The organism is Gluconobacter sp. ESL1110, assembly GCF_058107395.1.
This window is the reverse complement of the sequence record NZ_JBYLUK010000007.1, coordinates 462,418-518,360: the sequence shown is the minus strand read 5'-3', so window position 1 is coordinate 518,360 and position 55,943 is coordinate 462,418. Positions and strand designations below refer to the sequence as shown.

55 protein-coding genes, 1 tRNA gene and 2 riboswitches (2 of these 58 only partly in view) are annotated in these 55,943 nt (G+C 55.6%); of the genes, 27 read left to right on the top strand and 29 right to left on the bottom strand.

What is annotated here, in order from left to right; all coding sequences use genetic code 11:
• The 4 genes in view from AC3B6F_RS06470 to AC3B6F_RS06455 are tightly spaced (at most 57 nt apart) and all read left to right on the top strand, a layout consistent with a single transcriptional unit that may run on beyond the window.
• On the top strand, positions 1-114 hold the 3' portion of the coding sequence (locus AC3B6F_RS06470) for a lytic transglycosylase domain-containing protein (protein ID WP_489823998.1). 303 nt of this gene lie to the left of the window's left edge; only the last 114 of its 417 coding nucleotides appear in the window; its start codon lies beyond the left edge, outside the window; it ends in the stop codon at positions 112-114.
• 57 nt (positions 115-171) lie between these two features.
• Positions 172-1,026, top strand: a complete 855-nt coding sequence (locus AC3B6F_RS06465) for a metal ABC transporter solute-binding protein, Zn/Mn family (RefSeq protein WP_489823746.1) — start codon at positions 172-174, stop codon at positions 1,024-1,026.
• Positions 1,010-1,669, top strand: a complete 660-nt coding sequence (locus AC3B6F_RS06460) for an ATP-binding cassette domain-containing protein (protein WP_489823745.1) — start codon at positions 1,010-1,012, stop codon at positions 1,667-1,669. The genes AC3B6F_RS06465 and AC3B6F_RS06460 overlap by 17 nt, the downstream gene beginning before the upstream one ends.
• Positions 1,662-2,453 carry a metal ABC transporter permease gene (locus tag AC3B6F_RS06455; protein ID WP_489823744.1) on the top strand — a complete coding sequence of 264 codons (792 nt, stop codon included), beginning with the start codon at positions 1,662-1,664 and terminating at the stop codon, positions 2,451-2,453. Before AC3B6F_RS06460 ends, AC3B6F_RS06455 begins: the two co-directional genes overlap by 8 nt.
• Here AC3B6F_RS06455 and AC3B6F_RS06450 read toward each other — a convergent pair.
• Complete coding sequence (locus AC3B6F_RS06450) at positions 2,450-2,584, bottom strand: hypothetical protein (protein WP_489823743.1); 135 nt, start codon at positions 2,582-2,584, stop codon at positions 2,450-2,452. The two genes, AC3B6F_RS06455 and AC3B6F_RS06450, sit on opposite strands and share 4 nt — an antisense overlap.
• 125 nt (positions 2,585-2,709) lie before the next feature.
• On the opposite strand from AC3B6F_RS06450, the gene AC3B6F_RS06445 reads away from it, so the two are divergent.
• Complete coding sequence (locus AC3B6F_RS06445) at positions 2,710-4,197, top strand: sugar porter family MFS transporter (protein WP_010502920.1); 1,488 nt, start codon at positions 2,710-2,712, stop codon at positions 4,195-4,197.
• 32 nt (positions 4,198-4,229) lie between these two features.
• Positions 4,230-4,670, top strand: a complete 441-nt coding sequence (locus AC3B6F_RS06440) for an HIT family protein (RefSeq protein WP_010502918.1) — start codon at positions 4,230-4,232, stop codon at positions 4,668-4,670.
• Here AC3B6F_RS06440 and AC3B6F_RS06435 read toward each other — a convergent pair.
• The 5 genes from AC3B6F_RS06435 to rfbB form a co-directional block, all read right to left on the bottom strand.
• Positions 4,667-5,668, bottom strand: coding sequence for a glycosyltransferase (locus AC3B6F_RS06435; protein ID WP_489823742.1), 1,002 nt, complete (start codon positions 5,666-5,668; stop codon positions 4,667-4,669). The genes AC3B6F_RS06440 and AC3B6F_RS06435 overlap by 4 nt on opposite strands.
• A 67-nt stretch (positions 5,669-5,735) precedes the next feature.
• On the bottom strand, positions 5,736-6,626 hold the full coding sequence (rfbD, locus tag AC3B6F_RS06430) for a dTDP-4-dehydrorhamnose reductase (RefSeq protein WP_426067206.1): 891 nt from the start codon (positions 6,624-6,626) through the stop codon (positions 5,736-5,738).
• 8 nt (positions 6,627-6,634) lie between these two features.
• A complete protein-coding gene (gene rfbC, locus AC3B6F_RS06425) occupies positions 6,635-7,198 on the bottom strand; it encodes a dTDP-4-dehydrorhamnose 3,5-epimerase (RefSeq protein WP_489823741.1) in 564 nt (187 codons plus the stop codon).
• Positions 7,199-7,293: 95 nt separating this feature from the next.
• On the bottom strand, positions 7,294-8,166 hold the full coding sequence (gene rfbA, locus AC3B6F_RS06420) for a glucose-1-phosphate thymidylyltransferase RfbA (protein WP_172794494.1): 873 nt from the start codon (positions 8,164-8,166) through the stop codon (positions 7,294-7,296).
• A 20-nt stretch (positions 8,167-8,186) separates the two neighbouring features.
• The gene (rfbB, locus tag AC3B6F_RS06415) at positions 8,187-9,242 is read right to left on the bottom strand and encodes a dTDP-glucose 4,6-dehydratase (RefSeq protein WP_489823740.1); all 1,056 of its coding nucleotides are present in this window, start codon (positions 9,240-9,242) and stop codon (positions 8,187-8,189) included.
• A 190-nt stretch (positions 9,243-9,432) separates the two neighbouring features.
• On the opposite strand from rfbB, the gene AC3B6F_RS06410 reads away from it, so the two are divergent.
• Together AC3B6F_RS06410 and AC3B6F_RS06405 are read left to right on the top strand one after the other, a co-directional pair.
• Positions 9,433-11,481, top strand: coding sequence for a hypothetical protein (locus AC3B6F_RS06410; protein ID WP_489823739.1), 2,049 nt, complete (start codon positions 9,433-9,435; stop codon positions 11,479-11,481).
• Positions 11,478-12,167 (top strand): histidine phosphatase family protein, encoded by a 690-nt coding sequence (locus AC3B6F_RS06405; RefSeq protein ID WP_010502904.1) that lies wholly within the window; start codon positions 11,478-11,480, stop codon positions 12,165-12,167. The genes AC3B6F_RS06410 and AC3B6F_RS06405 overlap by 4 nt, the downstream gene beginning before the upstream one ends.
• A gap of 153 nt (positions 12,168-12,320) precedes the next feature.
• On the opposite strand, the gene AC3B6F_RS06400 is transcribed toward AC3B6F_RS06405, so the two are convergent.
• The 8 genes from AC3B6F_RS06400 to AC3B6F_RS06365 form a co-directional block, all read right to left on the bottom strand.
• A tRNA-Lys gene (locus tag AC3B6F_RS06400) sits at positions 12,321-12,396 on the bottom strand.
• A 108-nt stretch (positions 12,397-12,504) separates the two neighbouring features.
• The gene (locus AC3B6F_RS06395; RefSeq protein WP_489823738.1) at positions 12,505-13,383 is read right to left on the bottom strand and encodes a ParB/RepB/Spo0J family partition protein; all 879 of its coding nucleotides are present in this window, start codon (positions 13,381-13,383) and stop codon (positions 12,505-12,507) included.
• A 6-nt stretch (positions 13,384-13,389) separates the two neighbouring features.
• The gene (locus tag AC3B6F_RS06390) at positions 13,390-14,190 is read right to left on the bottom strand and encodes a ParA family protein (RefSeq protein ID WP_034880827.1); all 801 of its coding nucleotides are present in this window, start codon (positions 14,188-14,190) and stop codon (positions 13,390-13,392) included.
• Positions 14,180-14,761, bottom strand: a complete 582-nt coding sequence (rsmG, locus tag AC3B6F_RS06385; protein WP_489823737.1) for a 16S rRNA (guanine(527)-N(7))-methyltransferase RsmG — start codon at positions 14,759-14,761, stop codon at positions 14,180-14,182. The genes AC3B6F_RS06390 and rsmG overlap by 11 nt, the downstream gene beginning before the upstream one ends.
• A complete protein-coding gene (gene mnmG / locus AC3B6F_RS06380; protein ID WP_489823736.1) occupies positions 14,758-16,614 on the bottom strand; it encodes a tRNA uridine-5-carboxymethylaminomethyl(34) synthesis enzyme MnmG in 1,857 nt (618 codons plus the stop codon). The genes rsmG and mnmG overlap by 4 nt, the downstream gene beginning before the upstream one ends.
• 3 nt (positions 16,615-16,617) lie before the next feature.
• Positions 16,618-17,913, bottom strand: a complete 1,296-nt coding sequence (gene mnmE, locus AC3B6F_RS06375) for a tRNA uridine-5-carboxymethylaminomethyl(34) synthesis GTPase MnmE (protein WP_489823735.1) — start codon at positions 17,911-17,913, stop codon at positions 16,618-16,620.
• 115 nt (positions 17,914-18,028) lie between these two features.
• On the bottom strand, positions 18,029-19,465 hold the full coding sequence (locus AC3B6F_RS06370) for a c-type cytochrome (protein WP_489823734.1): 1,437 nt from the start codon (positions 19,463-19,465) through the stop codon (positions 18,029-18,031).
• A gap of 34 nt (positions 19,466-19,499) precedes the next feature.
• On the bottom strand, positions 19,500-21,764 hold the full coding sequence (locus AC3B6F_RS06365; RefSeq protein WP_010504410.1) for a PQQ-dependent dehydrogenase, methanol/ethanol family: 2,265 nt from the start codon (positions 21,762-21,764) through the stop codon (positions 19,500-19,502).
• A 428-nt stretch (positions 21,765-22,192) separates the two neighbouring features.
• On the opposite strand from AC3B6F_RS06365, the gene AC3B6F_RS06360 reads away from it, so the two are divergent.
• Positions 22,193-22,678 carry a methylated-DNA--[protein]-cysteine S-methyltransferase gene (locus tag AC3B6F_RS06360; RefSeq protein WP_034880829.1) on the top strand — a complete coding sequence of 162 codons (486 nt, stop codon included), beginning with the start codon at positions 22,193-22,195 and terminating at the stop codon, positions 22,676-22,678.
• Positions 22,679-22,736: 58 nt separating this feature from the next.
• Here AC3B6F_RS06360 and rho read toward each other — a convergent pair whose 3' ends face one another.
• The 3 genes from rho to AC3B6F_RS06345 form a co-directional block, all read right to left on the bottom strand.
• Positions 22,737-24,038, bottom strand: coding sequence for a transcription termination factor Rho (gene rho / locus AC3B6F_RS06355; protein WP_489823733.1), 1,302 nt, complete (start codon positions 24,036-24,038; stop codon positions 22,737-22,739).
• 251 nt (positions 24,039-24,289) lie between these two features.
• Positions 24,290-25,819 carry a GMC family oxidoreductase gene (locus AC3B6F_RS06350; RefSeq protein ID WP_489823732.1) on the bottom strand — a complete coding sequence of 510 codons (1,530 nt, stop codon included), beginning with the start codon at positions 25,817-25,819 and terminating at the stop codon, positions 24,290-24,292.
• 14 nt (positions 25,820-25,833) lie between these two features.
• Complete coding sequence (locus AC3B6F_RS06345; protein WP_489823731.1) at positions 25,834-26,463, bottom strand: gluconate 2-dehydrogenase subunit 3 family protein; 630 nt, start codon at positions 26,461-26,463, stop codon at positions 25,834-25,836.
• Between the two features lie 173 nt (positions 26,464-26,636).
• On the opposite strand from AC3B6F_RS06345, the gene sucB reads away from it, so the two are divergent.
• The 4 genes from sucB (at position 26,637) to AC3B6F_RS06325 (ending at position 32,412) form a co-directional block, all read left to right on the top strand.
• Positions 26,637-27,734 carry a dihydrolipoyllysine-residue succinyltransferase gene (gene sucB / locus AC3B6F_RS06340; RefSeq protein ID WP_489823730.1) on the top strand — a complete coding sequence of 366 codons (1,098 nt, stop codon included), beginning with the start codon at positions 26,637-26,639 and terminating at the stop codon, positions 27,732-27,734.
• Positions 27,735-27,844: 110 nt separating this feature from the next.
• Entirely contained in the window at positions 27,845-28,843 is a 999-nt protein-coding gene (locus tag AC3B6F_RS06335; RefSeq protein WP_489823729.1) for a L,D-transpeptidase, read from the top strand.
• A 147-nt stretch (positions 28,844-28,990) separates the two neighbouring features.
• On the top strand, positions 28,991-31,234 hold the full coding sequence (locus tag AC3B6F_RS06330) for a TonB-dependent receptor (protein WP_489823728.1): 2,244 nt from the start codon (positions 28,991-28,993) through the stop codon (positions 31,232-31,234).
• Entirely contained in the window at positions 31,231-32,412 is a 1,182-nt protein-coding gene (locus AC3B6F_RS06325) for a histidine phosphatase family protein (RefSeq protein ID WP_489823727.1), read from the top strand. Before AC3B6F_RS06330 ends, AC3B6F_RS06325 begins: the two co-directional genes overlap by 4 nt.
• An 81-nt stretch (positions 32,413-32,493) precedes the next feature.
• Here the strand turns inward: AC3B6F_RS06325 and AC3B6F_RS06320 are convergent, their stop codons facing one another.
• The 3 genes from AC3B6F_RS06320 to AC3B6F_RS06310 form a co-directional block, all read right to left on the bottom strand.
• Positions 32,494-32,883, bottom strand: a complete 390-nt coding sequence (locus AC3B6F_RS06320) for a DUF3597 domain-containing protein (RefSeq protein ID WP_007282989.1) — start codon at positions 32,881-32,883, stop codon at positions 32,494-32,496.
• Positions 32,884-32,953: 70 nt separating this feature from the next.
• Positions 32,954-34,249 (bottom strand): adenosylhomocysteinase, encoded by a 1,296-nt coding sequence (gene ahcY, locus AC3B6F_RS06315; RefSeq protein WP_489823726.1) that lies wholly within the window; start codon positions 34,247-34,249, stop codon positions 32,954-32,956.
• 90 nt (positions 34,250-34,339) lie between these two features.
• Complete coding sequence (locus tag AC3B6F_RS06310) at positions 34,340-34,693, bottom strand: hypothetical protein (RefSeq protein ID WP_062023457.1); 354 nt, start codon at positions 34,691-34,693, stop codon at positions 34,340-34,342.
• A 199-nt stretch (positions 34,694-34,892) separates the two neighbouring features.
• On the opposite strand from AC3B6F_RS06310, the gene AC3B6F_RS06305 reads away from it, so the two are divergent.
• On the top strand, positions 34,893-35,957 hold the full coding sequence (locus tag AC3B6F_RS06305) for a transporter (protein ID WP_010504434.1): 1,065 nt from the start codon (positions 34,893-34,895) through the stop codon (positions 35,955-35,957).
• 125 nt (positions 35,958-36,082) lie between these two features.
• Positions 36,083-36,520, top strand: a complete 438-nt coding sequence (locus AC3B6F_RS06300; RefSeq protein WP_211567897.1) for a hypothetical protein — start codon at positions 36,083-36,085, stop codon at positions 36,518-36,520.
• A gap of 90 nt (positions 36,521-36,610) precedes the next feature.
• Here AC3B6F_RS06300 and AC3B6F_RS06295 read toward each other — a convergent pair whose 3' ends face one another.
• A complete protein-coding gene (locus tag AC3B6F_RS06295; RefSeq protein ID WP_489823725.1) occupies positions 36,611-37,054 on the bottom strand; it encodes a hypothetical protein in 444 nt (147 codons plus the stop codon).
• Between the two features lie 234 nt (positions 37,055-37,288).
• On the opposite strand from AC3B6F_RS06295, the gene AC3B6F_RS06290 reads away from it, so the two are divergent.
• Positions 37,289-38,773 (top strand): catalase, encoded by a 1,485-nt coding sequence (locus tag AC3B6F_RS06290; protein WP_489823724.1) that lies wholly within the window; start codon positions 37,289-37,291, stop codon positions 38,771-38,773.
• 28 nt (positions 38,774-38,801) lie between these two features.
• Here the strand turns inward: AC3B6F_RS06290 and AC3B6F_RS06285 are convergent, their stop codons facing one another.
• The 4 genes from AC3B6F_RS06285 to mutY form a co-directional block, all read right to left on the bottom strand.
• The gene (locus AC3B6F_RS06285; RefSeq protein WP_489823997.1) at positions 38,802-39,035 is read right to left on the bottom strand and encodes a DMT family transporter; all 234 of its coding nucleotides are present in this window, start codon (positions 39,033-39,035) and stop codon (positions 38,802-38,804) included.
• 112 nt (positions 39,036-39,147) lie between these two features.
• Complete coding sequence (locus AC3B6F_RS06280; RefSeq protein ID WP_489823723.1) at positions 39,148-40,326, bottom strand: Gfo/Idh/MocA family protein; 1,179 nt, start codon at positions 40,324-40,326, stop codon at positions 39,148-39,150.
• Positions 40,327-40,435: 109 nt separating this feature from the next.
• Entirely contained in the window at positions 40,436-41,059 is a 624-nt protein-coding gene (locus AC3B6F_RS06275; protein WP_489823722.1) for a hypothetical protein, read from the bottom strand.
• Positions 41,056-42,117 carry an A/G-specific adenine glycosylase gene (gene mutY / locus AC3B6F_RS06270; protein WP_489823721.1) on the bottom strand — a complete coding sequence of 354 codons (1,062 nt, stop codon included), beginning with the start codon at positions 42,115-42,117 and terminating at the stop codon, positions 41,056-41,058. Before mutY ends, AC3B6F_RS06275 begins: the two co-directional genes overlap by 4 nt.
• 10 nt (positions 42,118-42,127) lie before the next feature.
• Between mutY and AC3B6F_RS06265 the strand changes: the two genes are divergently transcribed.
• The gene (locus tag AC3B6F_RS06265; RefSeq protein ID WP_489823720.1) at positions 42,128-42,643 is read left to right on the top strand and encodes a DUF721 domain-containing protein; all 516 of its coding nucleotides are present in this window, start codon (positions 42,128-42,130) and stop codon (positions 42,641-42,643) included.
• A 117-nt stretch (positions 42,644-42,760) separates the two neighbouring features.
• Positions 42,761-43,384 (top strand): hypothetical protein, encoded by a 624-nt coding sequence (locus AC3B6F_RS06260; protein ID WP_489823719.1) that lies wholly within the window; start codon positions 42,761-42,763, stop codon positions 43,382-43,384.
• A 15-nt stretch (positions 43,385-43,399) separates the two neighbouring features.
• Here the strand turns inward: AC3B6F_RS06260 and serB are convergent, their stop codons facing one another.
• Complete coding sequence (gene serB / locus AC3B6F_RS06255) at positions 43,400-44,293, bottom strand: phosphoserine phosphatase SerB (protein ID WP_489823718.1); 894 nt, start codon at positions 44,291-44,293, stop codon at positions 43,400-43,402.
• Between the two features lie 42 nt (positions 44,294-44,335).
• Here serB and miaA point away from each other — a divergent pair, with 42 nt between their 5' ends.
• From miaA to speE, 6 genes are all read left to right on the top strand, one after another.
• Positions 44,336-45,343 (top strand): tRNA (adenosine(37)-N6)-dimethylallyltransferase MiaA, encoded by a 1,008-nt coding sequence (miaA, locus tag AC3B6F_RS06250; RefSeq protein ID WP_489823717.1) that lies wholly within the window; start codon positions 44,336-44,338, stop codon positions 45,341-45,343.
• Positions 45,344-45,352: 9 nt separating this feature from the next.
• Positions 45,353-47,149, top strand: a complete 1,797-nt coding sequence (gene ilvB, locus AC3B6F_RS06245) for a biosynthetic-type acetolactate synthase large subunit (protein WP_489823716.1) — start codon at positions 45,353-45,355, stop codon at positions 47,147-47,149.
• Positions 47,149-47,676, top strand: a complete 528-nt coding sequence (ilvN, locus tag AC3B6F_RS06240) for an acetolactate synthase small subunit (RefSeq protein ID WP_010504458.1) — start codon at positions 47,149-47,151, stop codon at positions 47,674-47,676. Before ilvB ends, ilvN begins: the two co-directional genes overlap by 1 nt.
• Entirely contained in the window at positions 47,676-48,695 is a 1,020-nt protein-coding gene (ilvC, locus tag AC3B6F_RS06235) for a ketol-acid reductoisomerase (protein ID WP_010504460.1), read from the top strand. Before ilvN ends, ilvC begins: the two co-directional genes overlap by 1 nt.
• Before the next feature lie 443 nt (positions 48,696-49,138).
• On the top strand, positions 49,139-49,618 hold the full coding sequence (gene speD / locus AC3B6F_RS06230) for an adenosylmethionine decarboxylase (RefSeq protein WP_010504462.1): 480 nt from the start codon (positions 49,139-49,141) through the stop codon (positions 49,616-49,618).
• Positions 49,619-49,691: 73 nt separating this feature from the next.
• Positions 49,692-50,564 carry a polyamine aminopropyltransferase gene (speE, locus tag AC3B6F_RS06225; protein WP_489823715.1) on the top strand — a complete coding sequence of 291 codons (873 nt, stop codon included), beginning with the start codon at positions 49,692-49,694 and terminating at the stop codon, positions 50,562-50,564.
• Between the two features lie 38 nt (positions 50,565-50,602).
• Here the strand turns inward: speE and AC3B6F_RS06220 are convergent, their stop codons facing one another.
• The 3 genes from AC3B6F_RS06220 to AC3B6F_RS06210 all read right to left on the bottom strand — a co-directional run bounded on the left by AC3B6F_RS06220 (position 50,603) and on the right by AC3B6F_RS06210 (position 51,751).
• Entirely contained in the window at positions 50,603-51,040 is a 438-nt protein-coding gene (locus tag AC3B6F_RS06220) for a MarR family winged helix-turn-helix transcriptional regulator (RefSeq protein WP_415515885.1), read from the bottom strand.
• A 131-nt stretch (positions 51,041-51,171) separates the two neighbouring features.
• A complete protein-coding gene (locus AC3B6F_RS06215; RefSeq protein WP_489823714.1) occupies positions 51,172-51,447 on the bottom strand; it encodes a putative hemolysin in 276 nt (91 codons plus the stop codon).
• Position 51,448: 1 nt separating this feature from the next.
• A complete protein-coding gene (locus AC3B6F_RS06210) occupies positions 51,449-51,751 on the bottom strand; it encodes a putative quinol monooxygenase (protein ID WP_489823713.1) in 303 nt (100 codons plus the stop codon).
• Positions 51,752-51,846: 95 nt separating this feature from the next.
• Positions 51,847-51,937, top strand: a riboswitch (glycine riboswitch).
• Positions 51,938-52,014, top strand: a riboswitch (glycine riboswitch).
• A 61-nt stretch (positions 52,015-52,075) separates the two neighbouring features.
• Between AC3B6F_RS06210 and gcvT the strand changes: the two genes are divergently transcribed.
• The 3 genes from gcvT to gcvP form a co-directional block, all read left to right on the top strand.
• Entirely contained in the window at positions 52,076-53,209 is a 1,134-nt protein-coding gene (gene gcvT / locus AC3B6F_RS06205) for a glycine cleavage system aminomethyltransferase GcvT (RefSeq protein WP_489823712.1), read from the top strand.
• A 17-nt stretch (positions 53,210-53,226) separates the two neighbouring features.
• Complete coding sequence (gcvH, locus tag AC3B6F_RS06200) at positions 53,227-53,586, top strand: glycine cleavage system protein GcvH (RefSeq protein ID WP_489823711.1); 360 nt, start codon at positions 53,227-53,229, stop codon at positions 53,584-53,586.
• 76 nt (positions 53,587-53,662) lie between these two features.
• A protein-coding gene (gene gcvP, locus AC3B6F_RS06195) for an aminomethyl-transferring glycine dehydrogenase (RefSeq protein WP_489823710.1) crosses the window boundary here: on the top strand, positions 53,663-55,943 show its 5' portion. It continues 557 nt past the right edge of the window; 2,281 of the gene's 2,838 nt are visible here — the first part of the coding sequence; its start codon is at positions 53,663-53,665; the stop codon falls past the right edge of the window.

Below are 55,943 nucleotides of genomic sequence, written 5' to 3'. Positions count from 1 at the left end.
CTGCGCGCAATCGGGGATTATCACTCCCGAACCCTTCCTCTGAACATGGTGTATCAGCGCAAGGTTATTGCTGCCGCCACCGAACTTTATGTCAGACAGCCTTCCCGAGGATAGCCAGAAGGAAGATGTTATCTTATAACGTCCGTCCTTCTGGCTCCGTCGGGGAAACTCATGCATCGTTTCCGAACCCTGTGTCTGGTCGGTTCGCTGCTGACTGCATCTGTTGCTTCTGCCGCAACCATGCCTGTGGTCTGTGTTGAATCTGTCTGGTGTAATATTGCGGCCCAGATTGGTGGGCCGGAAATTACTACTCAGGCTTTGATTTCGACACCTGGCATTGACCCTCACGAATTGACACCAACTCCGTCAATGGCTCGCCAGACAGCACGCGCCGCTCTGGTTATCCTGAATGGCGCAACATACGATGACTGGGCCCTTCCGTTCGTCTCGTCTTCTGCTCCTCGCATCATTGCGGCGCAGGAAGCGGGCTGGAACGTGGGCGATAATCCGCATCTGTTCCTCAATCCTGGGGCTGTTCGCAAGGTTGCGAAGGCCATGGCGCGTGCTCTTATTCAGCAAGGACTGGATCATGAGGCCGTTCAGCGACGTCTGAATGTTTTTCTGAAACAGATTGATGATCTGGAAGTGCATAGTGACCAGTTGCGCAAAAACTACGAGGGAACAGCTATTGCTGCGATGGAGCCTGTCGGAGCTGACCTGATCCAGAGTATGGGGTTACATATCGTAGATACAGGTTTTGCGCTGGCTGTCATGCATCACGCTGAAGCTACGCCTCAGGATGTTGCCGTGCTTGAGACTGCGTTGGATGAGAAGGCCGTCAAGCTGCTGATTGTGAATCCTGCTGTAAGGTCGCCTCAAATTGACCGAATGGTGGAGAAGGCCCGAGCGCGTGGTATGCCGATTGCCTTGATTGGGGAAACACTGCCTCCAGGACTGTCATGGCAGGAGTGGGTGTCTTCAATTATTGAGTCCGTTCAGAAGGCCCTTGATGGCGCATCCAGATAACCTTTTCCTTGATAGAGTCACACTCTGTGCAGGTCCCAAAACCATTCTGGACCACGTCACGCTGACAATTCCTCTAACAGGCGTGACGCTTCTGGCAGGTCGGAATGGATCGGGGAAATCGACTTTTCTAAAAGCATGTCTGGGCCTTGTTCGCCTGCAGAGTGGCGTCCTTCTCCTCAAGGGGAAGCCACCTGAAATGGCACGCAAACAGATTGGCTACATGCCTCAGGGTTTGAATGATGCTGCTTTGATGATTCCGGCGATCAGTCATGTTATGGCAGCGATGAAAGGGGCGCACTGGGGTATCCCCTTGCCGTCTTGTGCCCGGCGTGAGAATGCTGAGCGCTTGCTGAATCTGACGGGAGCGGGGTCTTTTGCGCGGCGGCCGCTGGGCCTTCTGTCGGGGGGAGAGCGCCAGCGGGTCGGTCTTGCACAGGCTCTGACAGACAACCCGAAGACACTGCTTCTGGATGAACCTCTGGCGGCATTGGATCATGAAGCGCAGCATCAGATTGTATCTCTTCTGGATGTTCTGACACGGGAGCTCGGAATTTCCATTCTCATGACGTCTCATGAGACGGAAGCTCTGGATGGGAAAGTGTCGCGTATTCTGAAGCTGGAAAATGGCAGTCTGCATGTTTGAGTTTGAATTCATGCGACATGCGTTTCTGGGATGCACGATTGTTTCTGTATTGGCCGGAACCGTGGGATGGTTTCTGATTCTGAGGCGTCAGGCTTTTGCAGCCCACGCTCTGTCTCACATTGGCTTCAGTGGAGCAGCTGGGGCGGTCTGGCTGGGCGTTTCACCTCTTTATGGCATGATTGCTTTCAGTCTGCTCGCCGGTCTTGCGATGGGGAGTGAAGCAAAAGGCGTTGTTCTATCGCCCCACCGGGACAGCATGATTGGCCTCGTTCTTGCTGCCAGTCTTGGTCTGGGCACATGGTTTCTGCACGAAGCGAACGGCGCTTCCAGCATGGCAACAACGCTTCTGTTTGGAGATGTTCTTGGCATTGATATGCCCACGTTGCTGGCTCTAACGGGCGTTGCGGTATTGTGTTTGTCGGGACTGGTTTTTCTTGGCCGACCGCTTCTGTTTGCAAGTCTGATGCCGGATGTTGCTCAGGCCCGTGGAGTTCCTGTTCGCCTTACATCCCTCGGTTTTATGGCAATCGCGGCTCTAGCGTGTTCTGCCTGTGCGGAGGTTTCTGGCGCACTTTTGGCTTTCAGCCTGATGGTTGGCCCGGCGGCAACAGCGCTGAGGCTAGGTCTTGGACCTATTGCAGGCTTGGTAAGCGCCGTGGCTCTGGCTTTGTTTCTCTCTTGGGGAGGACTCGCTCTGTCATGGATGACAGACATACCCGTTCCGTTCTGGATCGGTCTTGGCGCCGCCGCCTGTTATGGAATGGCCTGTCTGGTCAGACGTTAATGGGCTGTCATTGTCACAAGACGAAAATGGATCAACCCGATAAAGGCAATCAGGCAAATATGAAGAATAATGAGCGCCTTTAATGTAATGACGGGCACATCACGCGTCGTATCCAGAGTCTGAGTCGGCATTGTAAACCTCCACACGTTTCTGCTTATAGCCACTTTAAGACCACACTATGCGGAAAATGTGGTTTTTTACGAAAAAATAGTGCGAGCGCGAAAAACCTGACAGATTGCTCTATGTTAATATCGCTATGTCAAATGATACGAAAACATCTCGACCTGTTCGTGAACAGATAGACCTCTCCAAAATCGAGGTCTCACCGAATGCGAAACTGATCCTGATGCTGGCTGCCATGGTCGCCGCAATTTGCGGTGGTCTTTACGGCTACGATACGGGAATCATTTCTGGCACTCTCCCTCTTATCGGTGAAGACTTCCATCTGAATTCCACCATGAAGGAAAGCGTGGCCTCCGCTATTCTTCTGGGGGCAGTCTTTGGTGCTTTCGGAGCTGGTTCCCTTTCCGAGAAATTTGGTCGTCGGACAACAACCTGCATTGTCAGCGGGGTGTTTGTTCTTGGTGCGACAGCCTGCGCATTCTCTCCTGATGTCTGGAGCCTGATTGCGGCCCGTTTCGTGCTTGGCCTTGCTGTTGGTGGCTCTACACAGGTGGTTCCGATGTATATTTCGGAACTCGCACCTCAGGAGCGGCGCGGTAGTCTGGTAACGATGTTCAATGTTGCCATCGGTTTGGGCATTCTGCTTGCTAACATCATTGGTCTGACCCAGCGGACAAATTGGGGATGGCGCCCAATGGTGGGTATTGCCGCCATTCCTGCCGCCATCGTCTTCGTGTCCATGTTCTTTATGCCCAAAAGCCCTCGCTGGTCGGCCGAAAATGAGGGCATGAAGAACGCCATTCTCCATCTCAGTCGTATTCGGACGACTAAGCGCGCAGTCCGCAAAGAAGTGGAAGCGATCCGCGAGAACGCAACGGACATTGATCCTAAGAACCGCGGCTGGCGTGGCCTCTTCCAGCCTTGGGTGCGCCCGGCGCTGGTTGCTGCTCTTGGCGTCGCTTTCTTTACCCAGTGTGGCGGCCTGGAGATGATGATCTACTATGCTCCAACCTTCCTGAACGATGCTGGGTTTGGTGCGTCCTCCGCCCTATGGGCGTCCCTTGGCGTGGCAATTGTCTACTGCATAATGACTTTCCTGGGCTGTCTGTTTGTGGACAGGATCGGGCGCCGTCGTCTCATGCTGATTATGGGCCCAGGGGCTGCCCTGTCGCTGGTTGGTCTGGGCATCATGTTCATGAGCCATCCGGCTCCGGGGAGCGTTGGATCTTATCTGATCGTTGCTTTCCTTCTGCTGTTCATGATGTTCAACTCTGGTGGCATTCAGGTTTGCGGTTGGCTTCTTGGGGCGGAAATGTTCCCGCTTTCCATGCGTGGGCAGGCAACATCCCTGCACGCAGCGACGCTGTGGGGGGCAGATCTGCTTGTGACTAGTACGGCACTGACAATGGCCGAAGGAATTGGCCTGACATGGACGATGTGGTTCTACGCCCTGGTCAACTTGGCCTCTGTAATCTTTGTGTTCTTCTTTGTGCCGGAAACTTCTGGTGCATCCCTTGAAGACATCGAAGATGCCCTACTGGAAAACCGTTTCCGTCCGACACGGGAAAACAAGCGTATTGTGCCTGAAGAAGATGAAGAGGACGCTCGGTCCGCAGCATGATACGGTTCCTCCTTTCTTCAGGAGGAACCAATATGGACGTTATCGCAAAACGGGTTATTGCTGCGCGAAGTGGCAATAACCCGTTTGTTATTGGGCGTATGAAATCCGGTTGGCTGGTCCTTGGTGAAACGCAACCGCTTCCAGGGTATTGCCAGTTACTGGCAGATCCCATTGTTTCATCCCTGAACGATTTACAGGGAGAGGCGAGGGCGCAATATCTTTTGGACATGGCTGCTGCCGGAGATGCCCTGCTTGCTGTAACAGGTGCGTCCCGGATCAATTACGAAACATGGTGCAATCTTGCGCCGTCGCTTCATACGCATATCGTGCCTCGCTATGTAAGTGAGGAGGAAGACAAGCGGATCAAAGCTGCCAGTATTGCCTATGATTACGCTGCAGCCAGACCCTTCAGCCTGGAGCAGGATAAAGCCTTTATGGACGCCATGAGGCAAGAACTTGGCTTGAAGGCTTAGTGACAGCGCGTTGCTAGAAGATACCAGAGGCGAAACACAGCCGTTTCACAGAAGGTCTGGCGTTGAAGCTCTGGTCGTTTCCAGATGAGTTTGAAGCGTGCTTTTAGTGTCCTGGCCTGAGACAGATCTTCAAGAAGATCCTTGGCCTCCGATGTCAGCATGTCCGGATAGCTGAGAAGGCGTTGCACGTTCGATTCAAACGCAGTCATGAAAGCGCCCGGGCCGCGTTTGATGGCACAGAGGCCGCGTTTGAACTTGGAATGTTTTGCGCCGACCGTATTGCGCGAATGCTGGCGGTAATAACTTACACAGCGGTTATCAAAAAAAATCTCGCCGCCCGCCGCCATTGTCAGAAGATAGGCCCACCAGTCATGCAGGGTATGAGCAGGCGGAGTAGTGCCATGCATGAGGTGACAGGTAGCAGAGTTGATGACGGCCGTATGACCAGTTGCAATATTCTGGGTTAGGGCTGAGGCGAAGCAGGGACTCCGGTGTAGTCTTTCGGACTTGCGAAAAACATTCAGCTTACTATCTGTCAGATATTGGCGTGCACAATAGATCGCCGGGATATCTGAGGGCTGAGACCGAAGCCAGTCTACAGCCCATTCTAGTTTTTTGGGGTGCCAGACGTCGTCTTGGTCAGCAAAAGCGACAAATGGCGTTTCCGGGATCGATTCCAGCAGATGAAGGTAAGAGGCTCCGACCCCGCTGGCTTCCGGAAGAGATGTAATCTCGACGCACCGTCCATGGCCACGATGTGCTGCAAAAGAAAGCATGATGACGCGCGATGCATCTGTCGATCCATCATCTCGCCAGTAAAGAATCCAGTCCGTGTGCGATTGGGCCAGAATACTGTCGAGTTGTGCGTTGAGATAGGTTTCGCCGTTATAAAGCGATAGGAGAATGGCAACGCGCGTTGTTCTGACAGCACTTTGACTTGCTCCTCCCCGGATCATCTGCGGGTTCCAGCGGCGGTTGCCGGATTGAGGAGAAGACATGACATCCTTATCAGAACGGTAAAGACTGTGTGGAGCAGGCCATTCCGTCAGGAATGGCCCATAAAACTTACGAAGCCGTAAAGAGACGATGCACCGTACGGGCTACACTCTCACGCCATTCAGGCATTTTAACGCCAAAAATGCGGTGAAGTTTTGAACAATCCAGACGGGAATCCTGCGGACGCTTGGCCGGAGTGGGCCAGTCTTCTGTCCGGATGGCTGTAACCGTTGGCATGGCCTGACCATGCTTTTCGGCTTCTTCCAGCGCTGCGACTGCCAAACCATGCCAGGTCGTTTCGCCGGTTCCGCTGGCGTGATAGATGCCAGCATATTCCGGTTTCCAGCCGTCTTTTTCCACGAGAGCCAGAATGGCCAGAATGGCTTCAGCCAGATCGTCGGAACTGGTTGGGTTGCCGCTCTGATCTCCCACGACCTTCAGTGCTGGATTCTTGGCTCCTGCATTGATCATGGTCTTGATGAAGTTTTTGCCATGGGCCGAATAGACCCAAGACGTTCTAAGAACGATGCTCTTTGGATTGGCTGCGAGAACAGCTTGCTCTCCGTCAGCCTTGGTGCTGCCATAGACCGTCTCAGGATTGGTCGGATCTTCTTCAGTGTAAGGCGCACCCTTGTCACCGGAAAACACATAATCCGTAGAGACATGCACAAAAGGGATGCCAGCCTTGGCACAGGCTTCAGCAAGCGCCTTTGGGCCAGAACAGTTGGCGCGTTCTGCACCGTCTTTTTCTGTTTCGGCCAAATCGACAGCCGTCCAGGCTGCCGCATTTACAACAGCAGCCGGATGATACTTCTCAATCGCAGCGGCGATTGTTTCCGGCTTGTCAAAATCGAACTCAGGGCGGCCGACACGAATGATGCGGTCACCGCCCAAAGTAGCGAGAGATGTCGCAAGCTGGCCATTGCCGCCCGTGACGAGGATGAAACCTGTGCTGGACATGACGTTACTCACTTTTCGTAATGGAACCAGCCTTTCGCTTCGGAGAAGTGCGGTGCGATCTTGTCCTTGTCAGACAGAACCGCTTCTTCTTCGGAAACAGGCCAGTCAATGTTCAGTTCCGGAGAGTTCCAGATCACCGCGCGCTCGGAAACTTTGCTGTAAAGAGACGTGCACTTGTACTGCACTTCGGTGTTCTCTTCGAGCGTCACGAAACCATGCAGGAAGCCGGGCGGAACCCAGAGCTGGGACCAGTTTTCAGCAGATAACTCAGCTGCAACCCATTTGCCATAGGTGGGGGAGCCCGTACGGGCATCGACTGCCACATCCCAGATGGCGCCGCGCGTCACGCGGACGAGTTTGCCTTGTTCGTAGGGAGCTAACTGGCAATGCAGACCACGGACAACGCCTTTTTCAACGGAAAGGCTCTGATTGTCCTGAACGAAAGGCAGGTTGATGCCAGCCTCTGTCATACGGTCAAAATTATAGGTTTCGGAAAAGAAGCCGCGATTATCGCTGAAGCGGGGAGGCGTAACGAGAATGACGTCTGGAATAGCGAGCCGTTCAACCTTCATGACGGTTTCCTTCAGAAAATAAACTCTGGAAATAAAGACAGACTGTGCCTTAACAGAAAAAACGCTGCCTGACCGGGTCAGGCAGCGCGGATAGTTCAGACGCCGTGGTCTGCCAGTTCAAGCAACAGGCGGCCTAGTTCAGTTTTACCCATTCGCTTTGCATGATCGCGAAGCTGGTCAGCGGTAATGAACTTGTTGCGGAAAGCAACCTCAGCAGGCGAACCAACCAGCATGCCCTGACGGGACTGAATGGTTTGTACGAAGCTGCCAGCCTGCATCAGGCTATCGGGCATGCCGGCATCGAGCCAAGCGCAACCACGGCTGAGGCGATCAACCTGCAACGTTCCTTCTTCAAGGTACATACGGTTGAGGTCGGTGATTTCCAGTTCGCCACGCGGGCTCGGCTTCACCTTTTTGGCAAAATCCACGACACGGTGGTCATAGAAATAAAGACCTGTGATGGCCCAGTTTGATTCAGGGTTTTCCGGCTTCTCAACGACTTCGAGTGCTTTGCCACTCTCATCGAATGAAACCACGCCGTAACGCTCGGGGTCACGAACCTGATACGCGAAGACCGTCGCACCTTCAGGACGGTTTGCGGCTGCACGTAGTAGCACACCTAGATGATCGGCGAAGATCAAGTTGTCGCCGAGCGCCAGAGCGCAGGGGGATTCGTCAAGCCAGTCTTCGGCAATCAGGAACGCCTGGGCCAGCCCGTCGGGGGAGGGCTGAATGCGGTATTCAAACGTCACGCCGAATTGGGAACCATCGCCCAGAAGACGCTGGAACTGAGGCATGTCATGGGGGGTTGTGATGATCATGATGTCCCGGATTCCCGCCAGCATCAGCGTGGAAAGGGGATAGTAGATCATCGGCTTGTCATAGACCGGCAGAAGCTGCTTGGAGGAAGCAAGCGTCATGGGATACAGGCGCGTGCCTGAACCGCCAGCCAGGATAATGCCCTTCATGGGCTTCGTGTCGATCGTGCTCATGCGCGTGTTCCCAGTCGCTGTCCCGTATATCGCTTGGAGCGGATACCTTCCCACCAGTCACGGTTGTCGAGATACCACTGAACCGTCTTGCGGATACCGGTTTCGAAGTCGTGCTTGGCTTTCCAGTCCAGCTCTTTTTCAGCATGGGACGGGTCGATCTCATAACGGAAGTCGTGGCCGGGGCGGTCCGTCACATAGCGGATCAGACGCTCACGCGGGCCTTCCGGATCTGGCAGGAGTTCATCCAGAACAGCGCAGATCTTCTTGACGACTTCTAGATTGGTGCGTGGCTGGCGCGCACCAATGGCGTAGGTTTCGCCTGGTTTGCCAATTTCAACAGCGCGGACCAGAGCTTCAGCATGGTCTTCGACGAAGAGCCAGTCACGGATATTCTCGCCCTTGCCGTAGACTGGCAGTTCGCGCCCTTCGATGGCATTGATGGTCACGAGCGGGATCAGCTTCTCCGGGAAGTGCCAGACGCCATAATTGTTCGTGGTATTGGTTACGAAGGTTGGCAAACCGTAAGTGTGATACCAGGCACGGACCAGATGGTCAGACGAGGCCTTGGATGCTGAATACGGGCTGCGCGGATCGTAAGGTGTTGTTTCTGTAAATGGCGGATCGTTTGGCTCAAGATGGCCAAAGACTTCATCCGTGGAGATGTGATGGAAGCGGAATGCAGCTTTCTCTTCGTTTCCGAGGCTGTTCCAGTATTTACGTGCGGCTTCGAGAAGGGAATAGGTGCCCACGACATTCGTCTGAATGAAGACGCCAGGTCCGTCGATCGAACGGTCCACATGGCTTTCAGCGGCCAGATGCATCACGGCATCCGGGCGATACTCTTCGAACAGACGCTGCATTTCAACGCCGTTTACAATGTTGGCGCGAGCGTGAGAGTAACGCGGATCGGAAGAGACTTTGGCAACTGTATCTTCAGAGGCTGCATAAGTCATGCAGTCAACGTTCAGCACGCTGTGTTCGGTGTTCTTGATGATATGACGCACCACGGCCGAACCAATGAAGCCGCAACCGCCTGTCAACAATATCCGCATTTCAACTCCTTAACATCACGGTAGGAGCATCAGCCCCGCCACAGGAAAGTACCTTACAGTGTTGTACAAGAGGCGCAAACAGAGCTGTCGGTAATACTAATGAAACTATTTCTACATTCATAAGGTCTCGCCCCCCAACGCTGAATGAGCTACCCAGACACTCCTGTGAGGCATGCAGGAGAACATAGGTATGCTGGCTGATATATTAACCCGCTCGCTCGTTGATGTGCTGGAACGCCCAGACCTCCGGGTTGTTGCAGCGGGTCTCATGCCAGAACTTGATATTTCCCTGCAGCAGCCTTTCCAACTGGGGGAAAATCTGAAGGCAGGCCATAAATCCCCTGCCGGACGCGCCTGTTTGAAGCTGGGAGAGCCCTGTCTTCGCAATCCGGCGCTCGCACCAACATTTCTACGACAGGCGGTTGAGCTTTTTAGGTTACTCCACGTGGGGGCAGATGCCCGTCTTGCCAGCTTTGCTGCTGCGCGTGTTGCCGCGCTGTTTCATGGTCTCGATACGAATGCATCCTGTCCGCTTCCGACCGAACTTGCTCTCTGCGTAGAAAATGTGCCGGAGAGCGAGGTATTGCTCGATATTTGGACCAGTCTGAAGCTATTGTTGCCAGAGGCTCCGGAGTTTACTTTGCAGGATGCCCACAGGTTGCAGCCAATTCTCGTACGCTTGTGGCCTGTCATGGCGCCAGCAGAAACATTGATGAGTAGTGGAGGGGACTCTCGACTGACCGTCGACTCTGAAACAGGGCTGAACCGGTATTCCTGTTCGCATCGCCCACGGCCTTGGGCGGTCAGTTTTGGGTCGTCAACCGCATCTTCTTTGTCAGAGCGTGGGTTTGGAGGAGCAGAAGCTGCCCGGTGTGCGATGATGAACGCACTTCTTTCAAAGCAGGACCCTGACCTTGTTCAGGAAACAATGGTCAAAAATGCGCGAGCTGGCATTGGAGGACATTATGGCCTGCCAGAGGATGCCGTATTGCTTTCGGCATCAGGGACGGATTGTGAACTGGCAGTTCTGGCTCTTGTTGCTGCGGGAACCACGCGACCTGTCAGCTCCATCCTGCTTGCTCCAGACGAGACTGGAAGCGGTGTACCTCTAGCGGCGTGTGGACGCCATTTTGCTGCAGACAGTGCATGTGCCACGCTGGTCGGGAAAGGGGAACTGATTGAGGGATTCCCTGCCGATACCCGTCTTATCGGTGTTACAATCAGACATTCGGATGGAACCTCACGGGCCATAGAAGAAATCAATGCCGAATGTCTTGAACTCGCGCGACAAGAGGTAAAAGCTGGACGTCATGTTCTGATGCACCGCTTGGATCAGTCTAAAACCGGTCTGGCTGCTCCCGATATGAACACCATCGAAATCCTGAGACGCGAGCTTGGGGAACATTTCAGTGTTGTAGTGGATGCCTGTCAGGCGCGCCTCAGCCCTTCGCGTGTTTTTGAATGGGTAGAGAGTGGCCTGATGGTCATGGTGACGGGCTCAAAATTTTTTACCGGACCGCCATTTTGTGGCGCCATTCTTCTGCCGGAAAAATTGCGCAGCCGTCTTCGGTCACTATCCCTTCCGGTCGGTCTTAAAGACTATGCCCATCGTGATGAATGGCCGGAAGGATCGGATGAAAACGCGTTGAGCACGGGCCACAATATTGGTCTCGCTCTGCGATGGCATGCCGCTCTCGCTGAGATGGACGCACTTTTTACTCTACCTGATGACACAATCCGCTATCGATTAGAGTCTTTCATGGCGCAGGCCGTCGACATAGTGGATCGGTGTCCGTCACTGACAATGCTTCCCATGGGACAGCCCGTTGATGACGGGCGTTGGGATGCGGTTCCCACGATTCTGTCCTTTTTAGTGGATGATCCTCTGGTGCCTGAGCGGCCCCTTGCTCTGGAAGATGCACGAAAGCTGCATCGCTGGCTAAACGCGGATCTATCACCCTGGGTGAGGGAAGGGGAGCCAGCTTTGCTCTGTGTTCTGGGACAGCCTGTTCCAGTTCCTCATCCACTTCTGGATGGCCCAGCGGGTGCATTACGTCTGTGTGCTGGCGCGAGACTGGTTTCAGGAGAGCCCTCTCATGCAGGACTGGATGAGTCGCAAAGATTGCAGCGGGAATGTGCGGATGCCCGCAGAGTGATCGCTAAACTGGAATTGATCCTGAAACATTGGAATGTTCTGCTGGACGCCAACCCCGTTCCCCGTTACGCGCCTTTTACATGACCCAGACAGATCACGTCGTTCCACACGGACATTTTCTAGATAGCCCAGAGCTTCCTCGGGGTATCACGCGTTTCTGGCTCGTGCGACATGCTGTCGTGGAGGCCGCTGCACGCAAGACAATGTATGGCGCCATGGATGTGCCTCTTTGCAAAGACGCCATGGCCAGTCAGCAGGGCGGTTATGCGGCACTCGCACGTCGTCTGCCTACAGATGCTGTCTGGTATAGTTCGCCGCTTCAAAGAGCGAGGGATACGGCGATCCAGATTCGCTGTGCTGGAGATTTCCAGTGTCCTGATGTGAGACTGGACACACGGTTTGTCGAACAGTCGATCGGTGACTGGCATGGAACACCTCATGAGCAGTTCCTGTCACTTTTGCGTCTACCGCCAAACCCGTTCTGGTCTTTGTCAGCAAGCGAGCTTCCGCCGGGCGGAGAGAGCATGCTGGACGTCTGTGCGCGCGTATCTCATGGCCTAGAGGATCTTGCCAATACGCATTCTGGTCAGGACATGGTGGTAGTCAGTCACGGAGGCGCCATTCGGGCTGCCCTGTCCCATGCACTTGCCATTCATCCAGATATTGCGCTCCGGTTTACGATTCAGAATCTGTCCATCTCAATCATTGAGCGCATCAATGGTCTATGGCGTGTTGTGGCTGTGAACGAGCTTCCAGATTTTCGGGGCTGAAAAATCCCCGAAAGAAAAAGTTTTCTAGCGTAGACCGGACTTTTTCCTGCGGAAGAGTCCGGAATGAGTCCGCGACTGCCAATGCAGCAATCAGAACTGATGTTCTGACTTTACACAAAATACAATTTCAAGGGTAAGACCGGAAACGGAGCTTGGTGGGCACACAAGGGCTCGAACCTTGGACCCGCTGATTAAGAGTCAGCTGCTCTACCAACTGAGCTATGTGCCCGTCGCTCCGTTTCCGGTGAGGCGCGTTATAGAGCGAACTCCGTGGGTTGTGCAAGAGGGATTTTCAGGAAAAACAAATAAATCTGAAAATCCCTCACAAAACAGTAGCTTAAGACTGATTCAAAAGTCGCATGAGGCTCTCGAATTGTTCGAGAGACCGATAATCGATCTTGAGTGAGCCGCCTTTTTTACCATCGTAGGAAATATGAACTTTCAGGCCAAGACGAAGAGCGAGGTCTTCTTCGATCTGAACAATTTCAGCATTTCGCCGGCTTTTGGGGGCAAGCTTCTTCTCCGATTTCTCAGCCGCAAGTGCTTCAGTCTGACGGACATTCAGGCCCTTTTCCAGAACGATCTTGGCGGCAGCCACTGGGTCAGGGTGGCCCAGCAGGGCACGAGCGTGACCGGCAGTTAACGCGCCTTGGCGTACATAGGCGCGCACTTCGGAAGGGAGGTTAAGCAGGCGCATCGTGTTGGTGATGTGTGGGCGGGATTTGCCAACAGCGCCGGCCAGCTCTTCCTGCGTTAGCGTATAATCATTAAGGAGACGCTGGAGCCCTTCAGCTTCTTCGATCGGGTTCAGGTCTGCGCGCTGAAGGTTCTCGACCAGTGCCGCAGCCATGGCATCCGTATCATCCAACTGGCGCACATGGACCGGCACACTGTGCAGTCCCGCAAGCTGCGACGCACGCCAGCGACGCTCACCGGCGATGATCTGATAGCGTTCCGGATTGGCAGGGTCTGGTCGAACCAGAAGAGGCTGAAGAATGCCTCTAGAACGAATGGAATTGGCCAGTTCTTCCAGGCGTTCGGGGTTCATATCCTGACGCGGCTGAAAGGGACTTGGTTCCAGCACATCGACGGGTAGGGAGGTATGCTGCTGCACTGGAGTATTGGCGCGTGTTGTGCGGGCAAGCTGAGGGGCCTGATCGCCCAGCAGGGCCGCAAGTCCACGACCGAGGCGCGGGGAAGTGTCCTTTTTGGCCATCGCAGCTTACGCCTTTGTCCTGTTCTCGGTTCGCTTCAGAAGTTCATCTGCAAGGGCCACATAGGCAACAGCGCCTGTGGAGCGTGCATCATAGTTCAGCACCGGACTGCCGTGGCTCTGCGCTTCGGAAATACGGATATTTCTCGGGATCAGTGTTTCGAGAACCTGGTCTCCGAAGAACCCCCGTGCATCCTGTGCGACGAGCTCTGAAAGGTTGTTTCGTCGATCATACATTGTCAGCACAATGCCTTCGAGATGCAGGTCTGCATTGAAAGCACGCCGCACCCGGTCAATGGTGCGGACAAGTTGACTGATTCCTTCGAGCGCAAAGAACTCACACTGAAGGGGAACCAGCACACTGTCGGCTGCAACCAGAGCGTTCAGCGTCAGGAGGCCAAGGCTGGGAGGGCAATCGATCAGGATGGTGTCGTAATCGCCTTCAAGGGCGCGGAGCGCATCGCGGAGACGATATTCCCGCCGCTCATCTGCAATCATCTCCAGTTCGGCACCTGCCAGTTCGTTATTGGCTGTGATGATCGAAAGATTCTCGAACTCGGTCGGCTGAGCAAGGGCATGTGGCTCTGCTTCCTGCATCAGAGCAGCATATGTGCCGACATTCCGCTGATCATACTCGATGCCTAATCCGGTCGAGGCATTGCCCTGTGGGTCCAGATCAACGAGCAGGACGCGCTGTTTCCGTGCCAGCGCAGCGGCCAGATTGATTGTGGTCGTGGTCTTGCCAACACCGCCCTTCTGGTTGGTGACGGCAATGATACGAGTGGTGGGGGATACGGAATTAGACGACACGCTTGAAATCACTGACCTTGATGATGGCTCCGCCGGGGTCGGTGCGGCTGGGAAGAATGGTAGATGTCATGTGCCAGTCGCGGCTTGCCTCGGTCAACTCATCCTGTGTCTTTATACCCTTGAGAAACAGACAAAATCCGTTTTCTTTCAGCAGAGGCCGGGCCCAGCCGAGCAGTTTGACCAAGGGAGCCAGTGCGCGAGCTGTGATGATATCCGCTTCTGGAGGATTGGCTGCTTCAATTCTTTTGGGAAGAACAGTGACATTGGCTTCGCAGATACGGCCAGCCTCTCGAAGGAATGCGCATTTCCGCTGATCGGATTCAATGAGCGTAACCGGATTACCCGTCGCGATGGCCAGAATGACACCCGGAAAGCCGCCACCAGAGCCGAGATCCGTAATAGTGGCGCCTTGTGGAATCTGGTCTGCGAGTTGCAGGCTGTCCTGAATATGGCGAGGCCAGAGTTGGCCTAAATCTTTCGGACTGACCAGATTGATCTTCGCATTCCACTGCACGAGCAGATCAGCGAAACGCTCCAGTCTGTCCTGCGTTTCACGTGAAACGGTGGTCATGACAGGGTCCTTACATGAGCCAGCAGAGCAACAAGCGCGGCAGGCGTTACGCCTCGAACGCGTTGTGCGGCTGCAAAGCTGGTCGGTCGGGCCTGAGTGAAACGCTCGCGCATTTCGTTACTCAGGCCGCCAATGGCTGTGTAATCCAGATCGTCTGGCAGTGCGATGGCACTTTCCGATGCAAGCTGTTTGATCTCACGGTCCTGCCTGTGCAGATAGCCACCATAGCGGGCTTCTGTTTCCACATGACGGCGGATGCGAAGCGGCAATTCTGCGAACCAGGGCGCCAGATCGAGAACTCTGGAATGATCACCATTGCTGGCCAGAACATCGAGAACGCTCCGGCGCCGTCCATCCAGTGAGACTTCAAACCCGACTTCTCTGAGTGTCTGTGGCAGGAATGTCGTCGAGGCCGCCTGAGACATAGCTGCGTCAATCTGGGTCTTCATATCCGTAAAGGCAGCAGCTCGTTCTGCCAGGACGCAGCCTGCATCGATGCCCTTCGGAGTTAGGCGGAGGTCAGCATTATCAGCACGAAGGATTAGACGATACTCGGCGCGCGAGGTGAACATCCGATAAGGTTCGCTAATGCCGTGCAGCGTCAGATCATCAATCATAACGCCCAGATAGGCATCGCTTCGATCCAGAATGAGTGGATCGTTTCCGGCTGTCGCGCGGGCGGCGTTTAGTCCAGCGAGAAGCCCCTGAGCGCCCGCTTCTTCATACCCCGTGGTGCCGTTGATCTGCCCCGCCAGATACAGACCCGGCAGACTACGCAACTGAAGCGATGGCAGAAGTTCGCGTGGATCGACATAGTCGTATTCCACGGCATATCCGGCAGTCACGATCCGGGCTTTTTCAAGACCCGGCATGGAAGCGATCATGAGTGCCTGAACATCAGCCGGGAGGCTGGTGCTGATTCCGTTCGGATAGACGAGGTCACCGCCCGGATTGCCAAGAAGTGCTTCGGGCTCCAGAAAAACCTGATGGGAAGAACGCTCTGCGAAGCGGACCACCTTGTCCTCAATTGAGGGGCAATAGCGTGGGCCACGCCCCGCAATGGCACCGCCATACATGGCGGAACGATGCAGGTTCTCGTTGATGATACGATGTGTTTCCGGCGTCGTCTGGCTGATGCGGCACGAGACCTGTTCATTCGTGATGCGATCCGTCAGTGGGCTGAAAGGCTCCGGAATATCATCACCGCGGTCTTCGGGAAGGTTGTCCCAGTCGATACTATCTTTGGCAATGCGGGGTGGTGTGCCGGTCTTGAGACGCCCCATGCGGAGATTGAGAGCCTCCAGACGCTCGCCCAATTTCGTTGCCGGGGCTTCCCCAATGCGCCCGGCGAGTTGCTGCTCATGCCCGACATGGATCACGCCGCGCAGGAAGGTACCTGTCGTGAGGACTACGGCACCGCAACTGAAGGACCGGCCATCTTCGCAGATAACACCGCAGATCTGTCCGTTTTCTTCAATCAGATCCCCAACCGCTCCAGCCATGATCGTCAGGTTGGGCGTTTCTGCTAGAAGGGTTTGAATGGCCGTCCGGTAAAGGGAACGGTCAGCCTGTGCTCGGGGGCCGTGAACGGCTGGCCCCTTGGAGCGATTGAGCAGTTTGAAATGGATACCCGCGCGATCCGCAGCCTTGCCCATCAGGCCATCCAATGCGTCGATCTCGCGCACAAGATGCCCTTTGCCGATTCCACCAATAGCAGGATTGCAGGACATGGCCCCGATGGTTTCGAGCTTGTGTGTCAGCAGGAGCGTTCTGGCTCCAAAGCGCGCAGACGCTGCGGCTGCTTCGCACCCGGCATGACCGCCGCCGATCACGATGACATCGAAATCGCTCAAAACCTACTTCCCGATACAGAACTGCCCGAAAATTGCATCGAGCAGGGATTCAACATCAACACGTCCCGTCAGACGCCCCAGAGCCTGCATGGAAAGGCGAAGCTCTTCGCCCCGCAATTCAGGCCAGGTGGCAGTCCGGGCGCGCTCCAGATGGGTGACGGCTTCCTGAATACCTGCACGATGGCGTGCCCGGGTCAGGGGCGGTGCACCGGCGCTAGCGGTCAGTGCCGAGACACGTTCCGTCAGTACGAACCGAAGTGCCGACAATCCATCACCTGTCTGGGTGCTGATGCCTAGCATGTTCGGCGGGGCAGATGCGATGTCGATTTTTGTACGAACCGCAATTTCATTGTCGGACAGTGCGTCTGCTGTTTCGTCTGGCCCAATCAGATGCAGGATAACGTCTGCCTGTTTCACGTGAAACAAAGCGCGCCGGATACCTTCTGCTTCGATCTCATCTTCCGTCTCACGAAGTCCCGCTGTGTCGATCAGCCGGAGGCGGACACCATTTAAAATCCAGTCAACGGCAATGGCGTCTCGTGTTGTTCCTGCGCGATGCGTGACGATTGCTGCATCATAACCAGATAAAGCATTGAGAAGGCTGGATTTTCCAACATTCGGAGAGCCTGCAATGACGACTGTTAACCCCTGTCGCAGCAGTTCGCCACGATTGTCCTGCAAGTGAGCGGACATTTCGTGATGGAGCGCTGACATTTCAGCCAGAAGAGTTTCCTCGACTTCTGGAGGAAGGTCTTCGTCCGGGAAGTCAATCAGAGCTTCCTGATGCGCTAAAACAAGCCGCAGTCGCTGCGCCCAGCCATCGTATAACCGACTGAGAGCCCCATCCGCTTGTTGAATTGCCTGTTTACGCTGGCTTTCCGTCTCGGAATCGACCAGATCGGCGATAGCTTCGGCTTGAAGAAGATCCAGTCGACCTTTTTGTACCGCACGTTTGGTGAATTCTCCTGGTTCAGCAGGCCTCGCCCCCAGATCAGTCAGAGCATCCGCAACGCGGGCAATAACGGCTGGTCCGGCATGAAGATGGAGTTCGAATCCGTCTTCGCCGGTGTAGGATTTCGGTCCCGGAAGCCAGAGCACCACGGCATGATCCAGAACCTCGCCCTGATGACGAAGGCTGCGAAGGCTGGCGCGTCGAGGTTCTGGGAGAGAACCGCAGAGGCTCTTGAGAAGTTCCGCACTTCCTGGTCCGCTGGCGCGCATAATGGCAATGGCCGCACGACCTGCACCTGTTGCCAGAGCAAAAATAACCTGCGGGGTCGAAAAGGAGATGGGGGTCATGCTCCTTATGTAATGCAGGATGTGGTTCTGTGAAAACGGATTGATGGCAAAAGAAAAAGGGTGGTTCGTTTCCGAACCACCCTTTCATGTCCAGGCTAACAAAGTTGGGAGAGGCTTACTGAGCCTGATCCACACCTGTGTGCGTCTGTGGGGAGAAGGTCCAGCCTTCGCCATAAGGCTGCGGCATATAGGCCATCCAGCCCTTGGAAGAAACATTCCATCCAGCCGTGGAAACCGGAGCACCCGTTGTGCGGAGCTTGCGGATATCCGAAGCGGACAGCGTGCCCGGAGCCTGGTTGCCCCAGCTCTTGCGCATGAAGTTGACGGCATCTGCGATCTGCTGGTCAGACAGATGATCGCGGAAGCCTGGCATGGCAACAGCGGACGGCGCCGTGTTCGTCGGAGGCAGGATGCCACCAAAAGTCACGATGTTCGCCATGGATGTTGCATCATCCGTAATAACAACCGGGTTGCCAGCCAGAGGCGGGAACATGCGGTTGACGCCCGTACCGTCGTTCATATGGCAGATGGAGCAGTTATGCAGATAAACCTCTGCGCCTGCGTCCCCCTTGCCACCGGCTTCAAGCAGGGCCGTAGCCTTGCCGTCATCCTGACCGAGGTTCTTGCCTTCTGGCACGGCCGGCATGCTCTTCAGGTACTTGGCGGTTGCGTGCAGATCGTTATCTGTCCAGTGCTGGGTGCTGTAAGCCACCACGTCGGCCATGCCACCGAAGACGGCAGAATGGTCGATACGGCCGCTCTTCAGGAACTCGGCAATGTCTTCTTCAGACCAGCGACCCAGACCCGTATCGCTGTTGCTGCGTAGGCTTGGAGCGATCCAGTTGTCGATCGGTGCGCCACCGGAGAGGTAAGCGTTGCCGTCTTTCGTCGTATAACCCTTGACCTGCATGGCCATGCCACGAGGTGTATGGCACTCGCCGCAATGGCCCGGGCCATTCACAAGATATTCGCCACGGGCAATTTCCGGATCGGAAATGCTTTTGTCGAGGCCAGGTGTCACTGTCGGAACAAACATGGCGCGCCAGATGGCCAGCGGCCAGCGCATGTTCATCGGCCAGGAAATGTCCGGTTCCTTGTTCTGACGGGCCACCGGCTTCACGCCATGCATGAAGAAAGCATACATGGCCTTGATGTCGTCATCAGACAGGCGGGCGAATTCAGGATATGGCATGGCCGGATAGACCGTTGCACCATCCTTGCGAATACCCTTGCGGATGGCCTTCGTGAAGTCTTCCAGCGTGTAGCTGCCGATACCGTATTTCGGGTCCGGCGTAATGTTGGTGGAGTAGATCGTGCCGATCGGGCTCTTGATCTCCAGACCACCAGCATAAGGCTGGCCGTGCAGCGCCGTGTGACAGGCGACGCAGTCAGACAGGCGAGCCACATAAGCGCCGCGCTGAATCAGGGCGTCATCAGCGTCCTGGGCTTGGGCAGCGCCGAAAGACACTGCCATAAGGCCGACTGCGGCCGCGTATTTCCATCCCTGTTTCATCTCAGATACCAGTCTGTCCCGAGTTAATGCCTTGAGCATGTCACGTCATTCCTTTCAGCGTGACGGTTTCCCGTCACGGATGGTCCGGCGTTGCAGGCGCAACCGAACCCTGAGGGACGTTGAGGAATTCAGCGTTGGGGACGCCTGCCTCATTCTCTCGGGCCTTGACTTCGTCTGCGTAGGACTCGTTGGCACGCTTCACAAGGAAGTTGCGGATGTCTTCGATTTCAGCCGGAGACATGGACGTATCGAAACGATCCATACCATAGGCCGTCAGAGCACCCTTGCCGACGAGCTTGTAGAACTTTTCCTGTCCGCGGATTGCACCGGACCAGCGCAGGTCTGGCAGAACGCCACCGGAAATGCCGTTATCGCCATGGCAGGCTGCGCAATAAGTCTGGAACTGGAAGTAGCCATCCTTGATCTTGGCTTCGTCCCACTTTTCAGGTGGCTTCACCGGAACAAACCCGAGCTCGTTCTTGGTCGGAAGCTTGTCACTGCCGTCGAGAGCGAATGCAATGATTCTGGAATGGTTGACCGTCCAGCCCGACGTGCGGGCAACGCCGCCGAGGAAGAACGGATAGATACCGCCCCAGCCCACTTCCACAGCGACATACTGCTTGCCGTGTGCCGTGTAGGTCACAGGCGGCGCGATGATGGCGCTCTGGGCTGGGAAGGTGAAGAGGTCCTTGCCCGTTGTCGCGTCGTAGGCATGGAACTCGCCATTGGCGAGACCCTGGAACAGAACGCCGCCAGCCGTAGCCAGAAGGCCACCATTCCATGGACCCTTGTGGTCAACAGTAAAGACAGCCTGCTGCTTTGCGGGATCCCACGCAACGATCCAGCCCTTCAGATCCTTCAGGAACTGGGCCTTGTCAGCCTTGTGCTGTGGATCGTTGTCATCCAGCAGACCGATCTTGTTCATGTCGAGGCCAAGGTTCCAGCTGTCGTGGTGAGCCTTGAAGCCACCCTTCTGCGGATCGTAAACGAACGGAACCTGCTGGGCCGGGATATAAACCAGCTTCGTCTGTGGGCTGTAAGCCATGGCAGCGAAGTTATGGCCACCCAGATCGCCTGGGATGCCGTACCAGGGCTTGCCGTTCAGCGTCCAAAGAGCTTCTGGATTATAGTTCGGGCGGCCTGTTACAGGATCCAGACCATTGGCCCAGTTCTCATAGGTGTAAGGCTTGCCGGAGATGAACTTACCGGTCTTGGCGTCGATGATGTAGAAGAAGCCGTTCTTTGGAGCGTGCACGAGCACATGGCGCATCTCGCCATTGATCGGCATGTCGAGCGCCATGATCTGCTGAACCGAGGTGTAATCCCACTGGTCCATCGGCGTTTCCTGGAAATGCCAGACGTATTTACCGGTGTCAGGATTGATGGCCACGATGCTGCCGAGGAAGAGGTTGTTACCCTTTCCTTCAGAACGGAACTTGTAGTTCCATGGCGAACCGTTACCTACGCCCAGATAAACGAGATCCGTCACCGGATCATAGATCAGGGAGTCCCAGACGGTACCGCCGCCGCCCTGCTGCTTCCATGCGCCGCCCTTACCCCATGTCGGGTAAGCCTTGGACATCAGAACATCGTCAGACGCTGCGCCATCCGGCTTGTTGTCAGGGTTCGGAACCGTGAAGAAACGCCAGTCCATTTTGCCGGTTTCGGCGTCATAGGCTGTGACGAAACCACGGGCACCGAATTCTGCACCACCGTTACCGACGATAACCTTGCCCTTGGCAATACGCGGAGCGCCATCAAGCGTGTAAGAGCGCTGATGACCCAGCTGGGCTTCCTTGGGAACCGTATAGACGCTCCAGACCAGCTTGCCGGTCTTGGCATCCAGTGCGATCAGACGGCCGTCAAACGTGCCGAAATAGACCTTACCGTTCCAGTAGGCTGCACCACGGTTGACCGTATCGCAGCAGCCGCGGTCAGCGATGTTGCCTGGAACTTTAGGATCGTAGGACCACAGCAGCTTGCCGGTCGCTGCATCCAGAGCCTTCATTTTGCTCCAGTTGGTGGTGGCGTACATGACGCCATCAACGATCAGCGGCGTACCTTCCTGACCACGATTGGTATCCAGATCGTAGTGCCATGCGAGCTTCAGGTTGCTCGCATTGTCCTTGGTGATCTGATCCAGCGGGCTGTATCGCTGCTCGGAATAGGTCCGGCCATAGCTCATCCAGTCTCCCGGATGCTGGTCGGCGTTTGTAATGGCTGTCCCTGTGTCCTCAGCTAGGGCGACAGGAGAGGCGGCGCAGAATGCCAAAGCGGCAGCGCAACCCAGAAGGCGCTTCTTCGTAACGTTGATCGGCGTCAGTAGACCAGAAACCATGATCCGACTGTCCTCTTTGCAAAGACTGTTCCTGTTACTGGTATTTCGGACCCCTTAAGTCCTGATAGGCTCCTCTCACGCGATAAAGGTGCCATCAGTTTCTCAAGTTGTCTGGAAAACCAGCATCACGAGAACTTACTACTCCTTATTTTATTGTTTGTAGAAAACTGGGCTTCTGACGTTTCCGTGAGCGGTATGTTTGAGAAATAGTCTTCTTGATTAGATGAGAATTATTCTTAATAAGAAACAAGCAAACATCTTTGGTACCTGTCGCAGGTTTGAGACAAAAAATGGCAGTTTCTCAACAAGGTGAGTAATATTTCGTAAAATCATACAAAAATGATCCCATATGTTATTTGAGAATACCGGCTTCCCGGCATATGCGTGACACGCATGTGTTTTTTTCATAGGGACTCTTTTAGGGAAGCATGATTGACGCTTTCCTGGGGATGAGGCAGCGTATCTGCATGCCACAGCTTTCCTGTCATTCCCCTCTTGGAGCCCTGACCATCAGCGAAGATGAAGGGCGTATTGTTGCTCTTGATTGGGGCTGGGGCCGCGATCAGGAAGAGACGCCACTTCTGGTGAAGGTCCGCGATCTTCTTGAAAAATATTTCGATGGGGAGGCCGTTGATTTCAGTGTGCTTCCATTCTCGCCTGACGGAACGCCTTATCGTCAAAAAGTCTGGAAAGCCTTGCTGCAAATTCCTCATGGAGAAACCCGCACCTATGCCGAGATTGCTACTCAGGCTGGAGGCTCTGCGCGCTCTGTTGGAGGAGCCATGGGAGCCAATCCTATTCCGGTTCTCATTCCCTGTCACCGTGTCGTAGGCACAACCGGGCTCGGTGGTTATTCCGGACTGAATGGTATTGAAGACAAGAAAATCCTCCTTGATCTCGAAAAAGGCGACTGAAAACGCCAATAAAAAAGGGGAGCAAACGCTCCCCTTTTTTGCATGAACAGAAAACGGATCAGTTGTTCATGGCTTCGAAGAAGTCGTGGTTGGATTTGCTGTATTTCAGCTTGTCCAGCAGGAAGTCCATAGCATCCATCGTGCCCATCGGTGCGAGGATACGGCGCAGGACCCACATCTTGGACAGTTCAGCACGGTCAACCAGCAGTTCTTCCTTACGCGTGCCCGACTTGGTGATGTCGATAGCAGGGAAAGTCCGCTTGTCAGCCAGTTTGCGATCCAGGATGAGTTCGGCGTTACCGGTGCCCTTGAACTCTTCGAAAATCACTTCGTCCATACGCGAACCGGTATCGATCAGCGCGGTGGCGATGATGGTGAGCGAGCCACCTTCTTCGATATTACGGGCTGCACCGAAGAAGCGCTTTGGGCGCTGCAGAGCGTTGGCGTCCACACCGCCGGTCAGTACCTTGCCTGATGATGGCACAACAGTGTTGTAGGCGCGGGCCAGACGGGTGATGGAATCCAGAAGGATCACGACGTCACGCTTGTGCTCAACCAGGCGCTTGGCCTTTTCGAGAACCATTTCCGTCACCTGAACATGGCGTGTTGCTGGTTCATCGAAGGTGGAGGAAACGACCTCACCGCGCACAGAGCGGGCCATGTCCGTCACTTCTTCCGGACGTTCGTCGATCAGAAGAACGATTAGAAAAACTTCTGGATGGTTTGCTGAGATCGAGGCTGCGATGCTCTGGAGCATCACGGTCTTACCCGTACGCGGCGGAGCGACGATCAGGGCGCGCTGGCCCATACCGATCGGCGTGACAAGGTCGATGACACGAGGCGTGTAATCGCGCTGGTCTTTCTTGCCCTTGCTGCGAGGAGATGTCTCGGAAATAGCGGGCTCGGACTGTTCAACTTCCATCTTCAGGCGACGCTCAGGGTAGAGCGGCGTCAGGTTATCGAAGTTGATACGCGTCCGGACGACGTCCGGGTCTTCGAAGTTGATGGTGTTGACCTTGAGGAGCGCGAAGTAACGCTCGCCATCACGCGGGGCGCGGATCTGGCCTTCAACCGTATCTCCGGGGCGCAGACCGAAACGGCGGACCTGCGTCGGGGAAATGTAGATATCGTCTGGGCCGGGAAGATAATTTGCTTCCGGGCTCCGCAGGAAACCAAAACCATCCGGCAGGATTTCCAGTGTCCCCTCGCCGTAGATCGCCTGATCGCGCTCGGCAAGGGTCTTGAGGATAGCAAACATGATGTCCTGCTTGCGCATGGACGAGACGTTCTCGATCTCCAGTTCCTCTGCATAAGCCAGCAGATCGGCCGGAGATTTTTTCTTGAGTTCGGCGAGATGCATGAAAAACGCGCCTTATGTGCCCTTGGGGCAAACCTTATGGGGGAAGGATGGGCCTGCCTGATGCTGAATGATCAGAACAGAGGCTACGGACGTCAGGCACCTTTTCAGGGCGTGGCATCGGAAGCAAACGTCATCCGGTTAGGAAAGGAGACCGGGTGGCTAGATAACCACCAGGAAGTCCCCGTTGGATTACCGGAGCGCGCGAAGGAGTGTCAAGCCTGACGCGCTCGGTGACATGACTTTGATATGAATCAATGGGTCAGCATGGCATCTGCCGTGCGAAGGGCCAGAGCCATGATGGTAAGGGCGGGGTTGGCAGCGGTGGCACTTGGGAAGGTAGAGTGATCGCTGATCCACAGGTTATTGATATCGAAGCTCTGCCCGTAAGGCGTCACAACAGCAGAGCCGGAATCTTTCCCCATACGCGCCGTGCCCATCATGTGGGCCGCCCGATCAAGAATACGAAGATCCTTCGCGCCAATGGCGTTCCACATACGGGTCAGCAGGCGGGAGGCATGCGCATGCATGGCCAGTTCGTTAGGGCCATAGCTGTGCGTGATGAGAGGTTTCGGGATACCGAAGTGGTCTTTTTCGTCTGAGAGCACAACGCGGTTTTCGGGGCTGGGCATGCAGTCGCCGTGGATACCCATGCCGATGCTTCGATTATACCCTGCGAGTGTACGGACAAGATCTGCCCCACGACGGGTAGACCCACGTGCGATGTTGGAAGCCCAGGTGATGGGCATCATGCCAAGAGATTGAATCAGATATCCCCCAGCGAAATCTGCGTCTTTCGGGCGCATCATGTCTTCAGTAATTGTCAGGGAAGGATAACCGCGATTGGGGCGAACCTCCTGGTCAATCTCGCCCCAGATCTGGGTTGAGATATGAGTCATGTAATTTTCCCCAACCTGCCCTGAACTGTTAGCCAGCCCGTTATGCAGAAGCAGACGGGCAGTTTCGACAGCACCGGCAGACAGAACCAGTTTCTCGCAGCGCTGTCGAATATCCTGGCCATTCTGCTTATAGACAACACCTGTCACGCGACCGGCCTGGTCTGTTTCAATGGTATGAACGAAACAACCCGGTCGTATTTCGGCGCCATATGCAACAGCCAGCGGAAGCCATGTGTTGTCAGTGCCTGATTTTGCACCATTCCGGCATCCCTGATGACAGGCTCCACAACTGACACAGCCTTGCCGTTCACCAAAATACGGTTGATTGAAAGGTCGTGTGATCAGCGCTGTTGGACCATCAGCATGACGAAGGCCTAAAGCGTCGCAGGCGTCGCGCATTTTCAGGGCTGCCGGATTTGCTGGCGGGGGCGAGTAGGCATATTGCCGGGAGGGATCCCATGGATATTGGGCCGGGCCAGAGACACCAATGAAGGATTCTACTTCTTCAATGTAAGGAAGCAGTTCCTCGTAACGGAAAGGCCAGTCCACGCTGCGGCCCGTTTCCGTATGAAGCTGGAAGTCCCGGGCGTCCGGGCGAGGGAGAAAGGCTCCATAGTGCAGCATGGATCCACCAACGCCCGTTCCACTATTATTGCCTCCGAAAGGCTGAGGATTACGCCCCCCGGAAAGACGTTCGTTAAGCCAGTAGATTTCGCGGGCTTCGATTTCGTCAGATGTATAATGTGCAGGTGTGAATTTCGGTCCGGCTTCCAGCACAAGAACGCTCTTGCCTGCCTGCGCCAGCCGTGCGGCGAGGGGCGCTCCGCCAGCGCCGCTTCCAACAATAATGACGTCCAGAATATCGGTCTCAGCATAAGTCTTCATTTTTCACATATGCCTTATGCTGCGGAGGAGATTTTTGTGGCAGGTTCGAAGTCTTTCCGTTCATTGGCTTGAACGGTTTCAAAACCCTGAAATCTTTCGTCACCACCGTTTAGGTTGGCAGACATTCCAAGTCTGTCCTGAACGCGGGGATCAGCCAGAAAACACTCGATAACGTCTGCCCGCAGATCGAGAGCCCATTTCTGCATCTGTGACGGGTTCAGACGGTTAGGCGTGTCCAAACCAACTTTCCCCTCTCCCATGGCATCCAGAAATGCCGCGACAGCGCTGTCTTCGAGCAAAGAAAAAGGGCGCTCAAATTGTGAAGTGGAAAGATCATTCAGAGTCAGGAGGGCTTGCTCCCACGCCTGGCTGTCGGAAGGAAGTTCTGCAAAACGCCAACCGTCCCGCGGTCCGCTCAAAGCCCTATCAACCCTCAAAGCAAGATTGAGCGTCTGTTGGCCCAAAACATCTTCCTGCGGCAAGAGAACGGTCACAAGGCGTTCCAAAACCGAAAAAGCGGTCGAAGAAAGCGTTCGTGGTGTGCCTGATGAATCTTCTTCGAGGCGTTCCTTCAGAATGTCATGAGTGCGGCGGGAAAGATGATCTGAGGCCAGAAAGGGAGGAAAATCAGACGAGTTTGTCATGTCGGCGTCCTTTGCTTCATTTTTCAAAGTCCCGGCATAGGGATAGTTCCTGTCTCCCGCTCAGGATCAAGATGCACTATCCTGCTTCAGTTATCCTGTCGGGCATCCGGCGGAATGAGAGTTAGAAGAGATCCATCCCCTGATCGGGGTGTTTGTGCAAGTGAGGAGAGACGATGGCGGTCGAGATCCGGGTGCCGGCGCTGGGAGAAAGCCTGACGACCGCGACTGTCGCGCGCTGGCTGAAGCAGGCGGGTGATTACGTTCAACATGACGAAACAGTTGTTGAACTTGAGACGGACAAGGTGAGCGTCGAGGTGACAGCACCTTCTGCCGGGCGCCTTGAGAACTGCATGCCGTTGGGGACGGAAGTGGAGATTGGTGGTCTTTTGGGGGAGGTCGATGAAACAGCTGAAGCACCAGCGGTGACCGCATCTGAAGTCCTGCCTGTCGAGGCGGTATCCTCTGAGCCTGTCGCGCCGCCGGTTGTTGAGCCTTCACCTGCGCCAAAACCGGCTTCCAGACCGGCAATCACGGAGCCTCCCGTTGTCGGTAATTCTGGAGATAATGTCTCTCGGGAACGTCGCGTTCCGATGTCGCGACTGCGGCAGACGATTGCACGAAATCTGAAAGCAGCACAGAATACGGCTGCAATCCTGACGACATTTAATGAAATTGACATGTCCGCGGCCAAGGCACTTCGGGCCGAATACAAGGATGAATTTGAAAAGAAACATGATGGTGCCCGACTGGGCTTCATGTCTTTCTTTGCCAGAGCCGTAGTTGGGGCACTTCGTGATTATCCAGCCCTGAATGCCCAGATTGAAGGGGATGAGATCGTTTATCGTGATTTCGTCAATCTCGGGATCGCGGTTGGAACAGAGCGCGGACTGGTTGTCCCCGTTCTTCATGACGCTGACCAGATGAGTTTCGCAGAACTGGAGCGTCGTATTGCGGATTACGGCAAACGTGCGCGAGTAGGGTCGCTCAAACTGGACGAGTTGTCACACGGGACGTTTTCAATCACGAACGGCGGTATTTTCGGATCGTTGCTTTCAACGCCAATTCTGAATACGCCGCAGTCGGGTATTCTGGGTATGCACGCCATTCAGGATCGTCCTGTTGTGCGTGACGGCCAGATCGTTGTCCGTCCCATGATGTATGTCGCATTGTCGTATGATCACCGTATTGTGGATGGACGGGAAGCTGTGAGCTTTCTTGTTCGTGTGAAACAGCTTGTTGAGGATCCGCGACGGCTTTTGCTCGATCTCTGATCTTTTCCGGAAGACGCAACGTTAAGGCGTTGTGTCTTTCGCTGAACGCTGGACGATTTACCGTTCCCCCGCGTTCATTTAACCATTGTGAACCGAGGGTCATCCCAGTTATGTCGCCTGCTTTCCGATCGTCTTATTCTTTCCAAGTTTTCGTATTGGCGACTGCTCTGGGAGGTGGCGTCCTGCCCCTGACAGCCTGCGCGCAGGCGGACAAGGCTTCAGCCGTGAAGCCACAGGCTGTTGCAGCAACGGGCATTATTGGAGATGTCCCAGTGCCGCCGCCCGCCACCAATGTACCGACGGATGTCGCGCCAGAAGTCCCTCCTGTAAACATTCCCCCTCTTCCGGTTCTCACCAACGCTGAAGCTCATAAAGAAGCTGCACGGCTGGAAAAAATGATGGCGAAGACCATCAAGGGATTTTCAACTTACAAACCTGAACGTCGGGAAACCTTTATCGCACTGGCCAGAGACGAGCTGTTAAAATCAAGAATGCCAATTTCACGTCCACAACTTATTATGATTGTGGATCGTAATGAAAAAATTCAGCGTCTAGACTTTGTTTTGGCGTTTCCAGATGAACCGTGGGTTTCAATCGGAGGCACACCTGTTTCCACTGGAACGACAGGTCGTAAGTACTATTACATAACACCTGTTGGCGTTTTTCAGAACACTGCGGATCGCCTAGGGTATCGTGCAGAGGGGACCAAGAATAAATACGGTATCCGTGGAATCGGTGCCAAAGGATCCCGCGTTTGGGATATGGGCTGGCAAACGGCCATGAAAGGCTGGTTGCCCAAGCACGAAACGGGGCAGATCAGGCTGGAAATTCACGCCACCGACCCTCAGTTCCTTGAGTGGCGTCTTGGACATCCTGCTTCTGAAGGGTGCATTCGTATCCCGGCAACCATGAATCACTTCATGGATCATTACGGCTTGATAGATGCTCTTTACGAGCAGGCCGCCGGCTATGATCCACGGTTCGCAGCTTTGTTACCAAAAGACCGGGAACAGACACCTCTTGCTGGAGACTTAGTCATTGTTGTGGATTCTGGTCCCTTAACAGAGCCGAAAATCGATCCTATTGCTGATAAAAGGCCGCTTCCATAAGGGTAGAAAACGTAACTATTACAAAATAAGTATGACGCTTCCGGGTAAACTGTATGAAATTTCCATGACGAAATGGTAATACAGGTTTTCAGTATCAGGAAGCATGAGTAATGAGCGTCTTCTCTACCACGGGAGTACGCGATTTCCATGAAAAACGTTCGAAAAGGTTTTGCCCTGTCTACAGGATTGGTAACGGGGTCGATTCTTTTTGGTTCTGCGGCTTATGCTTCGGATGCTAATTCGGATCATAAAAAGAAAGCACCTGAACAGGCTCCGAAAGTCGAGAAGCTAACGGTTCTTGGTCACGCATCCCGTATCGCTCCAGCAACAGTTCCTCTTGATATTACGCAACCGACATCAAAAATTCAGTCAGGATTTTTGATGAATAATATTATTCCGCTAGCAAGCGTTGACGATATTATTCAATTCCAGCCAAGCGTATTTTCCCAGAACCCCAATGGCCCGGGAATGGGAAAGGCTGAAACCATGAGTCTGCGTGGTTTTCAGGATGGCCAGTACAACATGACGTTTGATGGAATACCTTTCGGAAATGCAACAGATATGGGGCATACGACCTCTGCGTTGTTTATTTCGCACTTTCTTGGTGAGGCGCAGATTGACCGTGGACCAGGAACTGCTTCCACAATAGGGAACGCGACATTTGGCGGCACTATGGGATTTACATCTAAAAATCCCGCTGCACGAATGGGAACAACGCTTTACGGTACCTATGGTAGTTTTAATACTCGTGCAGGTGGAATTGAGTTCGATACAGGCAAGACCAGAATGGGTCGTGCATTTATCGATATGCAACATGAAGAAACCAACGGCTATCTGACCAATTCTTCTGAGCGTCGCAGCAATCTGATGTTCAAGGATGTTGTTGATCTTGCTCCAGAAACAACACTGACCATTGAAACGACCTATAACAAAGAGTGGCAGTATACGACTCAGGGGGCGACGCTTGCTGATTACAAGACGTATGGTAAAAATTATGGATTATGCAATGATCCGTCTAGGCAATGTTATTATGGATATCAGCCGAGTGTCTACACGTCTGATTTTGATTACATTGCCCTTAAAACCAAGCTTTTATCTTGGTTGACGCTCGAAAATCAGATTTACACAAGCGGTTTTGAGCACGATTATTCCGAGAGTACTGATGCAAGCCAACGGTCGACAGCAGCAAATGGCGTAACATTTTACAATGCCGCCGGAAAAAAGGTTGCAACCTATAAAAATGATATTCCCGGAAAATATGCTGATGCTTCTTATAGAACTTACGGTGATACGTTGCGTCTGAAAGGGCATACTTCCTATGGTGATATTCTTTTGGGAGTCTGGGCTGATGTTCAGAAAGATCGCCGTTATACATATGCCATTGATTTAAGTCGGAATTCCATTCCCGTTCCGGGGAAAACAGGTTCGCCATTCAGTTATGATATTTCAGATCTGAACACGACAATTCAGCCTTATCTTGAACTGAATGTTCATCCATGGAAAGGAGCAATAATCAAACCGGGTATAAAATATTCCATTTTTAAAAGGGATTATGATGCGGGTATAAATAAGGGAACAAAACTCCCGCTAAAAGATACGCAGAATTATGGATCGTGGCAGCCATCTATTGCGATAAATCAACGTATCATAAAAAACTGGAGCGCGTATGCACAGGTTGCCCGCGGGTTTCTTGCTCCGCCGTTGTCTGTTTTCCAGGTAAGTTCTGTCGGGAGTGTGAAGCCTGAAACAACCCTGAATTATCAGGTTGGTTCAGTTTATCATGGTCGCAACTGGATGCTGTCTCTGGATGGCTACTATATTAATTTCTCAAATTATATTGCTGCTGCACAGATTTATGTTCCTAATATTGGTACGACATCGACATATGTGAATAGCGGGGGGGCGGTTTACCGAGGGATTGAGCTCGAAGGCCAATACGTCATCGGCTACGGCTTTTCCCTGTATGGGAATTACAGTGTGAATGACGCGAAATATAAGCACAGCCATGTTCGCGTCGCGCAGACGCCGAATGCATTGGCGTCTTTCGGTCTGCTTTACGAAAGCGACCATGGTCCGTATTTTTCTCTTATGGGTAAATATGCTGGTAATCATTGGGGGCTGGACAGCACGACAAATGATGCGGGCGATACGGTTTTCAAAAACCAGTATAAAATTGGCAGCACTGTAACTGCTGATCTTGCCATGGGCTGGCGCATTCATCACATCGGTTCATTCTTCAGAGATGTGACGCCGAGTATCAAAATCGCCAACCTTTTTAATAATCGTTCGATTAGCGATTATGCAGGCACCCAGTCTTACGGAGATGCGCCGTTGTTCTGGCGTATTGCAGGACGGAGTGTTTTCTTCAACATGACCGCAACGATGCCATGATCCGTCAGATTTCTTCTCTGATTGTTCTTGTTGCTCTGGGAGGATGTGCCTCTCAGACGCAGGGAGACGTTCTGGAAAAGGTCGTTTTCCTGGGACGACATGGTATTCGTAGTCCTACAGTCTCTCCTCAGGAGATGCAGCACCGCACAGGGCATGTTTGGCCGGTGTGGTCTGTTGCCCCTGGAGAAATGACGGGCCATGGGGCAGATGCTTTAAGAGCAATGGTGCAAGCCGTTCGAGGGTATTACAGCCAGACATCCCTTTTCCGGTCTTTACAATCCTGTCAGGCGGTGGCGCAGGAGGCTGTTGTCTGGGCTGATACCGCCGATCACAGAACACGGCAGACAGGCGAAGTCTGGGCCAAGGAAATTGCGCCCGGATGTTCTTTGCAGGCCAGGTGGGCCTCTACGACCGCTGATCCGGTTTTTAATGCGCTTGGAAGCCCGGCGGCGTCAGTTGATTCCTCCGTCCTTGAGCGCGATTTTGATACAGCCAAGGATACACTGCCAGAGCCTGCTTCTGATGCAGCGTTAAAAGCGCTTCAGGGGCTTCTGGCTTCTAATGCATGCACAGAAAAGCCTGCTTCGTCGCAATGCTTGACTACTCCCACGACCCTTGAATGGAAAAAGGGAGTGCCTCGTCTTAAGGGGGGATTTGTAACGGGTGGAATGGCGGCAGAAAGTTTGCTTTTGACGTACGCCGAGGGGTTGCCGCTGACGGAGTTTGGGATCTCCGAGAGGGATGTTCCTCATATTCTTGAAACCGTTATGCCTGCACATGAAGCAGAAAACCACCTTCTGCGTCGTCTTCCAGAATATGCTCGAGCGCGCAATGGGATGATGGCGAAGAGTATTCGTGCGTTTCTTTCGGACCAGTTGGTGTATGCAATTCCGGGCATTCTGCCGTCAACGAAGGTACTGATTCTAGCGGGGCACGATACCAATCTGGCAGCCATGATGGCGTTATTTGGGGTGGACTGGTCCTTTTCGGATCAGCCTGATTCTACGGCACCGAATACCGTTCTGGCATTCGAGCGCTGGCGTCGTCCCGACGGCACACGAGAGGTCAGACTCAAGGTCTTTCATCAATCCCTGGAGGAACTGCGTGAGGCGAAGACCCCGGATATCGGGAAATCCGCCATTACGCTATCTCCTACGCAGCCGTTTTTTGCTCCCTAGTGCTAAGAACATCATGGAAAAACAAAAAAAAGCCCGGATGAGAAACATCCGAGCTTTTTCGTAGCAGCACTTAAGGAAGGCTTAGTGAGCCCAGCCTTCAGGAACCTTGCCGCCGTTCTTGGCCAGCTCGGCATAGACCTGCTTGATGAGCCAGACGTTCATCGTTGCTGAGTCGTCCGTGCTGCCCGTGTAGTGCAGTTCGCCTGCAAGCTGCTTACGTGCTTCCAGGGAGCTGTCGAGACCGAGCAGCTTCAGAAGATCCACAATCGAGGTCTTGTAGTTCAGCGGCTGGCCAGCCTTGGATGCCAGATCGGAAAGAACGGCATCCACGTCCACTGGTGCGGCTGGGGTAGCAGGTGCCGCAGCAGCCGGAGCGCCAGCGGAAGCCTGTGCATCAGCCGTGCCGGACGTTGGCGTGGCTGCTTCTGCATGTCCGAAAATCTTGGACATGATCGTGCTGAAAAGACCCATAGGAAACACTCCTGACGGTTTGAAAAAAGGTGTCGGGGTAGACAACGCCTACCCCTGTTACCTGTTCCGCTCAGTAACGATATTCTTCGTGCTTGAACGGACCGGCAACCGGAACGCCAATGTAATCAGCCTGCTTTGCGGACATCTTGGAAAGTTCGGCACCAACCTTTGCGAGGTGGAGGGCAGCGACCTTTTCGTCCAGAGCCTTTGGCAGGGTGTAAACCTTCACTTCGTACTGGCCTGGCTTGGCGGTCCAGAGTTCGATCTGGGCCAGCGTCTGGTTGGTGAAGGAAGCGGACATCACGAAGGACGGGTGACCTGTGGCGTTGCCAAGGTTTACGAGACGGCCTTCGGAGAGCAGGATGATGCGGCGGCCTTCGGCCAGCTCGACTTCGTCAACCTGCGGCTTGATGTTGTTCCAGCGATAGTTGCGCAGGGCTTCGACCTGGATTTCGCTGTCGAAGTGACCGATGTTGCAGACGATCGCACGGTCCTTCATTTCGCGCATGTGGTCGATCGTGATGATGTCCACATTGCCCGTGCAGGTGACGAAAATGTCGCCGCGCGGTGCTGCGTTTTCCATGGTGACGACTTCATAGCCTTCCATGGCGGCCTGAAGTGCGCAGATCGGGTCGACTTCGGTCACGAGAACGCGGCAGCCTGCATTGCGCAGGGAGGCAGCGGAACCCTTGCCCACGTCGCCGTAACCGGCAACCACGGCAACCTTGCCGGCCATCATGACGTCTGTGCCACGGCGGATGGCGTCCACCAAACTCTCGCGGCAGCCGTACAGGTTGTCGAACTTGGACTTCGTGACGCTGTCGTTCACGTTGATGGCCGGAACCTTCAGCGTGCCAGCCTTGGCCATCTGCCAGAGACGATGCACACCTGTCGTCGTCTCTTCGGACAGGCCGCGGACGTCCTTCAGGAGTTCCGGGAACTGGTCGTGCATCATGACCGTGAGGTCGCCGCCGTCATCGAGGATCATGTTCGGCGTCCAGCCGTCCGGACCTGTGATGGTCTGCTCGATGCACCAGTTGAATTCTTCTTCCGTCAGGCCCTTCCAGGCGAAGACGGGGATACCGGCCGCAGCGATGGCTGCTGCTGCGTGATCCTGCGTGGAGAAGATGTTACAGGACGACCAGCGGACCGTCGCGCCTAGAGCCGTCAGCGTCTCGATCAGCACGGCGGTCTGGATGGTCATGTGGAGGCAGCCAGCAATACGCGCACCCTTGAGCGGCTGGGTGTCCTTGTATTCTTCGCGGAGTGCCATCAGGCCGGGCATTTCGCCTTCAGCGATGGAGATTTCCTTGCGGCCCCAGTCTGCGAGGGAAATGTCGTGTACCTTGTAGTCCTGCGTGGTCATGATTGGCCCTTACTGCCCGTCTTGGATGGCAGCAGGTATAGAGGCTTGGTGGAGCCACGCAAAGTGTGGCTCCGTCGCATCTGGTCTGTGTCAGTTCGGCTGTGCGGTGTCGGTCTTGGTTTTGACCGTCCGCGGTGTCTGATGTGTGCGCTTCAGATGATGCCTGTATTCGGTCTTGCCCTGCTTTGTGGTGTCCGTCATGGCGTGAGGCGCCTGAGGGGCGGGCTGGTCCGGCTGTTCCGTGATGGTACGGGGGTTCGTCGGCAGGTGATTGGCAGGCTGGTCAATCGTGGAATTCTGCGCTTTCTGCGTCGCGGAACTGGACGTCTGGGGTTGATCGTTGCTCGGGCTGCTGACGGCCTGCGCGAAAGCTGCTGATGAAACGGCAGGGGAGGCCATGATAACGGCTGCGGCAAGCAGGGAGGCTTTCAGGCGAATGGACATGTCTTGAATTTTCCTCTGCAAAGGGAAGAGCTGGTTCCTCCGGGAATAATCTGATAACTCCCGGACAGCGTGACAGTTGCTCCGATGCAGCATATTGCGTCAGTTGCCCGGGCATGTCAGAGAACGGCAGATCACCTTCTGTCGTGTTGTTCGAAACCGGCGCAGGTCCAGAATACCCCCTGAAGAACAGGAGGCTGCCGTGTCAGAGAACCCCACTTACAACTTTCCTTTCACGGTGCTTGATCCGGCGTTCCAGGAAACTGGAAAACCTGCCTTCGCCAATGGTCTTGTCTGGGCTGTACATGCGATTCCGGGACAGGAATTGCGGTCTCTGGGGGCGGGCGAAGTTGAAGAGCTGTTGCTTCCGGGACGTGTGCCATCGTCCGAGGGGTGGTTCTGGCTTCATTTTGATACGGTTCACAGTTCTGCCCGATCCTTTGTCGCGCATCTGCCAGGGCTGCCGGAAGACGTGCGCGCCATGCTGGCGGAAACGGAGTACGGTATTGCGCTTGAGGCCGTTGATGATCTGATCTGGGGGGCGCTTCCGGCATTTGATGATGCATTGGCGGAAGACGACCGGGAAATCTGTGCCTGGCGTTTTGCCATGCGGCCTGACCTGCTGATTACGACGCGGCGGAACCCCATTCCTGTTCTGGGGGCGGCCTACCGGTCCCTCAGACCTGACCATATTCCGCCGACCCCTGCGGGCATTGTGGATCGGGCATTACGGGAATTTACGGGAACCGTGCGTCGGCAGCTTGGCCAGCTTGATGATGATCTGGATCGGGCAGAGGATGTTCTTCTGTTGATCGAGCATCGGTCTGATCTGGGGCATCTGGGTGGTATTGTCGGTAAGGTTCGCCGTCGGGCGACGGAACTCAGACGTGTTGTCACGCCGATTGATCGTGTTCTGAAGGATGAGGATCTGGACCTTCCCGAATGGGCGGAAGACGAACTCCGCGACCGTGCGGAGCGTCAGGTTCATGCAGCTTTGGATGATCTGATTGCTTTGCAGGACCGGGCGCGTTCCCTGCAGGACGAACTGGGGTCCAATCAGGCGGAAGAAACCAACCGTCGTCTGTACATTGTTTCGGTAGGAACGACGTTGATGCTGCCGGCGACCTTCGTGACCGGCTTCTTCGGTATGAACACGGGCGGCATGTTTCTGGCGCAGGGGGCGTGGGGAACAATCGAAGCCGGGTTTGTGTGTTTCGTGTTCATGGCCGTGACGTTTCTGTTCATGAAACTCGCACGATTGCTCTGAAAGTTTTAATGGGGCTGGATAAGGTCTTATGGTTTTCTGGTGAGGTTATTCATGACCAGATTTGCAGATAATATAGTCCGGAAATATTCCTCTGGATTGTAATCTGTTTCAGGACCTGAACACCCATGCGTGTATTCCAGATACTTCTTGCGCTGTCTCTTGTAACATTCGGGCTGGGGGCTTGCGGCTCTGGAATTTATACGCCTGAGACTACCAACGTAGCGCTCAAAGCTGATCCTTCAGGAGTGGTCGGAAAGTTCAGGATCACTGTAAGAGGGATTGTCTGGCACAATGACAGTCTGTTCCTGATATCGGATCAGAATTATCGGAATCCCAATGCTGTTGTCGTTATGCTTGATGACGATACGGTGAGGGATATTCTGAGGGGCAGGACACAAACGGCTGAGCAGTATTTTATGGGTCATGAGATTCTGGCTACCGGATTGGCCAGAAAAATTCGAATTGTTGTGAGGAATCGTGAGGGCAATCTGACAGGGGCGTCCTACGAACAGGTGCGCATCGTCATTGGAGATGCGGCTGATCTGGACGTTTTGTCCCGGTAACAACCGTTCTTCTGCAGTAGGGATATTTGGTACCGTTTTCCAAGCGGTGATGGGCTGGCTGACAACCCATCGTCGCTAGAGGATATAAAATCAGGGACTTTTCTTGGCAGGTCCGCTGGATGTTGCGGGGGTTTGGCCGAGAGCAGACGAGGTTGTGTTAGGATCTGTCGTCTGGCGCATGTCTGATTTTGTGGCGTCTGATTCCGGGGCGGGTGTTGTGGAAACCCCGTGAGGCTGTTCAGCAGCGTATTTTTCGAAAGCTTCTGGCGTGCCAACGAAGGCGCAGTCACACAGGTCCCGATCTGCATAGATGTAGCGCAGACCCTCAGGGGTTTTGCGTGTCAGGAAAACGTGTTGCGGCATGAGTTGCAGCTCTGCGCGGCGAGACGGAGAATTGGCGGGGTGTCTGACGAACCCTGCGGAGATGAGCTGCTTTTCCTGTGGGCTGGTATTGTCGTTAACGCAACCGGCGAGGCCGAGGGCGGCAGACAGCGCTGCGACAGGAAGGGAGAGGGAAGAAAGAGTTTTCAGCATATCAGTCTCCTAACAGCTTTGATGCCATGGGGTTTCATGGGCAGGGCCGATCTTACGGATATTGTCGAAGGGTAGGGGAAAAAGAAAATCTGTGCAGGAAATGGATCAAACACTGACGCAAACTTGAAAGGTTATTAAAAGGAAAAACCGAACACAGATAAAAAATAAATCGGTTTAACCTTTTATTTGTGTATCGGCTAACTGGTCTCACTTGTTAAAACAGGAGATCAGGCCATGACCGATCGGACTATCATTCGCACCACCGCAGGTGCCCCTTGGGTCAGTAATCAGGATAGCAAGACGGCAGGTCCGCGTGGGCCGCTGCTGCTGGAAAATTATCAGCTGCTTGAGAAGCTGGCGCATCAGAACCGGGAGCGTATTCCTGAGCGGACGGTTCATGCCAAGGGTTCGGGCGCCTTCGGAACGTTTACGGTAACGCACGACATTACCCGTTTCAGCAGGGCGTCCATTTTTTCTGAGATCGGCAAGACGACGGAGATGCTGGCGCGTTTTTCCACTGTCGCAGGTGAGCGCGGTGCGGCGGATGCTGAGCGGGATGTTCGGGGATTTGCCCTGAAATTCTATACCGATGAGGGGAACTGGGATCTGGTTGGGAACAACACGCCTGTTTTCTTTGTCCGTGATCCGATGAAGTTTCCGGATTTTATTCATACCCAGAAGCGGCATCCGCGTACGAACCGGCGCTCAGCGACGGCGATGTGGGATTTCTGGTCTCTGAGCCCGGAAAGTCTGCATCAGGTGGCGATCCTGTTTTCTGATCGTGGGTTGCCGCAGGGCTACAGGTTTATGAATGGGTATGGCAGTCACACGTTTTCGCTCTGGAATGCGCAGGGCGAGCGTTTCTGGGTGAAGTTCCACTTCAAAACCCAGCAGGGGCACCGTTTCTGGACGAATGATGAGGCGAATGCTGTCATCGGTCAGGATCGTGAGAGTGCGCAGGCTGATCTTTACGAGGCCATTGAAGGCGGCGATTTCCCGAAATGGACCGTGTTCATTCAGGTGATGGAAGAGGCTGAGGCGGAGCGCGTCAGTTTCAATCCATTCGATGTGACGAAGGTTTGGTCTCATGCGGATTATCCTTTGCAGGAGGTGGGCGTCATGGAGTTGAACCGGAATGCCCTGAATTATTTTGCTGAGATCGAGCAGGCGTCTTTTTCACCCTCCAATATCGTGCCGGGCATTGGCTTCTCGCCTGACAGACTCTTGCAGGGTCGGCTGTTCGCTTATGCAGATGCGCATCGTTACCGGGTGGGGACGCATTATGAATCGCTGCCAGTGAATCGTCCGCAGATTGCCGTGAAAAATTATCACATGGATGGTCCTATGCGGTTTGATGCGCCTGAGCCGGGGGACGGCGGATATTACGAGCCGAATTCGTTTGGGGGGCCGGTTGAAGAGAGTGCTGCCATGGAGCCGCCTCTGCGGATCAATGGGGATGCGGGCTACTACGAGCATCGCACTGACGGGGATGATTTTGCGCAGCCGCGGGCGTTGTTCCGTCTGTTTGATGCTGCTCAGCGGGAGCGTTTCTTCAATAATATTGCCGGGGCCATGATGGGTGTTCCGGCAGAGATCATGGAACGGCAGTTTGCTCTGTTCCGGCAGGCAGATCCGGAATGGGAAGCCGGTGTGCGGCAGGCTGTTACGCGGATCATGACGGGCCCGTCCTCTTCTGCTCCGACGACGCAGGGCGACTGAGGGAAGCCGTCTTTCTGGTCAGCTGCATTCAGAACATGCTGACCAGAAAGATTCCTCTGATCGCCATGGTCGCTCCAATGAGGCGTGGGGTGGAAGCGGTATGTTGCTCCAGTCCGAGCAGTCCGAAGTGATCCAGAAGGACGGAGAGAGCGATGGCACAGCTTGCGACTGTTACAGTGAAAACGGCTGAACCGATTTCCCGTTCTGCAGAGAGCCGGCGAGGACAAACGCGACATTGAAGAGTCCGCCGACCCACGCCCATCATGGAACGTGTGAGAGGCGGTCAATAAAAGGCTCGGACGTGTTGCTGATTCCCAGGAATGGCAGCGTACAGAGCAAGGCTGCCAGTGCCACACTGTAAACGGTCAGGACTTTCATGACGTCGGGGACAGGTGGATCATTCGTCCTGTTTTTGCGGACTCATAGAGGGACTCCATGAGTTTCTGATCGCGCAGTCCTTCTTCGCCGGGGGTTCTGGGGATGAGATCTTTCAGAATACAATCTGCGAAATGGTCGAGCTCAAGAGTAAACTGGTTTTCTGCGGGAAGCCGCCACTCGCTGACAGTTTTATGGTTGCCTTCCCGTCTGCCGATCCGAAGGCGATGGCCGGTGTAGGAGAAAGCATTTTCAAGGGTGATCCAGCCTTTTTCGAGCTGGATTCGAAGGTCTTTGCTTTCGTGGGCTCCGTAGCTGGTCGTGCAGTTTGCGATTACGCCGGAGGGAAAGCGAAGCATGAATGAGAATGTTTCATCCAGATCCTTGTAGCGCGGGTCGTCAGGGGGGCTGACCATTTGAGCGAAAAGGCTTTCCGGCTCTTCTCCGAGGACGGCGCGTGTGCCGTTCAGGCAGTACAGTCCAATGTCTGGTAACGCTCCGCCGCCTGCCAGTTCCGGTTTGAGACGCCATTGGTCTGCGCTGTCCTGCATTTGAGTGTTGATGGCTTCCACGAGTTTCGGGCGGCCCAGTTCTCCGCTCTGGACCAGTTTGCGGACTGCCTGATTGAAGGGCTCGTAATGGCAGCGATAAGCGATCATGAGTTTGACGTGCGCTTTCCGACAGACGTCGATCATGTGCTGGGCTTCTGTGCTCGAATTGGCCATCGGCTTTTCGCACAAGACGTGTTTTCCGGCTGCGGCGAGAGCTTCGACCTGTTTTTCGTGAAGAGCGTTGGGGGTGACGACATATACGGCCTGAATATCGGGACGATCTGCCAGACGGTGGATGTCGTCATATGTGAAGAGGGAGTCGTCTCTGATGCCGTAGCTATGTGCCGTTAAACGCGCTTTTTCAGGCCGTCCGGAGATGAGTGCGACAGGTTTTGCGAGGCGGCAGCCTGCGAAAGCGGGGAGGATTTCTCCGAGGGTAAGACGGCCAAGGCCCATGATGGCGAACCCTACCCGCTCTGAAGGGGGAAGGGCCTGTGGGGGTTGGCTTTCGGGAACATCGGCGTCGCCGCGCCAGTTTCCGAAGGTGATCTGGCCTTTCTCGATCCTTCCCGTATCTAGGATGAACGGAACGAGATGCGGAATACCGACCGGGATATCGTGAGGCATTGCGGATTGCTTTCCCTTAGGGATGTCTGGGAATGCAACGCCGGTTCAGGACGGTAGGTCCGACTTTTGCAGAAGGTCACATCAATTGTGACGTCTGTGTCATAGGATCTCAGCCGGGGCGTTGAACGCGGATTATAAGGGGGGTGTCTTTGCCTTCTTCCTGAAAGGTAATGTCAGCTGTTTGTCCTGCAGAAAGGCTGCCAAGATGTTCGATGGTTGATGCATTTTTGGCGAGAGAAATCCGTTTTCCGCTTATCTCACCGAGAAATCCGATATGTAACTGGATTGGTGAGAGATGTTCTCCGGTTTGCGGGTCTGTCAGGGTGGCAGCTTGTGGAACAAGGAGTGCGGAAAGGCCGCGCAGGAAGTTTTCGCTCATCGGAAGAAAGGTTTCCCATCCGGCAACATGGGGAGATGTGGCAACGACTTCTCCGCCGCCGGGAAAGCGGGCGCTTTTGAGGTAGGTGCCTTTGTCTTTTACCTGGAAGCACACAAGACCGTTGGGTGCGGCCTGCATTTCAAATCGGGGGAGCGGGCGAGGCATGGAGACCCGTTTTTCCAGAACGACATCGCAGGGCAGGATCAGTGGGACAGAGAGCTGTACTGACAGTCCGGGGTGGATGCCGGGTTGAAAGGGAGCCTGTGAGAAATCATCCCGAAGGGGGTCGTGGCTGAGAACCTGACGGTGCCAGTCCATGAACCACAGGCGTGTCAGGAAAGGGGTTGCGTTCATCGTGTCTCCAAATCAGCAACTGCGAGGGCCAGGCATTTTTTCATGACACCTGGCAGGGCGGCGCGCTCTGTGGACCGGAACGTGCCAAAAGAGGGATCGATCCCTGCATTGTGGCCTGCAGGGAGGGCTGCGGCGTAAATCATGAGCCGAAGCGTGAAATGGGTAAAGACATGCGTGACTTCTCCACAGGCTGTCCAGGGGCCCAGGATCGGAGCCGCTGCGAGGGCGTCTTTCTCGTCCCATGGGGTTGCGCGCCAGTCTGTACCGGGAAATTCGTCCATGCCGCCGAGCAATCCTTTTTCAGGACGTGTTCTGATCAGCATATGCCCGGATGCATCCTGAAGAACGAAGTGAGTGCCATAGCGGGTTGGTTTTGCCTGTTTGGGGGCTTTGCGGGGAAGGGTGGCCGCAATTCCATTAGCGTGACCCTGACAGGCCGGGCGCCAGGGACAGGTGAGGCAGGACGGGTTGCGGGGGGTACAGAGTGTGGCGCCAAGGTCGAACAACGCCTGAGCGAAGTCGGAGGGGCGTTGCTGTGCGTCTTGGAACTGGTTCAGCAATGCGGCCTGTCGTGCCAAGAGAGGCCGGGATGCAGGAAGCGGGTCGGCAATGGCGAAGAGCCGTGACGTGACACGCTCTACATTTCCATCAACCGGGACAACGGGTCGACCAAAGGCGATGGCTGCAATGGCGCGGGCTGTATACGCGCCGATGCCTGGGAGCTTGAGCAGTTCGTCAACGGTGTCTGGAAACTGCCCGAGTTCAGCGACGCGTTTTGCGCAGGCGTGCAGATTTCTGGCGCGGGCATAATAGCCGAGCCCGGCCCAGAGACGGAGTACGTCTTCCTGGGGGGCTGCGGCCAGATCCTGTACAGTGGGGTAATGCGTGAGAAAGCGTTCGTAATACGCTATGACAGCTTTTACCGTTGTCTGCTGAAGCATGATTTCGCTTAGCCAGACGCCATAGGGATCGGGGCGTTCGCCGGGGAGGCTACGCCAGGGCAGGGTGCGGCGGTGCGTATCGTACCAGCGCAGCAGGTCGGAAGCATCAGGAGTCACGGAGAGGGATATGACGAAGGATCGGGGTCCAAACAAGAACCTTCGTGATCGGACTGATACATTTACACCCAAACAGAACTGGACGGCTAAACGGGGTGGGGCGCGGCAGATTGGAGCTTTGGTGCCGGGAATTACCCAGCCCGCTTTCAAAAAAAAATCGCCATTGCTGGTTCGATTGTCCATGGATTGGGAAGATTTTATCGGACCGCGCCTGTCTAAAGTGACGGAGCCGCGCCGGTTTTCTGCGGGGACGTTGACGCTGGCCTGCTCTGGGCCTGTGGCGATGGAACTTCAGCATCTTGCGCCTCAGATTGTCGAACGGATCAACACAACCTGTGGCCTGCGGGGAGAGACGATGATCGTGCGCCTTAAAATCGTGCAGGATATGACGGCGTTTGAGCGGCCACGCCCGGCTCGGCCAAGGCCCATTCAGGTCGATGTTCCGGAAATTGAGGACGATGAGCTTCGAGATGCGTTGCAGCGTCTGGGGGGACATATCGGGGCCCGGGGTAAGCGCCGTCGGTGACTGGTATGTTTCACGTGAAACGACTTGTTTCATGCCCTGAAACAGCCCTTTTCAGAGAACAGGGTGTTACCGATATTTACTGAAGACAGAATACGGCTCTTTCCGAGGAGACAGGCCATGAACATCACGAAGAAAACCGTCGGAGCACTGTTGATGGCTGCCCTTGCTGGAAGCCTCCCGATGACGGCGTTCGCCCAGCAAGGAGGTGGTGGCCCGGGAGGCGGTCATGTGGGCGGACCTGGCGGAGGCGGTGGTTTCCGTGGTGGACCCGGTGGAGGTGGCTTTCGCGGCGGTCCTGGCGGAGGGCCAGGTGGATATGGCGGCGGGTTCAGGGGCGGCCCAGGCGGGTTTCGCGGTGGATATGGTGGTGGACCGGGCTGGGGATTCCGGCCGGGTTATGGAAACTGGAGTGGAGGCTGGGGTGGCCCGCGCTTTATGGGGTGGGGACGTCCCGGATGGAGCGGCTGGAACGGCTGGGGTGGCCCCGGTTGGTATGGCTATGGTTGGGGGGTACCGGGCTGGGGTGGCGGCTGGGGTTGGGGCGGTTGGGGCCTTGGCGCCGCCGCGCTGGGCGTTGCTGCTGGAATGGCGATTGAGAACGCCACCTCTGGGTGTCCGGCCGGATATTATCTGACCCAGTATCAGGGGTGTGTTCCAGCAGGGGGGTATGCCGTGCCTCAGGGGTACTATGGTGCTCCGGCCTATGACGGGGGTGTCCCGCCCTATACCTGGGGGTATTGAGGCGGGTGCACGAGGTTAGTCGGTGACGAAATCGGCTGCCTTGTAGCCCTGAGCAAACAGATGGGCGCGCAGATTGGCGAAATTGATCTGCGTGCCGATGATTTTTTTTACGTTTGGTTTGGCGTGAAAGGCGAGGCCAAGACCTGCATTGGCCAGCATTGGGATATCGTTTGCGCCATCGCCGGTTGTGAGTGCGGCCTTGAGCTGAACGCCGCGTTCGGCAGTCAGGGATTCGAGGTGGCTCAGTTTGGCGTCTGGGCCCAGAACCGGGGCATCGAGACGGCCGGTCATTTTTCCATCCACGATTTCAAGGCTGTTGCCGTAGTTCTCGTCGAAGCCGCAGAGTTCAGCGACCTTCTGGGTGAACCAGGTAAAGCCGCCTGAGACGAGTGCCGTGCGGGCATTGTGCTTGCGCATGGTGCAGACGAGTTCTCTGGCGCCTTCCGTCAGGGTGACGGTTTTCCAGACTTCTTCAAGAACAGACGCAGGGTGACCGGCCAGCAGGGCGACGCGCTGTTCGATGGAGGTTTCGAAGTCGATCTCTCCATTCATGGAGGCGCGGGTAATGGCCGCGACCTGTTCCCCGATGCCGAGCAGGGCTGCCATTTCGTCCAGCGTTTCGCCGGTGACGATGGTGCTGTCCATGTCCGCGACCAGAACGGCTTTGCGGCGACCTCGGGTTTTCAGAAGCAGGGCGTCTGTTTGATAGGGCGCGAGGGTTGCGCGGATTGTCGCGGCACTAGCCGAGCCCGGGCCGGGTGTTGGGCATGGAATATCGACAGCTTCCCCGTCCGACAGGACGATAGAGGCCTTGCCTTTGACAAGCGACCGGGCGACGTCGATGGCTTCTGGTTTGAGGGGGCCAGCCTTGCGGTCGGCAATGAGGGTCAGAACGGATGGAAGGGACATAAGCTCTCGTAACGGTCCAGCGCGTGTGGCAGGAACAGGGGGATGAACGCCCCGAAGACAGCACTCATTGTGGCTGGCCCGACGTGCTCCGGCAAGTCGGCTCTGGCTCTGGACCTTGCCCGGACTTTCCGGGGAACGGTGATCAATGCGGATTCCATGCAGGTTTATCGTGATCTGCACATTCTGACGGCCCGACCTGACGCGGCTGATGAGGCCGCTGTTCCGCACAGGCTTTATGGTGTGCTGGATGCGGCGACGCCGGGCAGTGTGGCCTGGTGGCGGTTACAGGCACTTGAGGAAATGGAGGCTGCTTGGGCGGCTGGACGTGTGCCAATCTTGTGTGGTGGTACGGGGATGTATCTTCGGGCACTGACGGATGGGTTGGTAGAAGTGCCTGACCCCGGCGATGAGGCGCGTCAGGAAGCGCGGGCGCTGGCCGAAGAAATTGGTCCAGCGGCATTGCATGCCCGGCTTGCGGAGGTGGACCCCGAAACGGCGGAAACGCTTCGCCCGAATGACACGCAGAGGATTTCGAGGGCCTGGGAAGTGTGGCGCGGGAGCGGGCATGGTTTGGTATGGTGGCGTACCCAGCCGGGGTTGCCGCCTGCGCCGTGCCGGTTTGTGTCTGTTCTTCTGGACCCCCCGCGTGATGTGTTGCGGCAATCTCTGAATGTGCGGTTTGAACAGATGCTTGAAGCTGGCGCTCTGGAAGAAGTGCGTCGTCTTGTTGCGAGGGGGCTGGATTCTGTTCTGCCTGCCATGCGTGCGCATGGGGTTCCGGAACTTGCGGCAGTTCTGCAGGGTGACATGACGCTTGAAGCCGCGCAGCAGGCGGCCGTTTTGGCAATTGGACGATATACTCGCCGTCAGGCTACTTGGTTTCGGCATCACGCTCTGGGTGTAGAGGCGGATTCAATGATTTCATTTCAAAGATATGCCTACTTTGCGCAAGAATCGAAAACTGAATACGAAAAAATAGAACATTTTATATCTGGACGAGTTGACGGCACCCTTCAATCTGTCCTAAATCCCGCGCCTCATACCCCTTAGGAGGATACGGTGACGGCTGCTGCTGAAAGAGACGCAACAACAGGCAACGAAGCGCTGAATGGCGCGGAGGTGCTTCTGCGCGTTCTCGATGAACAGGGCGTAGAGGTAGTCTTTGGCTATCCGGGGGGCGCTGTCCTTCCAATCTACGATGCGCTCTTCAAGCAGGACCGTATCCGCCACATTCTTGTCCGCCATGAGCAGGCTGCCGTTCATGCGGCTGAGGCCTATGCGCGTTCGACGGGCAAGGTTGGCGTTGTTCTGGTGACGTCCGGTCCGGGCGCAACCAATGCCGTGACCGGCCTTGTTGACGCGCTGATGGATTCGATCCCGCTGGTCTGCCTGACCGGTCAGGTGCCGACGAAGCTGATCGGCAATGATGCGTTCCAGGAAGCGGACACGACGGGCATTACCCGTCCGGCTACAAAGCACAACTATCTGGTGCGGACGCCGGGCGCTCTGGCCCAGACGGTGCGTGAGGCTTTCGAAGTGGCGCGTTCCGGTCGTCCGGGGCCTGTGCTGGTTGATCTGCCCAAGGACATCACGGTGGGTCAGGCTCCGCTGACGGAGCCAGCGCTGTCACGGCTGAAGCGGTTCCGTCGTCAGGGTGGGCCGGATGCCGAAGCAATTGCCCGCACGGTCGAGGCCATGAAGACGGCCAAGCGTCCGCTGTTCTATACTGGTGGCGGCATCATCAATTCCGGTCCGGAAGCTTCTGAGCTGCTGCGTCGTCTGGCGCGCAAGACGGGCTTCCCGGTCACGTCCACGCTGATGGGGCTGGGGGCGTTTCCGTCTCCTGATCCGCAGTTCCTGGGTATGCTGGGCATGCACGGGTCGGTTGAGGCGAACATGGCCACGCATGGCTGTGATCTGCTGATTGCTCTGGGGGCGCGTTTTGATGATCGCGTGACGGGGCGTGTGGATGCGTTTTCGCCGAACTCGTTCAAGGTTCATGCGGATATTGATCCGAGCCAGATCGGCAAGATCATTCGTGTGGATGTGCGTCTCGAAGGGGATGTTCGCGATACGCTTCAGGCGTTGCTGGATGCGTGGGACGACACGCCAGCACCTGATCTGAGCACATGGTGGAACCAGATTGCGTCCTGGCGCAGCGTGGATGGCTTCGGCTTCACGCAGGATATGACGCCGTCTGCCGTTATCCGTCCGCAGCATGCCATTCGTCGTTTGTATGAAATGGCGATGGAGACGGGGCGTGACACGTTTGTGTCCACCGAGGTCGGCCAGCATCAGATGTGGGCAGCCCAGCACTTCCAGTTTGCCAAGCCAAACCGCTGGCTGACCTCCGGTGGTCTGGGCACCATGGGCTATGGTCTGCCGGCTGCTGTGGGCGCGCAGGTTGCGCATCCGGATGCGCTGGTGATTGATATCGCGGGTGAAGCCTCGACCCTGATGAACATTCAGGAACTGGGGACGATTGCGCAGTATCGTCTGCCAGTGAAGATCTTCATTCTGAACAACCAGTATATGGGCATGGTGCGCCAGTGGCAGGAACTGCTGCATGGGTCGCGCTATTCCCAGTCTTACAGCGAGGCGCTGCCGGATTTTGTGAAGCTGGCGGAAGCGTTTCAGGCAACTGGGATGCGTGCGACCTGCGTGGGCGAACTGGATGATGTCATTCGCCAGATGCTGGAGCATGATGGTCCTGTCATCGCGGATATCTGCGTGGCGGAAAACGAAAACTGCTATCCGATGATTCCGTCGGGTGCGGCCCATAACCAGATGCTGCTTGGCCCGGATCAGGATTCCGCGGCGGCAGGTCTGACCGAAGAAGGGATGATGTTGGTCTGATGACGGAGACAATCCAGAATTCGGTCATCTCGGTTTTGATTGAGAACGAGAGTGGCGCGCTGGCCCGTGTGGTGGGCCTGTTTTCCGGCCGTGGGTACAATATCGAAAGCCTGACGGTGGCGCTGGTGGATGCCGAGCGCAGTCTGTCACGCATTACGGTTCTGACGTCGGGGACGCCGCAGGTCATTGAGCAGATCAAGGCGCAGCTCAAGCGTCTGATCCCTGTTCATGCTGTCTGTGATCTGATGGAAGAAGGCCCGTATGTGGGCCGCGAGCTTGCTCTGGTGAAGGTTGTGTCCCGCGGCGAAAGTCGGACGGAAGGTCTGCGGATTGCAGACTCCTTCCGGGCACGCCCGGTTGATACGACGGCCACCAGTTTTGTGTTCGAATTGACGGGGTCTCCCGCCAAGATCGACGCTTTTATCGAGTTGATGCGCCCCCTTGGCCTGGCTGAGGTTTCGCGCACGGGGATTGCGGCCATTGGCCGTGGCCCTTCTGTCTTTCACGTTAACGAGGAACATGTCTGATGCGGGTGTATTACGATCGCGATGCCGATCTGAATCTGATCAAGAGCAAGAAAGTCGCGATCATTGGCTACGGCAGCCAGGGTCACGCTCACGCCAACAACCTGCGTGACAGCGGCCTGACCGACATCGTCATCGGCCTGCGTCCGACGTCCTCTGCCGTCAAGAAGGCAGAAGAGGCTGGTTTCAAGGTCATGTCCCCGGAAGACGCTGCTGCGTGGGCCGATGTGGTCATGGTTCTGACGCCGGATGAAGGCCAGGGCGCTCTGTACAAGGATAGCCTTGAGAAGAACCTGAAGCAGGGTGCCGCTCTTGCGTTCGCGCATGGCCTGTCCATCCACTTCCGCATCATTGAAGCCCGTCCGGATCTGGACGTGTTCCTGATCGCGCCGAAGGGTCCGGGCCACACGGTTCGTTCCGAATACCAGCGTGGCGGTGGCGTGCCGTCCCTCGTTGCTGTGGCTCAGAACGCTTCCGGCAAGGCTCTGGACATCGCTCTGTCCTACGCTTCCGCAAACGGTGGCGGCCGTGCAGGCATCATCGAGACGACCTTCAAGGAAGAAGTCGAAACCGATCTGTTTGGTGAGCAGGCTGTTCTGTGTGGTGGCGTTGTTGACCTGATCCGTGCTGGTTTCGAGACGCTGGTTGAAGGTGGCTATGCCCCGGAAATGGCTTACTTCGAGTGCCTGCACGAAATGAAGCTGATCGTGGATCTGATCTACGAGGGCGGTATTTCCAACATGAACTACTCCATCTCCAACACTGCGGAGTATGGTGAGTATGTGACGGGTCCGCGCATTATCACGCCGGAAACGAAGGCTGAAATGAAGCGTGTTCTGACGGACATTCAGGATGGTACGTTCGTTCGTAACTTCATCCTTGAGAACCAGTCCGGCGGCGTTGGCTTCAAGGCTATCCGCGCTCGCAATGACGCTCACCAGATCGAGAAGACCGGTGAGAAGCTGCGTGCGATGATGCCGTGGATTGCCAAGGGCAAGCTGGTCGACAAGGCCAAGAACTGATCTCTAAGGGTTGGGGTCCCTCAGTGGTTTTCTGTTGAGGGGCAGGAAAAGCACGCGTTTCGGGGCTGGAATGTTTTCCGGCTTTGGGACGCGTGTTTTTATGTCCAGGAAAAAACGAATCGTTTTTCTGGGTGGAGAGGTTGTTCTTTGGAGTGTTGGGTGTCAGGTCGCCGATGTGTCGGCTCATCCCAGCGTGAGGCTTGTTTTAAGGGGCTTCCAGAAGGGTTTGTGTGCCGCTATCCCAGTTGTGAAGTGCGCCAGAGCCATGATGGGCGCAGTGTTAGGAAGCGCAAACGGAAGCCTCTTCTTTCCTGCAATATGACATATTAACGCATCGGGACAGAAAACCCTTGCATCTGCGGGGAGAGGCCTCTAACACCGCGCTTCTTGGCCCAAGGGGGCGGTTTCGCCCAACAGGCTGTCTACTGGTTTGGGGGTACGTGATGAACGCACTTGCTCAACTGGGGATGGTATCGGAACTCCCGAGAGATATCCAGAACAGCGATGCTCACTCTGTTGAAGAGGAGCGCAAGGACTACTTTATTGAACGGGATGGCGAACGCTATGCCGGCAATCACCTGCTGATCGATTTCTGGGATGCCCGGAATCTTGATGATCCGGCACGCATTGATGAGACGCTGTGCGAATCAGCAATTGCTGCTGGTGCGACGATCCTGCACAGCCATTTCCATCACTTCACGCCGAATGGTGGCGTGTCTGGTGTGATCGTGCTTGCTGAGAGTCATATCTCGATCCACACGTGGCCAGAGCGGAATTACGCTGCGGTTGACGTCTTTATGTGTGGCGCATGTGATCCGAATCTGTCGATTCCGGTCATGCAGCGTCTGTTCCAGGCTGGCCGCATCGAAGTTGATGCCGTGCGCCGTGGACGCGTCCAGGACAGGAACGCTAGCGCGTCCTGAGCCTCAGGCAGGGATCGGCCCAGTGTGGCCGGTCCTGCTTCTGCATTGAAATCCCGACAAGGAATTGAAGACCATGGCTGAAACATGGATCAACGAAACCCTGTACCCGGACTGGGGACAGCGTTTTCTGGTCACGCGTGAACTTGCGCGCGTTAAATCTGACTTCCAGGACGTGGTGGTTTTTGAAAGTTCCAGCCATGGTCGTGTGCTGGTTCTGGATGGTGTGATCCAGATCACGGAGCGCGATGAGTTCGTTTATCAGGAAATGCTGACGCATGTTCCTGTTCTGGCGCATCCGTATGCCAAGCGTGTTCTGATTATTGGTGCTGGGGACGGTGGCGTTCTGCGTCGCGTTCTGGAACACAAGACCGTCGAGAAAGCCGTTATGGTGGAAATTGACGGTGCGGTGATCGAGCTCTCCAAGCAGCATCTGCCGAACATTGCAGGGGATGCCTGGAACGATCCGCGTGCGGAAGTGATCGTTGGCGATGGCATCGACTATGTTGCCAAGGCTACTGATGGTTCTTTTGATGTCATCATCGTTGATAGCACGGACCCGATTGGTGTTGGTGAAGTTCTGTTTACGGATGAGTTCTACAGCAACTGCGCGCGTATCCTGTCGGATGAGGGTCTGATTGTGAACCAGTGCGGTGTGCCGTTCATGCAGGCTGATGAACTGTATGAGACGAGTCTGCGTCGTGCGAAATTCTTCCCGCATGTCTCGGCTTATGTTGCTGCTGTTCCGACTTATGTTGGTGGCTTCATGACGCTGGGTATGGCGTCCAAGGGCCAGTCACCGAACACGCAGACGGTGGAGCAGATCCGCGCACGCGCAGAGGCTGCCAATATTCTTGGAACGACGCGTTACTGGACGCCGGAAATTCACGTCGGGTCTTTCAATCTTCCGCCGTATATTGCCGAGCACCTTCCGAAGACGGACAAGTAAGGTGTTTTTCCCCTCACTTTTCTAAAGGTGAGGGGACTTTAAAGACAGCGTTCGAGGCTGCTGCTCATCCGTTCCAGAAGCGTTATGAGGATGTCTCGCTCGAGTGGGGTAAAGCCTTTGAAGGCTTCCTCGCTCGCTTCTTCCATAATCGGAATGATTTTCTGACTTTTCATGAGTCCGTCTGGTGTCAGGCGAATCTGGCTGACACGTTTGTCGTTGGGATCGGTTTCACGCTCGATAAGGCCGTCGCGTTCCATGCGGGCCAGCAGGGTTGCCATGCCGGGCTGCTCGATGCCTGCGAATTCGGCCAGATATTTCTGATTGAGGATTTCCCCTTTTCCTAAAGCGAGAAAGACCGGGATCTGGCCTGCGCGCATTCCGGCGGGTTTCAGTTTCTGCTCCATCAGGCGCGTAAACAGGCGCCCTGTTGTGGTGGCGAGGAATCCGATGGAGAGACAGGGCGCCTGGGTCCGCATGGGGAAATCCGCCTTGGGTGGATAATGTGGATAAAATACATAACATGCTATGTATTTAGTCTGAAAGGCCCAATGTGCCGAAGAAGCCGTTCCCCGACGACATTGGAGGCAGGGGAAACGGCTGACGAGGATTATGGTTTCGTGGTCTGCGATGTGCTCTGGCAGCGGTGGTCGCGGAACAAAGCCCACTCTTCGCAGGTCTGTCCGGACGGGAGGTGGCACATTCCGCTTTGACCGGTGGGGCCGTTGACAATTTCAAGTGTGCCGCCCTGTTTGATGCAGCTTGCGCTGGCAGGGTTCGGCATGCCGATGATGCGGTGTTCTGGTGTTTTCTGGTTAGGGGAGGCGGCACAGGCCGTGACCAGCAGGAAACCGCAGCCGAAAAGACTGTTTTTCAGTGTGTGCATGTTATGGGGCTGTCCTTGTGAAAAAGCGGACGCTTTTTTCGACTGCGCCCAGAGCTTTTGTTGTTGCGGCAAATTTCTCGAAATGAGGTGTTTTGAGATGTGTATCGAAGGCCGCCTGATCCGTGTAGCGCTCGACCAGAACGATGGTGTTGGGATCTTCGTTTGAAGTGATGACGTCGAAGGCGAGGCAACCGGGTTCGTCTGTGTTGGAACGCTCACTGTCATAAGCGCAGTTTTCTAGAAAAAGAGAGCGGTTCTCCGGATTGATGGAGAATTCTGCGATGACGGTCAGTTCGCCAGCCATTGTGGCTCCTTTCAAAGTCTAAAAATGTCCAGAAATCGTAACGCAGAACAGATCGTAACGATTGCGAAGAAATTGGGAAACTGGCAGGATTAAGTCCGACCAATACGGGAGAGACCAGCTTTTAGAGCTGGCGCCGAAGGAGCAACCGCCCCGGAAACTCTCAGGCTAAAGGACCGAGTTGGTCGGTAAATTCTGGAGAGAGGTGCGTCTGACGTACCCGCCGACGGGATAGCGATCTCAGGCAAAAGGACAGAAGGGGCGGCGTATTCCGGAAACTCCGGGCGCGTCTGCACCTTCATGTTTTGATCGGGCCGGACCTACCCCATGACCGACTCTCTTCAGCGTACTCCTCTTCACGCTCTCAATCTGGAACTTGGCGCCAAGATGGTACCGTTTGCGGGTTATGAGATGCCGCTTCAGTATCCGGCAGGGCTGATGGCCGAGCATTTGCACACACGTAGCAAGGCCGGGCTTTTTGATGTGTCCCATATGGGGCAGATCCGGATTTCTGCCCGCAGTGGTGATGTCCGGGATGCGGCTCTGGCGCTCGAAAGCCTGATTCCGGCTGATTATGCGGGGCTTGCGAAGGGACGGCAGCGCTACGGATTTCTGACCAATGATGCCGCAGGTATTCTGGATGATCTGATGGTCGCCAATATGGGCGATGATCTGTTCGTTGTGGTGAATGCGTCCTGCAAGGAGCAGGATGCGGCGCTGATTGAAGCGGCTCTTTCCGACCGTTGTGTTGTGACGCGACAGTTTGATCGCGCGCTGATGGCGCTGCAGGGACCGCAGGCTCAGGACGCGATTGCGCCTCTCTGTCCGGCAGCGGTCGATATGCGTTTTATGGACGTGATCGAGACGGAGCTTGCTGGTGTTCCGGTGACGCTGTCGCGTTCGGGTTACACGGGCGAAGACGGTTACGAAATTGGCTGTGCAGCCGCGGATGCGGAGACTGTTGCACGGGCGTTGCTGGCCCAGCCACAGGTTTTTCCGATTGGGCTTGGAGCCCGGGATTCGCTTCGTCTGGAAGCGGGGCTTTGCCTGTATGGCAATGATATCGATACGACGACCACGCCGATTGAAGCCTCTCTGGCCTGGGCTATTCAGAAAGCCCGGCGCGAAGGGGGCTCTCGGGAAGGGGGCTATCCGGGTGCTGAAATCGTGCTGCGTCAGGCTCGTGAAGGTGTCAGCCGCAAGCGTGTTGGCCTGATGGCGGAGGGGCGTGCGCCTGTTCGTGCGGGGGCGAAGCTTTTTGCGGATGCGGAAGGCCAGAAAGAGATCGGCGTGGTGACGTCAGGAGCTTTTGGCCCGACGGTCCAGGCGCCGGTGGCGATGGGATATGTCGCAACAGACTACGCGGGAAATGACACGGCGCTGTTCGCCGAACTGCGTGGGAAATTCGTTCCGGTTCATATTCGGGCGATGCCGTTCGTGGCGCCCGGTTTCAAGCGTTAAGCCAAGGAAAAGCAGCGATGACGACTTATTATACCAAATCGCATGAATGGATCCGTCTGGACGGGGAAGAGGCGACTGTGGGCATTACGGCTCATGCTTCTGAAGAGCTGGGCGAACTGGTGTTCGTGGAAGCCAAGGACGAGGGCACGGACGTGGCGGCGGGCGATGCTGCTGCGGTTGTGGAATCCGTCAAGGCGGCGTCTGACATTTATGCTCCGGTTGCCGGTGTGCTGTCGGGCTTCAATACGAAGCTGTCCGACGAGCCGACGCTGGTTGGTAATGACCCGGAAGGTGAGGGCTGGATCTTCAAGATGAAGGTTTCCAACCCGGATGACCTGACGTCCCTTCTGACGGCAGAGCAGTACAAGAGCCTCTGACGTTCTGTGATGGGTCTGGCTTTTGCCGGGCCCATTTTTCTTTTCCTGCCCATCAAGACTTCCAGAGAACGATACCGTGACGATCCTGTGGCCTGAACAGACCGAAGACTTCAGCTCCCGCCATATTGGCCCACGCTCCTCTGAAATTGCGGAGATGTTGCAGACGATCGGGGCGTCCAGCCTTGAAGATCTGATTGACCGCACGGTTCCGAAAGCCATTCTTGACCGTGGTGATCATGGGATTGGCGCGGCACTGACGGAGCAGCAGGCTCTGGCGCGTCTGCGGGACATTGCGTCCCGGAACCGTGTTCTGACGTCCATGATCGGGCAGGGATATTACGACACGGTTCTGCCGCCGGTCATCCAGCGCAATATTCTGGAAAATCCGGCTTGGTACACAGCCTATACGCCGTATCAGCCGGAAATCAGTCAGGGCCGCCTTGAGGCACTGTTGAACTTCCAGACGCTTGTGGCGGATCTAACAGGGCTCGATATCGCCAATGCGTCCCTGCTGGATGAGGGCACGGCCTGTGCAGAGGCGATGGCGCTGGCCAAGCGTGTCTGCAAGTCCAAGTCTGACCGGTTCTTTGTAGATGCTGATACGCATCCGCAGACGCTGGCTGTTCTGAAGACGCGGGCCGAGCCGCTGGGCTGGGACATCGTGGTGGGTGATCCTGAGACGGATCTGGACGTGGCGTCCGTGTTTGGTGCGCTGCTGTCCTATCCGGGCTCGTCCGGGGCTGTGCGTGACCCGCGTAGTGTGATTGAGGCGGTTCATGCTCAGGGCGGTATTGTTGCGGTGACCTGTGATCCGCTGGCTCTTGTGATGCTGGAAAGCCCGGGGGCTCTGGGCGCGGACATCGCCATTGGGTCCATGCAGCGTTATGGCGTGCCGATGGGTGGTGGTGGCCCGCATGCCGGGTTCATGGCGACGAAGGATGCTTACAAGCGGCATATGCCGGGGCGTCTGGTCGGTGTTTCGCGTGATAGTGCCGGGCGCCAGGCGTATCGACTGGCGTTGCAGACCCGTGAGCAGCATATCCGCCGTGAGAAGGCGACGTCCAACATCTGCACGGCCCAGGTTCTGCTGGCCGTCATTGCGTCCATGTATGCGGTGTATCATGGGCCGGAAGGGCTGAAGGAGATTGCGGGTCGTACGCATCGTCTGGCGGCTATTCTGGCTGCGGGTCTGAAGGCTCTTGGCGTGACGGTTGAGACGGAAACGTTCTTCGATACGCTGACAGTTCATGCTGGTTCCGATGCGCAGGGCATTCTTGCCAAGGCTCTGGATGCCGGGATCAATCTGCGTGATGCGGGCGAAGGACGGATTGGTCTGTCCTGTGATGAGACGACGACGCCTGAGACCATCCGGACACTGTGGCAGTGCTTCGGGGTGGATGAGGCGCGCGTTGCGGTTCTGGAGCGGAAGCTTTCTGTGGAGGAAGCTCTACCGCAGGCGCTTTCCCGTCAGGCGGCTTTGCTGACGCATCCGGTGTTCCATGTTCATCGTTCGGAGACGGATCTGCTGCGGTATATGCGGTCTCTGTCTGACAAGGATCTGGCGCTGGATCGGACGATGATTCCGCTGGGTTCCTGCACGATGAAGCTTAATGCAACCGCAGAAATGATTCCCATCACCTGGCCTGAATTTGGGCGGATTCATCCGTTTGCGCCGAAGGATCAGCGGGCTGGGTATGCGGAACTGTTTGCGTATCTGGAACGGACGCTGTGTGCAATTTCTGGCTATGATGCTGTGTCGCTTCAGCCAAATTCTGGCGCACAAGGTGAGTTTGCAGGCCTTCTGGCCATCCGTGGGTATCATCAGGCGCGGGGGGATATGGATCGGGATGTGTGTCTGATTCCGGCGTCCGCCCATGGGACAAATCCGGCGTCTGCCCACATGGTAGGGATGCGTGTTGTTGTGGTGGCCTGTGACAGCAACGGCAATGTTGATGTTGACGATCTGAAGGCGAAAATCGCGCAGCATGACGGGCGTGTGGCGGCCATCATGATTACCTATCCGTCTACGCATGGTGTGTTTGAGGAACGGATTGTCGAGATCTGTGATCTTGTTCATGCGGCTGGTGGGCAGGTTTATCTGGATGGTGCGAATCTGAATGCGCAGGTTGGTCTGGCACGACCGGGCCTGTACGGGGCTGATGTTTCGCATTTCAATCTGCACAAGACGTTCTGCATTCCGCATGGCGGTGGTGGGCCGGGCATGGGGCCGATTGGCGTGGGAAGCCATCTGGCGCCGTATCTGCCGGGTCAGAACGGGATTGCCGTTTCTGCTGCACCATATGGGTCAGCGTCCATTCTGCCGATTTCTGCGGCGTACATCATGATGATGGGCGATG

Coding starts and splice junctions, on each gene's coding strand:
- AC3B6F_RS06465 (WP_489823746.1), top strand. CDS start 172: ATGCATCGTTTCCGAACCCTGTGTCTGGTCGGTTCGCTGCTGACTGCA.
- AC3B6F_RS06460 (WP_489823745.1), top strand. CDS start 1,010: ATGGCGCATCCAGATAACCTTTTCCTTGATAGAGTCACACTCTGTGCA.
- AC3B6F_RS06455 (WP_489823744.1), top strand. CDS start 1,662: ATGTTTGAGTTTGAATTCATGCGACATGCGTTTCTGGGATGCACGATT.
- AC3B6F_RS06450 (WP_489823743.1), bottom strand. CDS start 2,584: ATGCCGACTCAGACTCTGGATACGACGCGTGATGTGCCCGTCATTACA.
- AC3B6F_RS06445 (WP_010502920.1), top strand. CDS start 2,710: ATGTCAAATGATACGAAAACATCTCGACCTGTTCGTGAACAGATAGAC.
- AC3B6F_RS06440 (WP_010502918.1), top strand. CDS start 4,230: ATGGACGTTATCGCAAAACGGGTTATTGCTGCGCGAAGTGGCAATAAC.
- AC3B6F_RS06435 (WP_489823742.1), bottom strand. CDS start 5,668: ATGTCTTCTCCTCAATCCGGCAACCGCCGCTGGAACCCGCAGATGATC.
- rfbD (WP_426067206.1), bottom strand. CDS start 6,626: ATGTCCAGCACAGGTTTCATCCTCGTCACGGGCGGCAATGGCCAGCTT.
- rfbC (WP_489823741.1), bottom strand. CDS start 7,198: ATGAAGGTTGAACGGCTCGCTATTCCAGACGTCATTCTCGTTACGCCT.
- rfbA (WP_172794494.1), bottom strand. CDS start 8,166: ATGAAGGGCATTATCCTGGCTGGCGGTTCAGGCACGCGCCTGTATCCC.
- rfbB (WP_489823740.1), bottom strand. CDS start 9,242: ATGCGGATATTGTTGACAGGCGGTTGCGGCTTCATTGGTTCGGCCGTG.
- AC3B6F_RS06410 (WP_489823739.1), top strand. CDS start 9,433: ATGCTGGCTGATATATTAACCCGCTCGCTCGTTGATGTGCTGGAACGC.
- AC3B6F_RS06405 (WP_010502904.1), top strand. CDS start 11,478: ATGACCCAGACAGATCACGTCGTTCCACACGGACATTTTCTAGATAGC.
- AC3B6F_RS06395 (WP_489823738.1), bottom strand. CDS start 13,383: ATGGCCAAAAAGGACACTTCCCCGCGCCTCGGTCGTGGACTTGCGGCC.
- rsmG (WP_489823737.1), bottom strand. CDS start 14,761: ATGACCACCGTTTCACGTGAAACGCAGGACAGACTGGAGCGTTTCGCT.
- mnmE (WP_489823735.1), bottom strand. CDS start 17,913: ATGACCCCCATCTCCTTTTCGACCCCGCAGGTTATTTTTGCTCTGGCA.
- AC3B6F_RS06370 (WP_489823734.1), bottom strand. CDS start 19,465: ATGCTCAAGGCATTAACTCGGGACAGACTGGTATCTGAGATGAAACAG.
- AC3B6F_RS06365 (WP_010504410.1), bottom strand. CDS start 21,764: ATGGTTTCTGGTCTACTGACGCCGATCAACGTTACGAAGAAGCGCCTT.
- AC3B6F_RS06360 (WP_034880829.1), top strand. CDS start 22,193: ATGATTGACGCTTTCCTGGGGATGAGGCAGCGTATCTGCATGCCACAG.
- rho (WP_489823733.1), bottom strand. CDS start 24,038: ATGCATCTCGCCGAACTCAAGAAAAAATCTCCGGCCGATCTGCTGGCT.
- AC3B6F_RS06350 (WP_489823732.1), bottom strand. CDS start 25,819: ATGAAGACTTATGCTGAGACCGATATTCTGGACGTCATTATTGTTGGA.
- AC3B6F_RS06345 (WP_489823731.1), bottom strand. CDS start 26,463: ATGACAAACTCGTCTGATTTTCCTCCCTTTCTGGCCTCAGATCATCTT.
- sucB (WP_489823730.1), top strand. CDS start 26,637: ATGGCGGTCGAGATCCGGGTGCCGGCGCTGGGAGAAAGCCTGACGACC.
- AC3B6F_RS06335 (WP_489823729.1), top strand. CDS start 27,845: ATGTCGCCTGCTTTCCGATCGTCTTATTCTTTCCAAGTTTTCGTATTG.
- AC3B6F_RS06330 (WP_489823728.1), top strand. CDS start 28,991: ATGAAAAACGTTCGAAAAGGTTTTGCCCTGTCTACAGGATTGGTAACG.
- AC3B6F_RS06325 (WP_489823727.1), top strand. CDS start 31,231: ATGATCCGTCAGATTTCTTCTCTGATTGTTCTTGTTGCTCTGGGAGGA.
- AC3B6F_RS06320 (WP_007282989.1), bottom strand. CDS start 32,883: ATGGGTCTTTTCAGCACGATCATGTCCAAGATTTTCGGACATGCAGAA.
- ahcY (WP_489823726.1), bottom strand. CDS start 34,249: ATGACCACGCAGGACTACAAGGTACACGACATTTCCCTCGCAGACTGG.
- AC3B6F_RS06310 (WP_062023457.1), bottom strand. CDS start 34,693: ATGTCCATTCGCCTGAAAGCCTCCCTGCTTGCCGCAGCCGTTATCATG.
- AC3B6F_RS06300 (WP_211567897.1), top strand. CDS start 36,083: ATGCGTGTATTCCAGATACTTCTTGCGCTGTCTCTTGTAACATTCGGG.
- AC3B6F_RS06295 (WP_489823725.1), bottom strand. CDS start 37,054: ATGCTGAAAACTCTTTCTTCCCTCTCCCTTCCTGTCGCAGCGCTGTCT.
- AC3B6F_RS06290 (WP_489823724.1), top strand. CDS start 37,289: ATGACCGATCGGACTATCATTCGCACCACCGCAGGTGCCCCTTGGGTC.
- AC3B6F_RS06285 (WP_489823997.1), bottom strand. CDS start 39,035: ATGGGCGTGGGTCGGCGGACTCTTCAATGTCGCGTTTGTCCTCGCCGG.
- AC3B6F_RS06280 (WP_489823723.1), bottom strand. CDS start 40,326: ATGCCTCACGATATCCCGGTCGGTATTCCGCATCTCGTTCCGTTCATC.
- AC3B6F_RS06275 (WP_489823722.1), bottom strand. CDS start 41,059: ATGAACGCAACCCCTTTCCTGACACGCCTGTGGTTCATGGACTGGCAC.
- AC3B6F_RS06265 (WP_489823720.1), top strand. CDS start 42,128: ATGACGAAGGATCGGGGTCCAAACAAGAACCTTCGTGATCGGACTGAT.
- AC3B6F_RS06260 (WP_489823719.1), top strand. CDS start 42,761: ATGAACATCACGAAGAAAACCGTCGGAGCACTGTTGATGGCTGCCCTT.
- serB (WP_489823718.1), bottom strand. CDS start 44,293: ATGTCCCTTCCATCCGTTCTGACCCTCATTGCCGACCGCAAGGCTGGC.
- miaA (WP_489823717.1), top strand. CDS start 44,336: ATGAACGCCCCGAAGACAGCACTCATTGTGGCTGGCCCGACGTGCTCC.
- ilvN (WP_010504458.1), top strand. CDS start 47,149: ATGACGGAGACAATCCAGAATTCGGTCATCTCGGTTTTGATTGAGAAC.
- ilvC (WP_010504460.1), top strand. CDS start 47,676: ATGCGGGTGTATTACGATCGCGATGCCGATCTGAATCTGATCAAGAGC.
- speD (WP_010504462.1), top strand. CDS start 49,139: ATGAACGCACTTGCTCAACTGGGGATGGTATCGGAACTCCCGAGAGAT.
- speE (WP_489823715.1), top strand. CDS start 49,692: ATGGCTGAAACATGGATCAACGAAACCCTGTACCCGGACTGGGGACAG.
- AC3B6F_RS06220 (WP_415515885.1), bottom strand. CDS start 51,040: ATGCGGACCCAGGCGCCCTGTCTCTCCATCGGATTCCTCGCCACCACA.
- AC3B6F_RS06215 (WP_489823714.1), bottom strand. CDS start 51,447: ATGCACACACTGAAAAACAGTCTTTTCGGCTGCGGTTTCCTGCTGGTC.
- AC3B6F_RS06210 (WP_489823713.1), bottom strand. CDS start 51,751: ATGGCTGGCGAACTGACCGTCATCGCAGAATTCTCCATCAATCCGGAG.
- gcvT (WP_489823712.1), top strand. CDS start 52,076: ATGACCGACTCTCTTCAGCGTACTCCTCTTCACGCTCTCAATCTGGAA.
- gcvH (WP_489823711.1), top strand. CDS start 53,227: ATGACGACTTATTATACCAAATCGCATGAATGGATCCGTCTGGACGGG.